The sequence below is a fragment of the Rhizobium sp. LjRoot258 genome, from assembly GCF_964254185.1.
In the GTDB taxonomy this organism is placed as follows: Bacteria; Pseudomonadota; Alphaproteobacteria; order Rhizobiales; family Rhizobiaceae; genus Rhizobium.
Genome location: NZ_CAXUST020000003.1, coordinates 1 through 55,594, shown reverse-complemented (window position 1 = coordinate 55,594; position 55,594 = coordinate 1). Strand labels below are relative to the sequence as shown.

Below are 55,594 nucleotides of genomic sequence, written 5' to 3'. Positions count from 1 at the left end.
CATCTCACAACGCGGCGGCGAACATTCGCAGACAGCGCATTGACGGTCGGCGGTACGCCATCAGCAAAAGCAAACACCAGTCAGCTTCCGCCTGAAGCGCCTCGCGCCGTTGCACCCAACGGCACTAGGCGCAATATCCACGAGTACCACTGTAGCTGCGCAAGGAAGGCTTTGCGCGCGAATAGCGGCCGGGGCACATGAACGACTGGTGCGCATGAAACGTGTCCTCACCATCACGCTCATGGCGTTTGCCGTTCTGCGCTGCGGACGGGATAGTCTTGCAGATCGCCGGCCTGTTCTGGCTCTAACCGTAGAATAAAACAAAAACAGCCCGCCTCCCCGGTTAAGGAGAGGTAGCTGGATTAGCTGCGCGTCGTGCGCCCGTTAGTGCGTTCGAAAGCTGTGTCGATCCGCTCGTGCAGTCCGTCAATTCTATTGCCCACGCCTTCGATCGCGCGAAATAGTCCCGGCTTTGGTCGCGAAGGTCTCGGCGGAGTGCATTTTGTGAGCGGCAAGATCGGACACCGCCTCATCGGCCTTGTCCTCGGCCGCCTTCACGCGACCGAATGGAGAAGCTCTCTGCAGCACACCCTCCCCGATGAATACTCAAGTCCGCGACCAATCAGTTGCGATTGTTTACCTGCCGACCGCGTAGGCCTGCATAAGGCGGGGGGTCGCGGCGGCCCTTAGAAGACCGTCCACGTCCCGGCGCGCCGCGGTCAGACGGCCTACGGTCCAAGGATCGGCAACCTGTACCTTATGGCCACGCCGGCGCAGCTCGTCGAGCGTCGAAGCGCCGACGCTGCTTTCGACCATGATCTCGCCGGGAGAACTGGTGCGCGGGTAGAAGGAACCCGGGAAATGCGAAGTGTGGAAAAGCGGCATGTCGATACATGCCTGCAGGTTTTTTCCGTGATGGACGTAGCGCAGGAAGAAAGGCACCTGCCACTGATCCTGCTGATCGCCGCCAGGTGTGCCGAAGACCATCGTCGGCCGGCCCTGATGCAGCGCCAGCGAGGGAGTGAGCGTCGTCCGGGGGCGCTTGCCCGGCTCAAGAGAAGTCGGCAGGCCGGGCTTCAGCCAGAACATCTGGGCGCGAGAGTTCAGCGCGAAGCCGAGGCCCGGGATGATCGGCGAAGACTGCAGCCAGCCTCCCGAAGGCGTGGTTGAAACCATGTTGCCCCAGCGGTCGATCACATCGATATGCACCGTGTCGCCACGTTTTTCGCTTAGATGGGACATGGTTGGTTCGTAGACCGTGCCCTTGCCGCTCATTTCGGCAAGCATGGCCATGGTGACGTCGAATTGGTGGTCGTAGCCTGGCACGCGGCCGGGGCGCAGCTCGAGCGAAGCTCCCTCGCCGATAAGTTTTCGGCGTTCGCTATTATAGCTTTCCGACAGCAGATACTCGGTGGGGATCTGCGCGAAACTCGGATCTCCGTAATAGACTTCGCGATCGGCGAAGGCGAGCTTCATGGCTTCAACGACGGTGTGTACGAAATCCGGCCCGGACGGGTCCATCGCGGCGAGATCATGGTTTTTCAACAGCGCCAGGGATTGCAGCAATACAGGTCCTTGGCCCCAGGCCGGCGTTTTAGCGATCGTCCAGTCATGGTAGTCATAGGTCTGCGGCGCCTCGACCGTGGCGCGCCAGTTTGCCATGTCCTCAGCGTTCAGCACGCCCTTGTGCCTGGCTCCGCTCGCATCCATGACGGCAGTGGTGCTGACGAACCTTTCGATCGCCTCGGCCACGAAGCCCCGGTAGAAGGCGTCGCGGGCGGCCTCGATCTGATTTTCCCGACCGCTCTTCGCTTCGGCCGCGGCAATCACCCGCTTCCAAGTTGCCGCCAGAACAGGATTCTTGAAGTTGCGATTCGGCTCCGGCGCGCTACCACCCGGCAGCCAGGTTGCGTGGGAAGTCGGCCATTCCTTTTCGAAGAAGCCGCCCAGTCTCTTGATTGTCGCAGAAACCGCGGCAAGGACAGGATGACCCTCTTCGGCGTAGTAGATCGCCGGCTCGAGAATGTCCCGGATGCTCATCGTTCCGTAATCGCGCAACATCAGCATCCAGCCGTCGAAGGCGCCGGGGATAACCGTCGCCAGCAAGCCGTCGCCGGGGATCAGGTTCAGGCCTTCGGAGGTGTAGTGCTCGATCGTCGCACCGGCCGGTGCCGGTCCCTGGGCGCAGATGACCTCGACCTTGTCCTTCTTCTTCGAATAGAGAATGGCGGGCATGTCGCCGCCTGGGCCGCATAGATGCGGCTCGACGATCTGCAGCACAAAGCCGGTGGCGACAGCCGCGTCGAAGGCGTTGCCCCCCTTCTCCAGGATCGCCATGCCAACCGAAGATGCGATCCAGTGGGTCGACGTGACGACGCCGAAGGTGCCGAGGATTTCCGGTCGTGTCGTGAACATCGTATTATTTCCTCAAGAATATGCCGGGCGATTTATGGTATCTTCAGGATCCCAGGGTCGTGCAAACAAACTCGTGGAGGACTTGCAAAACAGACAAATGAGGCCTGGCAGTAAGCTGATCAATCAAGCAAGAGTGGGCAGACGTGAGCGGCATCGGGCAATAGCCATGCCCGTCTCATATCAAATTTGACTATGGTTGTAAAAAATGATGCTTTTTATACGCCCGTTTTCGTCGTCAAACTACAAGTGAAAATTGCATTGCCAACTTGAATCTTTTGAGGGGTCCGGGAAGCCACCATGGACCTCGGTTGCTGCTTCGCCCTTGTCGTCGAGGGCGAAATGCTCGGGACGAATGCCGTAAACCGCCTTGCGGTCGCCGCTTCTCACTCTTCTATACACCTGTTTACGAAAGCATGACAGCTTATGGCGACGGCGACTTTGCCTCAGCCGATCTCGTCCATCCGAGCGATGCCGGACATCGCGATCTTTGATGCTTTTATAAATGCGGTTCGTTCATAACTTGTGTTCCTTCCCGCTATCGCTATGACAACTCGTCACGACGTGGGAAAATAACAGGACGGAAGATTGTCATTCCAGGGAGTTCTGATCAGCATTGACCAATGATAGGTTGGTGGTCGCCTATTGACGTGAGCACGGAAAATGCGCCTGCTTATTGTGGAAGACAACGCCGACCTTGCTGCCTGGCTCGCGAAGGCTCTTAGACAAACGGCGTACACTGTGGATATTGCGGCCGACGGCCTGGACGCCGAGCATATGCTACGTCTTGCGGCCTATTCGGCCGTTATCCTCGATCTGTCCCTACCCAAGTTAGACGGCATAACTGTCTTGAAGCAGTTGCGCCGCGCCGGCAATAAGGTGCCCGTCATCATTCTCACCGCAAACGCCAGCGTGGAGGGTCGTGTTGCGGGTCTTGATAGCGGTGCGGACGACTATCTCGCCAAGCCGTTTGAAATTGCAGAACTTGAAGCGAGAATCCGCGCGGTGATCAGGCGTGGTCATGACGTCGCCGCGCCACAAATTGCCGTTGGAGACCTAGTCCTTGACGGCAGAACACGACAGTTTTCGCTGCGCGGGCAGCCACTACAGCTCACGCCTCGCGAACACGCCGTGCTCGAGCACCTGATAATGAAAGCGGGGGCGACGGTGACGAAAGCATCCCTTTCCGAAGGGGTCTTTGGATTCGATGATGTTGCTGATGCGAGCGCAATCGAAATCTACGTCCATCGACTCCGAAAGAAGCTTGAAGGCAGCTCCATTCAGATCGTAACGCTGCGCGGCCTTGGCTATCTGCTGCGCCATGTTTAAAGGCCCAAAATCGCCGATCCGAAGGCTGACAGGCCGAATTGCTCGGCTAAGGCGCAGCCTGCGTGTCCAACTGGTCTCACTGGTCGTTTTGACGCTAGCTGGAGCAATTTGCGTCAACCTCTATTTGAGCTTCCGCTCTGCCGCTGCCGCCGCCCAGCTCGTTACCGATCGCACTTTGCTCGCATCGGCTCGCGTCATTGCCGAGGCCGTGCACGTCGACGACAGTGGCTCCGTTCAGGTCGAAATTCCCCCCGCCGCATTGGAGATGTTTGACACGGGCTTTGGCGATCAGGTCTTCTATCGCGTGACCACGCCCTGGGGTAACCTACTCTCAGGATATCCCGATCTGCCGACGCCGCCGGTCGCGCTGAAGGGCCAGGATTTGATTTTTCACGATCAAAGTATTCGAGCGCTCATGCTTGAGCATCCAGTCGTGGGCCTTGCGGGAGACGGAACGATTGCTGTGACGGTCGGTGTCACGCATGGTAGCCAATATGCAATTCGACGCCAGCTTTGGCTTTCCGATTTCGCAAACGAGCTTGCGCTTGTTCTACTGGCAGGCCTTGTCACCATCATCGGTCTCCAGCGAGGACTTTCGCCCATATTGCGCCTGCGGGACGCTGTGCGCCAACGTGGTCGTGACCGCCTCGATCCATTCCCGCCATCAATGGTACAGACAGAACTGCAGCCGCTCGTTCACGCCTTGAACGAGCATATGGAGAGCGTGCAAAATCAGATGGCGGCTCAGCGGCGATTTGTTGCCAATGCCGCTCACCAATTGCGAACACCACTGGCGCTGATCGCGACCCAGGCCGCGGTGGCTGCCAGGGAAGTTGACATTCGTCAACGCGATGAAGCACTTCAGGCTCTACAGAAAAGCACGCGGCAAGTTACCCGGCTGGCCGGGCAGCTACTTGCTCTTTCCCGGGCCGAGCCCGGAAACTTCCGCCCACGCACGGACAATATCGACTTGGCGGCTCTCACACGTTCCGTACTCGAAAATGTCGCCGAAGAGGCCTTGAAACGCAGCATTGATCTCGGTTTCGACAATAGCGGTCCAGTGAATGTGACTGGTGATGCTACCATGCTCGGCGAGTTTGTGGTGAACCTGGTCGACAACGCTCTGCGCTACACGCCAGCCGGCGGCGCGGTGACCGTTACAGTCAAGTCACTGCGAAATATGGCAATCCTCACGGTCGAAGACACCGGCCCGGGAATTCCCGAAGGCGAGCGCACGCAGGTATTCGAACGCTTCTATCGAGTGATCGGCACACAGACCGAGGGTAGCGGTCTCGGATTGGCAATTGTGCGGGAAGTGGTCGATAGCGCCGGAGGTACGATCGAACTTGGTGATGGAAAAGACGGAGGACTTCTTGTCCTTGTAACATTGCCGCTTGGAGTGTGAAACAAAAGGGCCGAGCATGTCACCCGGCCCTTTCAGCGTTCCAGTAATGCTCGAGAGGATTACTGAACGTCCATCTGTTGTGGCCGCCACTTGGCTAGGCGGTTCTCGATCACGGTCATGATTGCCTCTGCAACCAGTGTGAAGATCATGACGAGGATAATCGCCGCGAACATGCCTGCGGCATCGAAAGTGCCCTTGGCGATCGAAATCAGCTGGCCAATGCCAAAGCGGGCGCCGACAAATTCGCCAACGATCGCGCCGATGATAGCAAAGCCGAACGAAACATGCAGGCTCGCAAAGATCCAGCTCATCGCCGATGGAACGATAACGCTACGGGTTACCTGCCAATTGGAAGCGCCGAGAATGCGTGCATTGGCGATCATGTTGCGGTCTGCTTCCCGCACGCCCTGAAAAGCGTTTGCGAAAACCACGAAGAACACCATGATGAAGGCGAGCGCAACCTTGGATGGCAACCCAAGACCCATGATCATGATGAAGATCGGTGCAAGCACAACGCGCGGGATCGAGTTGATCGCTTTGATATAAACGGAGAGGATATCCGAGAGGAAGCGGTTGCGGCCAAGGCCGACGCCAACGAATACGCCCGCGATCGAGCCGGCGAAAAAGCCAATCAACGCTTCTTGCATAGTAACCCACAGGTTATACCAAAGCGAACCTTCCGTAGTGCCGTTGAGCGCCCAGTCGTAGAGCCGTGCGGCGATGGCGCTTGGGCTGGCATAGAAAAACGGGTCGATCCAGAGCATTGTGGAGGACAGCTCCCAAAGCCCGAGTGTCGCGACGAGAATGGCGATCTGCCAGAACAAAACCGTCTGCTTGCGGCGCTTGATGGACTTCAACGCGACAGCTTCGATTTCGGCATCAGAGGTGCCCGGGCGAAAAACTGCGCGCGCCGTCTCCATGGGTACGTTTGCCATTGCTAAGACCTCCCTATGCCGCTTCGCTCGAGCGGCGATAACTGGTTTCCACCTCCTGTCGCAGATCATCCCAGATGGTCTTGCAGTAGTCGATGAATTGCTGTTCGTAGCGGATTTCCGACACAACGCGCGGCCGCGGCAGGTCGATCTTGTAGACCGACTTAACAGTTGCGGGTCCGGCGGTCAGGACATAGACCTTGTCGGCCAGTGCGACGGCTTCCTCGAGGTCGTGCGTGACGAAAACCACTGATGCCTTGCGCTCCGCCCATAGTTTCAGCAGTTCCTCGTGCATGACGGTGCGTGTCTGCACGTCGAGCGCGGAAAAGGGCTCATCCATCAGCAGGATTTCCGGCTCATTGACGAAGGTCTGAGCGAGCGAGACGCGCTTGCGCATGCCGCCGGACAGCTGATGCGGATAGTGGTTCATGAATTTTGAAAGTCCGACGCGTGCCAGCCAGCTCTTGGCCGCCGTTTCCGCAACATCGCGTGGCTTGCCGCGAAACAGGGGGCCAGCCATTACATTGTCGATCACGTTCTTCCAGGGGAAGAGGGCATCCGTCTGAAAGGCGAAGCCGACGCGCGGATCGATGCCAGCCACTGGCCCGCCCATAAGGCGGACTTCGCCAGCGCTCGGCCGCGCGAGGCCGGTGACAAGGTTGAGCGTCGTCGACTTGCCGCAACCCGTAGGGCCGACCACGGCGACGAACTCACCGCGTTCGACGGTCATGTTGAAATCGCGAAGCGCTGTGAGAGACTTGCCAGTCGGAGAAACGAAGCGGCGACTCACATTGATCAATTCGATCGCTGGATCATGGGTTATATCATCTGTCATGAGATATCCTCGCGCATGCCTGTAGGCGCGCATAAAGGTGCTTTTTGTTCAAGGGAACTGGTTCCGGCTTGACCGGACGTGCAGCGAAGGGGCGCTTATTTGACGTTCTTCACGAATTCCGTCGTGTAGGTCTTCGAAAGATCGATTTGCTTGCCCTGGACGTTTTTGGAGAACTCCGAGAGTACGGCAAGAACGGTCTTCGGGCCGTCTTCCGGCATGACACCGTCCGGCGTGAACATGCCCTTGCCCGCCTCGAGTGCGTTGACATAGCCGTCCTTGTCACCGACGTAGAAATCCTTAGGCATTTTTTCGGCGATCTCGGCGGCAGAATGCGTATTGATGAACTTCAGGGTCTTCACGAACGCATTGGCAAGCTTCTGAGCCTCCTCCTTATGTTCGTCGACCCAGGCACTCTCCATGTAGAGAGAGGCAGCCGGATAGGTGCCGCCGAGCGCCTTGCGCGTAGACTCGACGGTGCGCATATCGACGAGAACCGATGCCTCACCGGTCTTGACCATGCGCGAAATTGTTGGCTCCGTAGTCATACCTGCCTGGATCTGATCCTGCTGCATGGCGGCGATGAAGGTTCCTCCAGCACCCACTGGGACGGTGACGACGTCTCCCGATTGCAATCCAGCCTTCGATGCCATGTACAGCGTCAGGAAATTGGTCGAGGAGCCAAGCCCTGTCACTCCGATCGTCTTGCCTTTAAAGTCGCTGGGGGCATTGATTTCCGGATGCTTGCTGGAAACAAGCACAACCTCACCCGGGGCCTGGCTAAACTGGACGATCGATTCGACGAATTTGCCTTTCGCCTGCAGGTCAACGCAGTGATCATAAAAGCCGACAACCCCCTGCACGGCGCCGGCAAGCAGCTGATTTTCTGCATCGACGCCAGCCGCCTCGTTCAGAAGCTCGACATCGAGGCCTTCCTCCTTGAAATAGCCAAGCGTCTCGGCGAGCTTTGCCGGCAAATAGATCTGCTTTTCGTAGCCGCCGACCATGATCGTGATCTTGTCAGAAGCATTGGCTAAAGTTGCGGTTGCCATGGCGGCGCCGGCAAGGAAGGCGAAAACGGCAGCAGAATGAAGAAGTGCGCGTGTACAACGCATAGACTGTATCCTCCTAGTGGTTGTCTGCATCGCCATTGACACACGGGCTCGTGTCTCCTCCACGATGCGACGACGACAGTAGCAGGCCAAGCTTTCAGTCAGCTTTCAGCCATTGCAGCTAAAACTCAAAATCAAGAGCGACTGTTCGCATGGGTGCGCAGGACGAGGCTCTTTAAGCCAACTCAACCATCATTGCGCGCAGCCTTGGCGAAGGCATCCCGCGGTTGTCGGGCTGGAGCAGGTAACTGAAGTTGGTGCAGATCTGCGCGGCGTTGAGCATCTTCGCCCAGACGATCCGTTCGCCCAGCCTGAATTGAAAGATCCGGCGCTACCACACAAGGCGACTTGCCGCTCAATTTCAGCGTCACCGGCGTCAGACCCGTCAAGGACTTTCCCCGACGTATATAGACTAGGCCTTATTCGAAGATGGCGGCGGGCGGCCGCCGTCGGGCCAACTTCCCCAGCTTGGGTTCCCTATCCCACTTGCAGCAGAAGATCGGAAGTCGACTTCCTTGCATCGCCGTAGAACATGCGCGTGTTCTGTTTGAAGAATAGCGGGCTTTCGATGCTGGCGTTTGTCGCTAACGGAGGCTATGGCCTGAGGCAATCATATCCGAAGACCTCTGCCTCAGTTAACCTGACAGCGTCCTCGCAAGAGGTTCCGCACGATCCTCATCATGTTTGCGCGGATCGCCGTAGTCGTCTCCGATCTCGGCAAGTCGCTGTAGGAAACGGTTGCTCATGGCACTCGGCTCTTGTGGCGTTGAAGCCTCGCTCAGCGATTCTGGGATCGCTGTGCCTTTAATCCTGCTCCCGCTGTCACGTCCGGCCGTGTTGATCTTCTTTCGCGTCCAGAGGCTGGCGCTGGCGATGATGGCGCCACCGACGATCAGCACTCCGGCCCACAAGAGGGAGAGGTCGAATGTTGCCACAGTGAATGAAGCGACGAGAAGAGCCCCGACAAACGGCTCAACATAGGAGAAGGCTCCGAGCGCCTGAATGTCCCCTTTCTTCAGCCCATGGTCCCAAAAATAGATAGCGAGCCCCATAGGCAAGCAGCCAAGTGCAGCCATTGCCAGCCATTCCGCCGTCGTGGGCCAAACCCACTCTTCAAAGGACAGGTGCGCGATGTATGAGACGATGGCGGAAGCAGCGTAGAACATTCCGAGAGCCGATGAAGGAACTTCCGGCAGTGCTCTGGTCAGAACGGAATAAATCCCCCAGAGCGCCGCCGCAGCACCGATCAGTGAGAGATAGAATGTCGCTCCCGGCGAAAAGGACGCCTCGCTGCCAGCGTCAACCAGGCTGATGACGCCGGCCAACCCCATCATCGCGCCGACAATGTGCCACCATCGGAGCCTCTCTCCAGGGAGGAAAGCAGACCCGAGCACGATCATAAGCGGTGTCGTTCCCTGAAGAAGGGCTGCGGCTGCCGCGGGAGCCTTCTGCGTGGCATAGTAAATACAGGCATGGTAGCCAACGAGCGAAACCACCGTCAGCAGCCAGACGCGGGGCGGTTGACGAAAAGCGACAAGCGGGTGGCTCCGTGTGACAAGCCACACGAAGGGCGACATGGCGGCGGCAAAGAGAAATGCAGTCGCCACCGTCTGAAGAGGCGGGATGGCCGTGGTGAAAGTGACAAGTGTCGTCTCGGTGGCCCAGAGGACGACCCCCACAGCTCCGACCAACGAGGCGACCAAACGGCTCGAGCAGACTAAAGACATCGCGCTTTGCCTCTATTCACCCAATGCCACGACGTTGTCGGTGTAGAAACCGTTGAACTGTGTGCGCATCGACAGGCTGTACGCACCCATCATCCCGATTTCGATCCAGTCGCCCTCGCGAACGTCTCCAGGCAGATTGAACGGTGCTCCCAGCACATCGTTCGAATCGCAGGTCGGCCCATAAATCTTGAAATCGACATTAGGGGCCGCCGATCGCACGCCGCTCCTGACAAGCCGGGTCGGGCGGTGCTCCTTGGGGTGACCAAGCTCCTGCAACGTGCCAAAAACGCCATCGTTAATGAAAATGCTCGATCCTCGGCGCATTACGACTTGAACGATTATCGTCCCCGCCGTTGCCACGAGGCTCCGGCCTGGCTCGCAAAGGACGATGCAGCTGCGGGGCAGCTCGATCATTCGGACCGCTCGGACAATATTGCCGAAATAGTGCTCCCGTCCCTCGATCTTGTCGCCGGGATAGGGTGCTGGAAAACCACCACCGACGTTCAACACACTCAGGGGAACGCCCGCCTTGCTAGCGACCTTCCCAGCGAGTTCCACGGCTGCGGCAAATGCCCCGGGTGCCAGACACTGCGAGCCGACGTGGAACGAAATTCCGGCCCTGATGCCTCTGGCATGAATGGCCTTTAACATCTCGGCCGCGTCGTTGGGCTGGGCACCAAACTTGGTGGCTAGGACATACCTTGCATCAGCCGGACGTGTAGCAAGGCGGACGGCAATAACCAGGTCGTCCCTGGAGCCGGCTTCCTCGACGATCTTTTCAATCTCTTCCATACAGTCGGCGGTGTAGAAGCGAATACCATGATGTTCGCTTGCAGCACGTATGGCGGGACGTGTTTTCGCGGGGTTGTTGAAAAACTGGCCGGCAGCCTTGCCAAACATGCCGTCGATCAGACGTATCTCATCCAGCGACGCGACGTCAAAATCCGTGATGCCGGAACGATAGAGGGTCTCGAGCACGAAGGGGTGCGGATTGCACTTAACCGCATAGAGCGCCCGGCCGGGAAACGACTGAAAGCTCTGCGCACACTCCCGCAACTTCGAGGGCGAAATGCAAAAAACCGGTTCTGTGGGCTGCAACTCGGCAATAACAGTGTCGACGTCAGGATAGCTCGCTAGCGGAGTACCTGTGTGGCGAGCCTTCTCCAGCGATGGAATAGAACTTTGTATCCATGCCTGGAGTTGGCGCGGGGACAAATCCGACTCGTCCAGGACGGCAGACGCGGTTTGCGCGGTCATTTCAATTTTCCCGTCTGATTTCGGTTGGCGGCTAGGCTGCTACGATGGACATTATGTCCGACCCTTCCCAGCGATCGATAAACGCGGTGAGTTCTGATGCCGTGATGGGCTTACTGAAATAAAATCCCTGGAGCTGGTCGCAGCCTTCATTGGTGAGGAAGGTAGCCTGCTCGATCGTCTCGACGCCCTCCGCGGTCGTTACCATGTTCAAGCTCTGGCCGAGACTGATGACCGATTTCACAATCGCGCCAGACTTGTCCTTGCTGCTCATATCTCCGATGAAGGATCTGTCGATTTTGATTTTGTCGAACGGGAACGAGTTGAGATAGCCCAAAGATGAATATCCCGTCCCGAAGTCGTCCATCGCAATCCTGACACCGAGGCTTTTCAGACCGTTCAATATCTCGAGCGCGGCCGTGGCATCGTTGATAAGGACACTCTCGGTAATTTCCAGTTCCAGGCGCGCTGGATCAAGGCCTGTTCGAACAAGAACACCGCTGACGGTGTCGACAAGTTCACGGCCCCGAAATTGGACGGGCGAGAGGTTGACGGCGACCCGGAGCTGGGGCCACTCGAGCGCCTGCAGACAAGCTGTTTCAAGAACCCATTCTCCAATGGCGACAATCAGACCCGTCTCCTCTGCGAGTGGAATGAATTCCGCCGGTGAGACAAGACCCCGCGTGGGGTGGCGCCACCGCACGAGCGCCTCAACGGCGGCCACTGCACGCGCCTCAAGATCGATGAGTGGCTGGTAGTGAACTTCGAGCTCGTTTTTGAGGACTGCCTGGCGCAGGTCATATTCCAACGCCTTGCGGGCCTGAAGCTCCACGTCCATTTGGGCTTCGAAGATCTTGTAAGTCGCGCGGCCGGCTTGCTTTGCCCTGTAGAGCGCGATGTCGGCATTCTTCAGGAGCCGCTCGGGATCGTTGTCACAAGTATCCGCAACCGCGATGCCAACGCTGACGCCGATATGAAGGTCCTGGCCGTCGAGTTGGAATGGGGCTCTTACGACCTCGATAAGCCTTCGGCTGAGTTGTTCGGATTCAAGAGGCTGGTTTACACCGACCTGGATGATCGCGAATTCGTCGCCGCCGAGCCGGGCGACGGTGTCGGTCGAACGGACACACCCCAAAAGCCTGTTCGAGAGTTGCTGGAGAAGGATGTCGCCAGCGCCGTGTCCAAGCGTATCATTGATCTCTTTGAAGTGATCGAGGTCAAGACAGATGATGGAAACGCGTGACGCCTCGACGGCATTCGCCGCCAATGCGATGTTGAGCCGTTCGCGGAAGAGTACCCGGTTCGGCAGGCCGGTGAGAGCATCATGGTGTGCCAGGTGCGTTGCTCGCTCCTGTGCCTTGACCTCCTCGGTAATATCGGTTGCCGTGCCACGGAAACCGAGGAATTCACCGCTCGCACTTGTGATGGGACGCCCTGCCAGCCGGCAGATACGCGTTTGGCCACCTGCATCGCGGTAGCAGCATCTCAGATCCCGAAATGACGTCCGCTCATGGGTTTCCTCGATCAGCCGGCGCCAACCGTCGGTATCGGCGTCGCTCGAAAAAAACTGTTCGAGCGTCTTGCCCAAGACGCTCGCGGCCGCCACGCCCGTCACTTCCGTGAAGCGGGTCGAAAAGTATACCAGCCGCAGAATGCTGTCGCTCTCCCAGATCCAGTCCGAGGATGCCTCCGCGACATCCTTAAACCGAGATTCACTCTCCTTGAGCGTCTGTGCATAGGCTTCGACTGTCTTGGCCGACTCCTCCAGAGCGCGAGTGGACCGGCGAGCATTACGGACCACCAGCAAGGAAAATGCGGCGAGGATAACAAGCGCGACTGCCAACGGCGGCAGGATGAAGCGGAGCAACTGGTAGCCGGGCTTAGCTGGGAACCAGGTAATCGAGCCGAGGTAAACCCGATCCTGCGTAAGCAAGGGGATCGACGCCTCTGCGTCGATGGGCTTGGTGGGCGAGATCGCCAACCCATTCAGAAGATAGTCGCGGCCGATGCCGTCAAGGAACTTCTGATCAAGTTTCTTTGCGAACACCAGCATCGACAAATCCCCAGGCCGAACCGTCGATCTTTCGATGGAAGGCGGAAGAATTCCGGTGGCTGCGACAATGAACACGTCTTCCCCGGACTTGATGATGCTTGTGACGGGATCAGTCTGTATCGAGGCGACATGCAGGAGATCTTTCAAGCCATGAGGCATCATTTGGAGCGCATCGACCTTTTGGGGTGCTCCGTGGATCACCGCATAAACGGTCTTGCCGCTCGGATTGATCGCAAAGGCCATCTCATAGCCCAGACCTTCGTAAATGTTTGCTCCAACGTTTCCGTCGGTCGCGGCCCATTCGGCGTTCACCGTCTCGTGGAGGTTCTTGTATACATCTTCCCAAACGGCGTAGTCGCGGAGGTTGCGGGCAACTTCTCTCGCCTTAACCTGAAGGGCGGTGGTTGCGAGTTTGGTCGAGGCTTCGACCTCAAGTTTGTTCTGACCGCTTGCGGATACAAGCACGAAACCCAGCACGACCGCGATTGCAACAACCACGATGCTGGCCATGGGGAAAATGATACGTCTGGTGAAAGTCTCGCCCGACAGAGTCGGACTGTTTAAACTGACTGTATTCATGGCACCCCGCCCCAGTTTTGTTTCTTGAATACTATGTTTCAACTACAAACGAGGCGTTAAAATCTGAAGTTGCACAATGCTACAGTTAATTAAAGGTTACATTTGATGAAATTGCTTCGCTTCCCCCGAAAGCACCTATCTTGCGACGAACATCGGTACGGGGCGCTATCGAGAGTTGCGAGAATCCAGTTCTCTAACATCATGGGTTGTCTAATCGTACTCTGTTCGTCAAGGTGGTGTAGGCATACTGCATTTTCGCCGTGTTGCGCGAGATGCAACGCGGCGTGAATTGATTGTTTGGATCGGGCCTCAGCGGCCATGTTTTCTTCAGACCTGTCCAGTGCCGGGAGCAGGGTTGTCTCCGCGGTCGACACATGGTCGCCGCATAACGCTACGCTGCCAAATTGACTGATAATGACAGGGAGCGCGCTTTGTTGCTCGGCAGGGCCGATTCTCCCCCCTGCAGTCTGGATATTAAACTGGCGAGCCGGTTCCCTCTTGGCGCCTAGTTCCGAAAATTCGGTGTGCCACCTGTTCTGTTCCGCTTACATGGACGCGTAATATCCAACCGCGTCAGGCGACCTTCGACATAAAAGAGACGACGGCGGTGGGGGCCGTCGCGTGCTTTGCCCGCATGAGGAAATCAACAGCATCTCGGACGCGCTTTACCTACGCCTCACAGTGGCAAAGCGGATTCAAAGCCCTCGCGGAACTCATATCCCGGCATACCATTCATAGCCGCGATCCTCCCAGAAACCACCATTACCGCCATAAAGTTGGCCGAGGTCCGCGACCGCTTCGATGCCGGTCAGGTATTTCGCCTGCTTGTAACCGAGTTGCCGCTCGACCCTGAGCCTCAACGGGGCTCCATGCGCAACTTCCAGGTCGCGGCCGTTCATCGAGTAGGCAAGGATCGTCTGCGGATGGAAGGCATCAACCAGATCGACGCTCTCATAGTACCAGCCGCGGCCGTCCAACGTCTTTTCGTATTCATCCGCGCAGTGGAATACGACGTAGCGTGCCTCAGGCTTCAGCCCGACCGTCTGCAGCAGGACGCCAAGCGGGAGGCCCGTCCATTTGCCGATCGCGCTCCAGCCTTCGACGCAGTCGTGCCGGGTGATCTGTGTGCGCGATGGCATCGCCTTCAACTGCGCAAGCGAGAACTGAGACGGCTTTTCGACCAGTCCACCGACCTCCAGCCTCCAGTTCGAGAACTGGCGACCCATCCAGTCGAGATATTGCGGGTTGTCCGGCATGCTGGTGCCGTTCGAGCGAAAGACCGGCGAGAGATCCGCCTCGCTGAATTCGCGGGCGAGCGCATTGTCGCCGAGCAGGAAGCGCTGCGTCTTCATGCTGAGACCCTCTGCGATCTTCAGGACCGACTTCGTCCGGTCGCTTTCGACCAATGCGTCGCAACCGCTCAAGCCCAGTGCAGAGGCGGTCAGGGTCGAACCGATCAGGAAGCGGCGGCGGGTAATAAGGCGGCTCATTGTCTACCTCCCTGTTCAATGGCGTAATAGCCGGTGATCATCGAACGCAGATTGTTGAAGACACCCGACAGGATCACCATGGCGACATGCACGACGACGAAGGCGACGAGCGAGAAGGCGGTCAGGAAATGGATGGTGCGTGCCGATTGACGTCCACCGAAGACATCGAGCAGCCAGGGCGCCACAGCATTGAAGCCCGGCGACATGGTGAGCCCCGTGGCGATCATCAACGGCAGCAACACGAAGATCACTACGAGATAGGTCAGCTTCTGCAGCGTGTTGTAGTGCCGTGCCTCCGCTCCCTTCGGAAAGCGCAGCCGGGCATGGTTGACGACCTCATGGCCCAAATGAGCAAGCGTCAGTTCATTGCCGGTTGGAGCGAGATCACGGCGGAAATGCCGGCTTAACAGCCCATGAACGAGATAGGCAATGCCGTTGAGGACGAACAGCCAGGCGAAAAAGAAATGCCAGCGTCGGCCGGTCGACAGGTCTTGATAGCTTGGAACGGTGAGCCAGCTTGGAAATCCCCTCACTGTCGCCTCGCCGTCAACATTCGAGAAACCAAGGAAGCCGGTCGTGTTGAAGGTGAGAGAACCGATATGCGTCAGCCCCTTAACCTGGTTGCCGTCTTCGACGGCTTCCATGGAAATGAAGGAAGGGTCGTTGTCGGCTCCATACTTGCCCCAATAGAGCGCCGGATGAGCATTGAATATCTGCAGACCGCTGAACAGCAGCACGGTGAGGGAAAGCACGTTTACCCAATGCGAGAGGCGGACAGCAAGGCTGTGGCGGTAGATGAGCGTGTGGCCGGTTTCCCTACTGGAATCGATCGTCGCCATGATTGTTCTCCGGATGTATGAGAGTTCGCAGGAGAAGACGCGGCCGCCGCGGATAAAGTTTCAGCGGCCGCGAGAGACGAAAACGCTTACTTCATCGCGTCGCAGGCCTTCATCATGTCGGCCTTTTTCATCGCGTCCTTTTCCATGCCGGCCTTGTGCATGCAGTCCGTCTTGGTGCTCGACTTCATGGCATCCTTTGACATCGCATTGCTCTGCATATGGTCCGTCTTCATCGCATCGGACTTCATGGCGTCTTCAGCCGACGCGGCACCCGCGAACGAAAGGCCGACGACGAACATGCAGGCTGCAAGGCTGGAAAGAAGCTTGGTCATGGAATTCTCCTAGAATGGGATTGTCGTGTCCGCCGGCTGCGTGCCAATGGCTCACACCTGCCCATTCGAGCGAGCCTCGAAATGCGTTACAGCCTCACGCGGATGTGATAGATCGGTGATGCCAACCATTTTTTGATCTGCCCTGTAACCGATTGGCTGCTTCTCCGAATGAACTCGCTGACAACATGACGATCGCTCATTCGGAAGAAGCCCTGAAAGCATTGATGCTTCTGTCCCTTGATGGGGACGAAGCCGCCTATCGGCGTTTACTGACCGCTTTGCGCGTGCTGCTTGTCGGTTACTACAGCCGCAGGATGGCTACGGCGACGAAAGCGGATATGGAAGACCTGGTCCAGGAGACGTTGCTGGCACTGCATTCTCGCCGGTCCACTTATGACCGAAAAAGACCCTTCACAGCCTGGTTCTTCTCGATCGCCCGCTACAAGTTGATCGACCATCATCGCGGCCGCGGTGGACGCCGGCTGACCGAGACCGAGCTTGGCGAGGAGATCGAAAGTGACTTCAGCGAGGATACGCTGACTGCCCGCATGGATGTCGAGCGGTTGCTCGACGGGTTGTCACCGAAACAACAGGAGCTGATCCGGCAGGTGAAACTGGAGGGCCACTCCGTCGCCGACACTGCAAACCGCACCGGTCAGTCTGAATCAGCCGTAAAAGTCAGCATCCATCGGGCGCTCAAGGCGCTCGGAGAGAGATTGCGAGGCGCATCGTGACAAAGACGAACGACATCATCGAAAGCCTGGTCAGCGACCTGAAGCCGGTGCCGCGCAATGCGCCATGGCGCCGCTTCGCGCTTGGCATATTGCCGGCCCTCGGGCTCTCCCTGCTGCTGATGCTGACCATCCTCGGTCTGCGGGTCGATATGCCCGAAGTGCTGATGCTGCCAGTCTTCTGGATCAAATCGACCTATAATGCACTGATTGCCGTGGCGGCTTTCCTCACTCTCTATCAGCTTTCCCGCCCCGACGGTTCTGAAGGTCGCTTTTTCGGTTTGCTTACCACGATCTTCGCCGCCATGGCCGCGATCGCAGCCACCCAGCTCATGATGGCCCCCATCGAGACTTACCGGGCGCTGATCCTCGGTTCTTCGGCACTCCATTGCCCGCTTCTCATCTTCGGTTTCGCGATGCCTGTCTATGCAGGGACGATCTGGGCACTGCGCCGCGGGGCACCTATGGACCTGCGGCTAACGGGGCTTGTTGCCGGTATAGCCGCAGGGGCAGCCGGCGCCTGGGTCTATTCCTGGTTCTGCACCGAGAACGGCATGCCCTTCGTGCTGATCTGGTATTCACTTGGCATCCTGCTGACCGGCGCGCTCGGCGTCCTCACCGGTCCTCGGCTGCTCCGCTGGTAGATCCTTCTCAGCTTGGCGACTGTCCATCAACACCGGAAGTGGAACGCTCACGATCAAAACGGCTCGCCTCCAATCGACCGAACCGGTAGAAGCCGCCGAATTGGCCACAAGAGACTGTTAACCCCCGCCTTGAGAAGGGTCGAACCGCAGACCCACTCTGTTCTAGCGCGTAGGATGACAGCAATTTATGGAATGCCAGGTCATTTGAGACGCGTTACATTCCTGGCCGCAATGCCCGTCATGCAACTGTGCTTATTCGTTCAATCGGCGAGGCCTAAACAGGATCGCCGGCCCATTCTTCATGTCCATGGCGTACTCGGATCACGAAAATGGTTCCGTTCTCTTCGATCCGGTAGACAACGAGATGGGCTTTGAACGGATGGATCCTAACCGGCGGCGAAATCTCTCCTCGCTCACGTACCATTCGCGGATTCGCGGCAATCAGGTCAAACACCGCGAACAGCTCGTCATGATACCGCCTAGCCTGTGCGGATCCAAACATGCGCACACCTTGCTCGGCGATCGCAATGATGTCCTCTTCCACTTCGACAGAAAGGCTAAAACGCATTATCTGCTGCCGCGCGTAGTCTCCACGCGCGCGACTGCCGCGGCAAAGAGTTCGTCCTTCGACCGGCTGCCAACACCACTTTCGAGACCGTCATCGACGAAGCGTTGCATGGCGGCAATCTTATCACTGCGCGCTTGGTCCCTCCGAATAAGGTCGCGCACATAGTCACTAGCATTGGAATATCGGCCGGTCCTCGCTTGCGCCTCGACCCACTCTTTCATTGGGTCCGGTAAAGATACGTTCATCGTAGCCATTCGAGCCTCCATATGCGCCCATGTTAGCGAAACTTGGCAAAGTTTGTCAAACTCGATCACTTTGGACACGCGCATCAAGCAGATTGTCCCCGCTGACGACCGTTCGGTGATTTGCCAGCAGTACAGCACGTGCTTTGCTGACTTGTGCCTTCACCGGCTTCTGCCAATGCTGGATCACCAGGCGGAAAGGATTCAACGCGAGGCAATTCCCAACCCTCATATGACGTCAGGCTCCTGTGACCGCCTAGTTGTACTATGCAGTGCGTCAAGCAGACCCCCGGACGACGAGTGTGCAGGGCAACCGCTCAACACGAGCCTCCAGCTGTTCGCCTCGTGACAAGCCGAGAATCGCCAAGCCAGCTTGGTGGCCAAGCTCCTTCAGTTCCATGTCGATCGTCGTCAAAGTCGGACGCGTCTGCTTTGAGACGACCTCCCAGTTGTCGAAACCGACGACCGCAATGTCGCCAGGGATGGAAACGTCCCTGTCCCGCAAAGCATCGATAACGCCACGCGCGATCTCGTCGCTGCCGCAAAAGATAGCGTCCGGCCTGGGGCCGGGTCGCGCAAACACCCTTTCAATCGCCGCATGACCCCATTCTTCGGACCATTCGCCGAACATGACCTCGGCCGAAGGACCAACGAGTCCTCGATAAGCTTCGGCGCGGATACGAGCCGCGAGGTAATTCTTCTCACCGGTGATGTGCAGTATCCGCGACCGGCTCAGTCCTTGCAGGTGCTGAACTGCCAGGCGCGCCCCTTGCGCGTCGTCCGGATGAAAGCTGACGCTGTTCGACGGTCCCTGCGCGAATGCGTAGACGACAGGTATATTCAGTCTGGTCAGCTCTGGTGGCGGTTCCAGGTCGATACGCGTGGCGGTGAAGATAATGCCGTCAACTTGCCTGTCGAGGAGCGCTTCGAGATGCAGTCTCGAGAGGCGTGGATCGTTATTTGTGGCGCACAGAAAGAGAGAGACGCCGTGATCCACGAGGATTTCCGACACGCCGGCGGCCATTGGCAGCGTCAACCTGCCATAGGTGTCGTTGGTCAGCATGCCTATCGCGTGACTGCGCCTCGTCAACAACCCACGCGCGAGCGCATTTGGCCGGAAGCCGAGTTCTTCGGCAATCCGCCTGACCTTTTCACGCGTCTCCGCGTTGGTTCGTCCGGTGCCGTTAAGCGCGTTCGAAGCCGTCGAAATGCTCACTCCGGCGGCCTGCGCCACATCGCGGATTGTATGGCGTCCGCCGCTTGACTGCTTCAACTCGACCTCCGTTTAAGTGTCATGCTAAAACCTTTTAGCAGAAATAATCATGATGTTAAAAGGTTTTAGCAAAAACCCGCCTCGAGAGCCCGCTCACCCTGTCGACATAAAAAATTTTCTCAACTAACGTCATCTCCGTTCTGAGGCCCGTAGGGGCAATATAAAAGAAGGGGAACACGCATGTTACGTCTAAGATCGACAATTGCCGCTGTCGCGTTGCTGACGAGTTCTTCTCTCGCCAGCGCTGAAGAAATCACGCTATGGGTGCGCACATCGTCCGGCGCCGTACTCCAGGGCCTGGCGGAAAAATACAACGCCTCACATTCCGACAAGGTCAACGTCACCCAGATCACGGCCGAGCAGATGGTTCCGAAGCTCGGCGCTGCCATCGCCGGCGCGGCAGCTCCGGAAGGCGCCGTCCTCGACCTGATTTACCTGCCGACCTTCGCCTCTAACGAGAGCCTTGAGGATATTACAGGCTTCGTCAAGGATCTCCCCTACGCCGCTGCCCTCAGCCCGTCGCATATCCGTCTGGCAACATATGATGGCAAGATCTACGGTGTTCCTGCCCTGCCCGATGCCTCGATCATCGCCTACAATACCGACCTCTTCAAGAAGGCGGGTCTCGACCCAGACAAGGCACCAGCTTCACTGGAGGAAATCGCCGCTGCTGCCAAGAAGATCCATGCGCTGGACAAGGAAACCTATGGCTTCTATTTCGTTGCCAATTCCGGCAGCTGGCTGATTTACGACTTCCTACCGCATCTGTGGGCTGCGAACGCCGACGTGCTGAGCGACGACGGCCGTACCGCCACCGTCGACACACCGGCGCTACGCGACACCATCGCCGCTTATCGCGACATGTGGCAGGCTGGTGCCATCCATCCGACCTCGCGTTCGGGCAACGGCAACAATGCTGTCGAAGCCTTCGCCTCCGGCAAGGTCGGCATTCTGATGACCGGCTCCTACATCGTCAACCTGCTGACCAGCAAGTACCCGGACGTCAAGTTTGCGGTCGCTCCTATCCCGGGCCCCAAGGGCGGTGCGTCCAGCTTTGCCGGTGGCGACACGTTGGCGCTCATCAAGGGTATCAGCGAGGAAAAGAAGAAGGTCGCGCTCGACTTCGTCAAGTTCTACATGGAGCCCGAGCAGCAGGTCTACATCACGCAAGAATCCGGAATGCCGTCGCGCACCGACCTTACCAAAGAAGCCTATGCCAAGTTCGACCCACGCAACCTCACCGCCTATGACATTTTGGCTAAGGCCCGCACGCCCTATACCTTCTCCTCGGACGAACTGTTCGTCAGCCGCACCGGCCCGTTCCTAAACCTGATCCAGGGCACGATCTTTGGCGAAGACGTCGACGGCTCGCTCAAGAAGGCGCAGGACGACTTCACCAAGATCCTGGACCGCACGAATCCCTGATCCATCGTGTGCGGGGCGCTCGTCGCGCGCCCCGCAGCTTTCGGGCTGCCGACGCGCGGTTTTTAAAGTTTCAAGGAACGACATTGGTCGACACGCCGACAAAGCATCCAATACAGCCGATTGCCGGGGATCCGGAGCCAAAAGGCTGGCTGGGACTGGCTTTCATCCTGCCAGGTTTCCTGTTCATCCTCGTCCTGTTTATCATCCCGCTTGTCATGACCGTCTGGATGAGCTTCTACAACTGGCCGCTGCTCGGCCGGAAGAAGTTCATTGGTCTTGCCAACTATAGTGAATTGCTGGGCGACATGCAGCTGTGGCATTCACTTGGTTTCACGATGCTCTATAGCGCGCTGGTGACGGCGGCGATCTTCCTCGTCGCCTTTCCGCTTGCCCTTCTGGTCGACCGCCCTTTGCGCTCGGCGGGTTTCTTCCGCACGATCTTCTTTATGCCCGTTGTGATCGGCTTTGGCGCCGCCTCAACGCTTTGGATGTGGCTGCTCAATCCAGATAGCGGCGTATTCGCCCAGGTGCTGCGTGGCATCGGCCTGATCAGCTCGGCGCCCCGGCCGCTCGAAAGTTTCTGGCCGGCGCTCGCGGTGATCATTCTCATGGTTGTCTGGAAAACCTCCGGATTCACCATGGTCATCCTGCTGACTGGACTGCAGGGAATTTCAAACGACGTCATCGAGGCGGCGAAGATTGACGGCGCAGGTGTCTTCAGTCGTTTTCGGCGGATTACCTTGCCACTCATGCGCAATTCGCTGGTATTGGCGCTGGTCCTTAACGTCACATCGTCCATGCTCGCCTTCGACCAGTTCTTCATCATCACCCAGGGCGGGCCCGAGAACAGCACGATCTCGGCGGTATTCTCGATCTATCTGGCGTCATTCTCGTCCTATCGTCTCGGCTATGGCTCGGCGCTGTCCTTTGCGCTGCTGGTTGTGCTGGTGGCCATCAGTGCCATCCAATTCGTGCTGCTGCGCGAGCGTCCGGAGGAAGGTTGATGACAATGGCCCCGTCCAAGGCTAATTCGCGTGGCGGCCAGGCGGCCTACCTGCTCTTCCTGCTGGCATCGATCCTGTTTGCGATCTTTTTCATCATGCCAATCGTCTGGTCCTTCGCCAATTCCTTCAAGCCCGCGGCTGAGGCACTCGCAAATCCGGCGGCTCTGTTCTCCAAGACCTTCTCGCTGGAGAACTACAGGCGCCTTGAGAACGTCGGGGCCGGCTGGTACGTCTATGCCGGGAATTCCATTCTGATCGCCCTGGGCACGGTGGCCTTGACCGTCATCGTGTCAGTGCCGGCCGGCTACGGCTTTTCGAAGTTCAGGTTCCCCGGCCAATCGATCCTCTTCGTCCTCATTATGGCGACGATGATGATCCCGTTCCAGTCGATCCTGACGCCGCTGTTCCTGATCCTGAAGATGCTCGGCTTGCAAAACAGCATCTACGGCCTGGTGCTGATCTACGTCACCTTCCAACTGCCGTTCTCGGTCTTCATGATGCGAAATGCTTTCGACGCCGTGCCGAAGGCCCTTATCGAGGCCGCGCGCATCGATGGTGCGTCGCAAGCCACGATACTGCGCCGCATCATGCTGCCGATTGCGCTGCCTGGCGTAGCAACGGTGGCGATGTTTGCCTTCCTGAACTCATGGAACGAATTTCTGGCCGCCCTCATCTTCCTGTCGGACCAAAACAAGTTCACCCTGCCGATCATGCTGGTGAACGTGTCCTCTGGTCTCTACGGCATCATCGACTGGGGCGCGTTGCAGGCTGGTATCGTTGTCACAATGATCCCCTGCATCCTGCTCTTTCTTCTCTTGCAACGTTACTACGTGCGTGGCCTGACCGCCGGCGCCGTGAAATGACAGCGGCCCGTCCGCTCAAGGAGCTACCATGCCTATTGCAGAAAAATTCCAGCAGCGCTCCCCCATCGAGCGCTATATTCCGGCCGATTACAGCCGAGTGACATTTGACGGTGGCTTCTGGAAAAGCTGGACGGATACGGTCCGCGACGTGACTATCCCGACCCAACATATGCGCTTGGAAGAGGAAGGATTTCTCGAAGTGCTCGACTTCGATAAGCCTGCCGGCCCGCTGGTCCGTCCGATCCAACCGAGCGGTCTGTCGATGCAGCACTTCTTCGATTCCGATTTCGGCAAGTGGATCGAGGCGGCGAGCTATACGCTGAAGAATAATCCGAACCCGGACATTGAGGCGAAGATCGACTCGATCGTCGAAAAGCTCGAAGACGGCCAGATGGCGGACGGCTATCTCAACAGCTGGTTCATCCGCCGCGAACCGGACAAGCGCTGGACCAACCTGCGCGATCTTCACGAAATGTATTCGATGGGGCACCTGCTCGAGGGCGCCGTTGCCTACTACGAGGCGACCGGCAAGCGACGTTTCCTTGATGTGATGATCCGCGCCGTCGACCACATCATCGACACGTTCGGCCACGAGCCGGGCAAGCTTCGTGGTTATGATGCGCATGAGGAGATCGAGCTGGCGCTCATCAAACTCCACCGGGTGACCAAAGATCCGCGCCACCTCAAGCTCGCAACCTACTTCATCGACGAGCGCGGTCAGATGCCATCCTACTATGACGAGGAAGCTCGCAGGCGCGGCGAGGATCCCGCCGACTACGTCTTCCAGACATATGCCTACAGCCAGGCGCACATGCCCGTGCGCGGGCAGACCCAGGTGGTCGGACATGCCGTGCGCGCGATGTACCTCTTCTCAGCCATGGCCGATCTCGCCTTCGAGAACGACGACGAAAGCCTGAAAGGCGCCTGCGACCGCCTCTTTGACAACCTCGTGGGACGCCAACTCTACGTGACCGGTGGCCTTGGCCCCTCTGCGTCAAATGAAGGCTTTACCCGTGAATACGACCTGCCGAACGAGACGGCCTACGCCGAAACCTGTGCAGCCGTCGCGCTCGGCTTTTTCAGCCACCGAATGGCCCAGATCGAACTCGACAGCAAGTTCACCGACAAGCTCGAAACCGTGCTTTACAACGGTGCGCTTTCCGGGATCTCCCGCGATGGCGAGCACTACTTCTACGAAAACGTGCTCGAAAGCCATGGCCAGAACCGCCGTTGGAAGTGGCACTATTGCCCCTGCTGCCCAACCAACATCGCTCGCTTCATCACCTCCCTCGGCCAGTACTTCTACTCGACCAAAAGCGACGAGGTGGCGATCCATCTCTACGGCGAAAATGCTGCCGAACTGTCGGTGGGCGATGCCCTCCTGCGCCTCAGGCAGAAGACCGAATACCCGTGGAACGGCGATGTCAGAATCGCCTTGGGCCTTGATCAGCAGAAGCACTTTGCGCTTCGTGTGCGCGTTCCCGGCTGGTGCCGCAATGCGACGGCCTTCGTCAATAGCGAGAGCATCAGGCTCGATGTGGTCAAGGGTTATGCGGCAATCGAGCGCGAATGGCGCGACGGCGATGAAGTGCGGCTGACCTTCGACATGCCCGTCGATCGCCTCTATGCCCATCCAGCTGCCACCGAGGACAACGGCCGCTTTGCGCTTCGTCGCGGACCGGTAATCTTCTGCGTGGAGGAAGCCGATCTTGGCACGGAGCCACAGCGGCTAAGGCTGCCGACGCGAGGCGAAATTGCAGTCAGGTTCGACGGAACGCTTCTCGGCGGCGCGACGGTGCTGGAGGGCGATGCCATGGAGGCCGACGCGTCTGACTGGAAGGAGACACTTTATCGCACGCAGCCGCCTGCACTGAAAACGACACGGTTCAAAGCGATTCCCTACCACCTCTGGGCCAATCGCAAGCCCGGCGCGATGGCCGTTTGGCTGCACGAGAAGTAAGGAGGCCACGATGGCACGGCTCGAACTACGAAATGTGGTCAAATCCTACGGAATCTATGAAGCCGTGCGCGGCATCAATCTCGAGATCGAGGACAACGAGTTCGTTGTGTTCGTCGGCCCATCTGGCTGCGGCAAATCGACGACGCTTAGAATGATTGCCGGACTGGAGCACATAACTGCTGGTGACATCGTCATCGGCGATCGGGTGGTCAACCGCCTTGGCCCGGGCAAGCGCGATATCGCCATGGTGTTTCAGAACTATGCTCTTTACCCGCATATGAGCGTGCGGGAGAATATTTCCTTCTGCCTCGAGCAGCAGAAATTGCCAAAATCCGAAATCGACAACCGCATATCCCGCGCAGCTGAAACGCTCCATATCACCGAGTTGCTGTCGCGCCGTCCGGGCCAACTCTCGGGCGGCCAGCGCCAGCGTGTCGCCATGGGCCGCGCCATCGTCCGCAATCCCAAGGTCTTTCTGTTTGATGAGCCGCTGTCTAATCTCGACGCCAAGCTGCGGGTACAGATGCGCACCGAGATAAAGCGCCTGCACCAGCTCCTGCCGACAACCACCGTCTATGTCACACACGACCAAGTCGAGGCCATGACCATGGCTGACCGCGTCGTCGTCATGAACGGTGGCATCATCGAGCAGGCGGGGCCGCCGCAGGAGCTCTACCACCATCCAGTCAGCCAGTTCGTGGCCGGCTTCATCGGCTCGCCCGCGATGAACTTCCTCGCGGCAAAGCTGGAGGCCAACGGCGACGGACTTATAGTGGTGCTCGAGGACGGCAGCCGGCTAACGGTTCCTCCGGCCCGGGTCGAAGGCTACAAGGCGCATGCCGGTAAACCTGTGGTCTTCGGCATCCGGCCGGAATCGATATCGAGCCAGACGCCGAGACCTGGATTCGAGACCATTGAGGCGAGGATTGATCTGGTTGAGCCACTGGGGCCGGAAACAATGATCTATTTCAACATCGGTCCGGTCGTTATTTGCGCAAGCGTCGATCCTGAAAGCGATCCGCGCCCTGGCACCAGGATGCCACTTTCTTTCAACATGAACCGTATGCACCTTTTCGATCCAGCCGGCGGCAGGTCGCTTTCGGTCTGACGTTTGACACAGGTACGGACGGGGCGATCAACGGATAGAAGCGAACTCTTCCCCGATGCCCCTCATTGGTCTGCGCTACCGAGCGGCCCGCCCCGATCTCGTACCATCTGCCTGAGCCGCGAAAAGACGGCTGATGATTGACGCACGCCGTCATGTTCAAATTCGTTGGTGACCCAGCTCTGTATGTTGCCAACAAAGCGTGCCGTCTCCAACGAGAGTTCCGCGTCAACGTACATGTCGTCGAAGTAGACTGCAGCGGCCACCGGAATCTCGTTTGATGCCAGCCGGGTCGGCTCGTACAGTGGCTCGAACCGATTATAGCGTGCCAAGGCTTCCACCGCGTCGCGAAACGGCCGCAGTGAGCGGATTTCCTCAAACATCCACGGGTACATCATCTCGCCGGTCAGATAAAGCGGGCGGCACAACTCACCAAACTCCACAAAGTCCGGCCGGACACGTTCGGCCGCCCATCGCGTCGGCGTTGTCGCCTGCCCGTAGATGCTTTCCTGCAGTGCTGCGAACATGGGGTTGCTATCATAGGAGGTCAGGGACATGACCGCGCCAAGGAAGGCATCGGAAAACCTTGTTTCCTCAGGATCGGCAAAGGCTTCATCAACCAGCCAGTGCACGTTCTCATAGCCGGGCGCCATCCCGAAATCGATGCCGATTGTCTGAAATCTGCGAACCGTCAGGCAATCTCCGTCGGGAAGCCTCACGTCGCCTTCAGCGATGCGGTCAGCAATGCGCGCGATCCGGTCGCGATCTGCCGGATATCGCTTATAAAACTCGCGGTTCTTCGCGGCAACACGCGGATAGGTGCGGCGATAAACGTCATCGGCCGTGGCCGATAACCCGGCCAGTCCACCGGCGACATAGCAGGCCGCCAATCCTTCCGGTGCCTGCGAGAGATAAGTGAGTGTCAAGAAACCGCCGTAGCTCTGTCCAAGCGTCTCCCATCGTCCGCCCCCGAAGACAGTCTTTCTCAGATGTTCGCAATCGGCGATGATGCTGTCGGCGCGAAAATGACTGAGGTAATCGGCAGCCGCGATCGCATTCGCGAAATCCGCCATGGTGGCGCTCTCGATGCGCGTGCTCCGGCCAGTGCCGCGTTGGTCGAGGAGAACGACGCGGTGTGTCTTGAGTGCCTCGTTAAGCCAGGGTGGACCGCTGCCGACTGGACGCGGCGACTTTCCGCCGGGGCCACCCTGCAGGAAGAGCAGGATAGGCAACTTGCCTTTCCTGCGTGTCGCATCGCATGCCTCGCGCGCGAACACCTTGATCGTTGCACCTTCCGGACGCTTCCAGTCCAGCGGGACGTCGACCAGATGGTCACGGATATGAATGCCGGGGATGGTGTATTCGCTGATGAGCATATTGCGATCGGGATATACGTGTCGACAACTTGCCTACAATTACCCTATCCTGGAATCAAGCATCTCATTTCAGCATTGATCGCAGGTAGATAATCGCGTGGCACATTCGGTCTGGTCTCATCCCGTCGCGGCAATTACGCAAGAGGAGCGTCACGGTCGCCTGTCGCGACTTCGTGAACGCATGCAGGCGAATGGCGTTGCGGCTACTTTCCTCGGGCCAAGTGAGAGCCTGCGCTACTTCACCGGCCTCGTCTGGCATCTTAGCGAGAGGCTGCTCGGTGCAGTCGTGACGGACGAGAAACTGACCTACATCGTCCCCGGCTTCGAACGTAGTCGCGTTGAAGCACTGTCCCACCTGCCCGGCGACATCCTTAGTTGGGAAGAGGAGGAAAATAGCGTCGGGCTCGTTGCGCGATTGGTGGGCCCGTCCGGTAAGCTTTCACTCGACGATGCACTTCCCCTGGCCTTCTATCACGCATTCGCCGAAGAGATGGGTGCAGCGCGGCTTATCGACGGCGGGCCTATCCTGCGCACGCTACGGGCGGTCAAGTCGCCGGGCGAGATTGCCCTGATACAGTATGCGATGAACATTACTTTGGGCATCCACCGTGAAGTCCGCGACACGATCACGACCGGCATTGCCTCGTCGGACGTCGCCCGCTTCATTGACCAAAAGCATCGCGATGCGGGTGCCGACAATGGTTCCAATTTCTGCATAGTGTCATTTGGATCCGCGACATCGCTGCCGCATGGCGCCGATGGTGAGCAGATCCTGGAACCGGGAGACGTCATCCTCGTCGATACCGGCTGCCGCATTGACGGATATCACTCCGATCTGACGCGCACTTACAAGCTTGACGGCGGCGATGACGAATTCGAGCGTGCCTGGGCCATAGAGCGTGAGGGGCAGGAGGCTGTGTTCGAGGCAGCAAAGCTGGGAGCGCCCTGCGAAAGCCTTGACGCTGCGGCTCGCAACGCATTAGCCCAGCATGGCCTCGGCCCGGATTATCGCCTGCCCGGCTTGCCGCACCGCGCCGGTCATGGCCTTGGCCTCGAAATCCATGAGGCTCCGTTCATTGTCAGGGGTAATAGAACACCACTTGTTCCCGGCATGTGCTTTTCGAACGAGCCAATGATCGTCTTTCCCGGTGCATTCGGCATTCGACTAGAGGATCACATCTATATGACCAAGGACGGTCCGCATTGGTTCACGACGCCGGCAGAAAGTCCGACGGAGGTCTAAAATCTCCTTCTCGCAGTGTCGGCCTTCGCCGATAGATCCTTTAACGGCGGCTGAGATCCTTAGACTGGGCGCGCCCTCGAGGGAATCGCGCAACGCCTTTATCCATGGCGTCGTCCGTGCCGAACTGGAAGTCACTGCCTTCACCAACTTGCTGCTGACGCTTTTTAGACTTTTCGGGCTGTGGGTTCTTGGAAGTATGTTGGCTTTGGCCTCGAATGGCTCAAGCTTTACGTGGTGACACCGTCGATTGGCTAGACGATATTTTGAAGCCGGCAACGCCGTAAGATGTCGCCCAGAAATGTTCGAACCACGGCCTCGGTCTCTGCCTGCGCCTATGCGTGCTACTTTGGAAAAGACCGATTCCGATGGTAGATAAATGGCAACCCATCGTCGCTGCTGGCGACTACCTGCAGACCCGAAGGCTCTCCATATGCCAGCCGCCGTCATAGGCGTTCGGCACGCGGCGATCTTCAAACCAGCAACGTGGCGGAGGCGGCGGCGGTGGATCGATGTAGCGTGGACCGCTGTTGTTGACGATTGCGCCACCGATCAACCCGCCGATCACTCCAGCGGCCAGACCACCGGCAATCGCTGCGCCGTTGTCGTGATGATGATGGCGCCGCGGTGGTGGTGGCGGATTGTCATAGTAAGGTCTGCGCCACTCCTGGGCAGACGCCGTGTCGACGACGGCAAATCCGCTGGTGGCGACAATTGCTATGGTGACCGCTAACAAGACTAGCTTCTTCATTATTGCTCCGTCTAATTGAGGGCATACCCCCAAGCGAACGAATTGCACGCTCACGATTAACGGCTCATGAACGACACTGCACTCGCTTCCTCCAATGGCGGCGAAATGGGGACTGGCTGGGAAGGGAATGTTCCACCTATGATTTCTGCTGGGACGAGGGGCAATTGCATGGAAGCGGCAGGGAGTTCTGAAACATGGATAGGGGTACCCCGCCAGGGCCTTCATGTTTTTGCGGATGGTTGCTGCGAACCCCGCTCCAGACAGGGCGGATGGGCCTTTGTGGCCTACCGCAACGGCGTGGAACTCGCGTTCGGCTTCGGCGGCTCGTTAAACAGCACAAATAACACAATGGAGTTACTGAGCCTGTTCAACGCCGCAGGCTGGATCAATCGCGAGAGTACCAATGAAAGGGCTACCGTGTGGTTAGACTCTGTTTACGCAGTGAAGGGCTGCAATATCTGGAGGCCGATCTGGAAGAACAACGGCTGGCGGAAGGTGCGTGCGAATGCCAAGGCCAGAAACCGAAAAATAGCCGATACGGAGCTTTGGCAGAACGTTGATCGTGAGCTCTCGCGAAATCCGCTCATCACCATAGCTTGGTGCAAAGGTCATTCAGGAATTGATGGCAACGAACGGGCGGACGAGCTCGCAGATCAAGGCCGTCGATCACTCCTTAAGACCTAATTCATGCCATATGTCGATGGGGCCGGACAACTTCATACTGTACTTAGACGTCGGTCCAGCTGGAAAAAGTTGCGGCCTGGCCACTCGTCCTGCCGTGCTCATCGACAAGCTGCCAAACAATTCCATTCTCTACCCAGAAGTGCTTTCCAGGTTTGGTCACGCGCAGCCCCCGGTAGTCGGTAATGTAGCCCCGCCGTGCTACGGCATCGAGGAGCCGCTGCCGCTCTTGTCGGTCAGGCGCCTCAGCGGACAATCGCGACGGCAGCTTCGTGAACTCGTCCCATGTATATCCGAAGCGCGTCTGGGCGGCGATGTTGGCATAAACGAAAAGCGGATCAGGAGCAGTATTGTGGGCCAGAACGACAAAGGGCGCTGCACGATAGAGCCAGTCGGGGCCCTGCTCCGACGAAACAAGCGGCTTGCCGACGAGCCGGTGAAAGCTACCGGTCAACAGTTTGAAGAATTCCAAGTCAGCGGCCAGACCGGCCGACCTAGGGTGCTGATCTTCCATAGTTTCGCTCCCTCTGCGAGATATGGGTGGGCGTCCGGACATTACCGCCCACAGAGCAGCTATGACGGATCGGAAACAAGGTCTGACATATCAAAGCGAAGCAATGCCGATCACCTTCTAGGCGTCAAACAGCGACGACGGCAACTCAACAGTGAATCGGCTCGCTCCCGCAAGACGGATTGCAACTGCTTCTCGCAACAGAGCAAAGCGCAGTTCCAACGCCGTGGTCTCCGGCGATCTTGGCAGCAGGCTTAACTCAACAGCGAAAAGGTCAAACTCCCTTCCCAACGCGGTTTCATCAAAAGGTGCGTTCACGTGCTCACGACCGATCGTTTATTTGAAGACTCACTCGGCCACCGGTTTACAGCCAGCGATAAGACCGCGCCCAACCCTCGTGCAGGCATGCTGAATATCCAATGAACCATCTCGCCGCACGGTGTAGCAAATTGGGACGAGTGAGGTGCGAGCCCCGGATCATTTCCCTGTACTCATACCAATATGAACCACTCGTTCATATGGCCTTCAAGGAGCCGTCCTGGATGACCGCTCCGCTGATGAGATCATCGGCTATGACGGGAACGTGCTGCCAAACCGGAAGCAGCGTCCTTCGAGAGCCGCATTGCCGACGATCCTATCCGCCTGATCTCGTCCGCCACCGTGCTCGAAGCCGCGCGATGGTCCTCGAGACCCGTCTCCGCGAGCCTGGCGCAACGAGCTGGCGCTATGGTTGCACAAGGTCGGCGTCGAGATCGTCGCTGTCAGGCGCGCCTGGCGCCGCTGCAAAGGCCGGCATCCAGCCGGGCTGAACTACGGCGATTGCTTCTCCTATGCACTCGCCGCCCTCAGCGGCGAGCCGCTGCTCTACAAGGGCAACGATTCCTCGCAAACCTACATAATGAGGCATACAATGGAGAACCCTTCGTCACCACCCGAAAACGTCCCTGACACGAGCGATGCTGGCGGCGACACTGACCGGAATTCACGACACCCCATTCCCATTCCCCTCCCCCTGCTCGCGCTTCTCGAAGGTCTTGCCGATCGCGCCCGCACTTACGTCGAGGCCGCCCGTTCCGCCAATACCCGCCGCGCCTATGCCGCCGACTGGAAGCATTTTGCCGCCTCGTGCCGACAGGCCGATGTCGAGAGAGACTTGAGAACAACGATGGCTTCGGGTGCAAAGTCTTCGATTACTCTCCGCGCGGCATTGAGAACCAATGCCACGCGGAAGGCCAAATGCTCAAGGACCGCTAGCTCGACAGGTCCATGATCTCGCCGTGTCCGCTGGTATCTTGCTCAGTGCATCATCGCCAGCGCGGTGGTGAAGAAATCCTCGCCGCCGAAGTTTCCCGATTTCAGCGCCAGCAGCATATCGCCCTGCGCATTGCCGATCGTGCGCAAGACCGGCACGCCGGGCGCGATCTCCGGGCCGATCAGGAAAGCGGGAATGGCGAGCCTGTCGACCGCCGCCCCCGAGGTTTCGCCGCCGGCGATCACCAGGCGCCGCACGCCTCTTGCCACCAGTTCGGCGGCGATGATCGAGGTCGCGGTTTCGATCGCGTGGCCGGAGGCCTCCCGCCCGTATTGTGATTGCAGCCGGGAGACGGTTTCAGGTGCCGCGCTCGCGGCAACGACGACGGGACCGGCGGAAATGCGGTCACCAGCCCAGGAAATCGCCGCGGCAATCTCATCCGGACCGGCAAGCAGCCGCTCCGGATCGAGCCGCAGAACGGGCATCGACCGTTCGGCGACGTCGAGCTGATGCAGCGTTGCCTTGGAACAACTGCCGGCAACGATGGCGGAAAGCCCGCCCACGGGACGAATGGCGTCCGCCGTTGTAGCGCCGCCGGCAGAGGCCAGACCCGAGCGGACGAGTGCGCGGGCAAGACCGAGGCCGAGACCCGACGCGCCGGTGGACACCGGCGTTTCGAGAGCGATCTCGCCGAGCGTCTCGAGATCGCGTTCGAAGACCGCATCCGCAATCGCCGTCCTGACACCGGTGACCCGCAGGGCCTCGAGCCTCGCCTTGACGGCGCCGGGTCCGGCCGCGATCGACGCCAGGTCGACAAGCCCGACGGCACCGTGCGACTGTCTGGCCATCACACGTACGAGATTGGCGTCGTGCATCGGATTGAGGGGGTGGTCCTTGAGCGGGCTTTCGTTCAACAGTTGCCCGCCGACAAAGAGGTGGCCGCAATAAACGGTGCGTCCCGTTTCCGGAAAGGCGGGCGTCACCAGCACCAAGCCACCGCCCGCGGCATCGCTCAATGCCTCGGTGACCGGACCAATATTGCCGGCATCGGTGGAATCGAAGGTCGAGCAGATCTTGTACAGCACATGGGTCGCGCCCCGCCCGCGCAGCCATCGTTCGGCCCTGGTCGCGGCCGTCACGGCGTGAGCGGTCGGGACGGAGCGGATCTTCAGAGAGACGACGACCGCGTCGACATCCGGCAGTGCCAGCGACGGATCGGGGATGCCGACCATTTGCACCGTGCGCAGGCCGTTTTTCGTCAGCGTGTTGGCGAGATCGGACGCACCTGTATAGTCGTCAGCGATTGATCCGAGCAATATAGCCATCGTCTAGCTCCGTGCAAAAGGTCTGAACCAGCCAAGACCGTCCAGCGTGTGGCCGCGCGGGATGTACTCGCAGCCGATGAAACCGTCATAACCAAGGCGGTCGATTTCCCCGAACAGATAGGAATAGTTCAACTCCTCCCCATCCGGCTCGTTGCGTGAAGGTACGCTGGCGATTTGGATATGGCCGGTGATCGAGACCAGGCGACGCAAGGCCATGACCACGTCACCATGGATGATCTGGCGGTGATAGATGTCGAACTGGAGCTTCAGGTTCGGCAGGCCGAGCTCCGCGATCAGCCGCTCGGCGGCGCCGAAGTCATTGAGGAAATATCCAGGCATGTTTCGCCCGTTGATCGGCTCAAGCAGGAGGTCGATGCCCTCCTCTAAAAGCCGCCCGGCGGCGTAGGCGACGGAGTGTCGGTAACATGAGGCCGCGTCTTCGTCATCGGGATCGGCAAGGCCTGCCATCAGGTGCAACCGCCTGACGCCCGTCGCTGCCGCGTAGTCCAGCGCGCGCTCCACATCCGCCTTCAACGCATCGAAACGTCCGGGAAGCGCCGCGATGCCCCGCTCGCCGGCTGCCCAGTCGCCCGGCGGCAGGTTGAACAAGGCCTGCTGCAGATTGTTGCGAGCAAGCCGCTCGGCGAGCGCTTCCGGCGCGGCTTCATAGGGAAAGAGATATTCGACGGCGACAAAGCCGGCATCGGCCGCGGCGTCGAAGCGGTCGAGGAACGGCCATTCGTTGAACATCATCGTCAGGTTGGCGGCGAAAACCGGCATGGTGGCGTCCCTTTATAGGCTTTCTTTGGTCGCGCCGGGCAATTGAGCGCCCGAAAGCTGGGCGTAGAGCCGCGCGACGGAGGAATCGTCGTCACGGCCCATGCCGGCCCCGGAAGCGGCCAGATACATCTGCAGGGCCGCTGCCGCGAGCGGCACCGGATAGCGCTCCGAGCGGGCCATGTCCTGAACGATGCCGAGGTCCTTGACGAAAATTTCGATGCTGCTGAGAGGAGTATAGTCCCCGGCCAGCACATGCGGCACGCGGTTTTCGAACATCCAGGAATTGCCGGCCGAAGCCGTGATCACCTCGTAGACCTTGTCGAGGTCGAGGTTCTGCTTGGCCGCAAACGTTATCGCCTCGCAGGCGGCCGCGATGTGCACGCCGGCAAGAAGCTGGTTTATCATCTTGAAGGCAGCTCCAGTTCCGGCTGCATCGCCGAGCTCGTAGACCTTGCCGGCCATGGCGTCGAGACCCGGGCGGGCCGTGTCGAACGCCTGTTTGGAGCCGGATGCCATGATCGTCAGGGCGCCGCTCGCGGCCTTGGCCGAGCCGCCCGAGATCGGCGCATCGAGATAGTGCAGGCCGAGAGCCTCCACTCGCTGCGACAGGTCGCGTGCGACAGCCGGGTCCATGGTCGCCGAGGAAATGAAGACCGCTCCAGGCTTCATCGTCTTCGCGATACCCTCGGGGCCGAACAGGACTGCCTCGGTCTGCGCGCCGTTGACGACGACGGAAACAACGATATCGGCACCCTCTGCCGCGCCGGCGGGCGTGGCGGCGCCGCGTCCACCCTCGGCGACGAAGCGATCCTTGGCTGCAGGCGTGATGTCATAGCCAACAACGTCGAGACCTGCGCGTTTCATCGACCGGGCCATTCCGAGCCCCATGGAACCAAGACCGATGACGGCCGCGACAACGGCGGGGCCTGGGTTTTCAGCATACTGTGACATGACGATGTTCTCCAGTCTTGTAAGGGAAGAGCTGCCCCTCCGGATACGGCCGCCCGGAGGGTGCGATGTCTAGCGATTGACGGTTTTCGCAGGCACCGTCAGCACGGCCAGCGAACCGATGACCAGAGCTGCCGCCAGTAGATACATGCCGGCGCTGTTGCTGCCGGTGAGGTCCTTCAGATAGCCTACCAGAAACGGCCCGAGGAACCCGGCGAGATTGCCGACCGAGTTGATCCAGGCAATACCGGCGGCAGCGCCCGTACCGGCGAGGAAGGCGGTAGGAAGCGACCAGAAGAGCGGCGCGCAACTGATGGCGCCCGCAGCGGCCAGCGAGAGGCAGGCGATTGAGACCGTCGTGCTTGTCGCCGACGTCGCCGCGACAAAGCCGCCGGCGGCAATAAGCGCGGGAATGACGAGATGCCACCGGCGTTCGCGCAACCTGTCGGCGGAGCGCCCGAGCGCCAGCATGGCAACGAAAGTGCAGATATAGGGGATCGCGGCAATCAGGCCGATGTTCAGGTTTCCGGTCACGCCCGAGGCCTTGACGATAGTCGGCATCCAGAAATTCAGGCCGTATTGCCCGAGCACGAAACAGAAGTAGATCAGGCACATCAGCCAGACACGGCGGTCGGTCAGCGTCCCGGCGATGCTGTGCGGGCTTGCAACCTTGGCCCTGTTCTCCGCTTCGATATTGACCGTCAGCACCTGCTTTTCCTCATCGCTCAGCCATTTCGCAGCACGGATCGTATCATCAAGGTAGAAGAACGTGGCGACGCCGAAAAGGATGGCCGGAATGGCCTCGATGAGGAACATCCACTGCCAGCCGGAAAGGCCGTGCGTGCCGTTGAAATTGTCCATCAGCAGGCCCGAAAGCGGATTGCCGAAAATGGCGGATATCGGGATCGCGGACATGAAGGTGGTGATGATCCTGGCGCGGCGATGAGCCGGATACCAGGCGGTCAGATAGAGAATGATGCCGGGAAAAAATCCCGCTTCGGCAACGCCCAGCAGGAAACGCAGGACATAGAAGACGGCTTCCGACGAGGTGAACATGAAGGCGGCAGAGATGATGCCCCAGGTGACCATGATGCGGGCAATCCACAGCCGCGCGCCGACCTTGTTCATGATGATGTTGCTCGGCACTTCAAACAGAAAATAGCCGATGAAGAAAATACCTGCACCGATGCCATATGCCGCTTCCGAGAGGCCGAGTTCGCTCGACATCTGCAGCTTGGCGAAGCCGACATTGACACGGTCGAGATAGGCGACCACGTAGCACAACATCAAAAAGGGCACGATTCGCCAAAATACCTTGCCATAGGCACGGTCTTCCACCGCCTGGGCGGGATGTACGCCAACGACTGGCGCCTGCGTTTGCAGCGTCATGATTGTCTCCTCCAATTGTTGCCGCGGTCTCCTGTAGGTCCTCCCGCGGCACGCCAAGCCTCTTTGGCAGCGCTGCCATTTTTCATAGTCCATTTTGGCAGCGCTGCCAACACGAAATTGGTAGCGCTGCCAAAAAAATCTTGCTTCTTGGTGAGAGCGGTGAAAAATGAGGGCAGCGCGGCGGGCGTCATCGAACGGATGATTGCTTAGCGGCCGGAGCGTCCGCCCCAAAGGCTGGTTCAATAGTGACTATGGAATTCAAACATCAGACGACGGTAACGCTTGCTGAGGTCGCTGAGGCGGCCGGTGTTGGCGAGAGCACGGTTTCGCGCGTGCTGCGCAACCACGGCTCGTTTTCCGGCAAGACGCGGGAACGGGTGATGGCGGCGGTCGAAAAGCTGGGCTACGTGCCGAACCGGATCGCGGGAACGCTGGCGTCCACCGGTTCGCGTCTTGTCGCCTTCGTCATTCCCTCGCTCTCCAACATCGTCTTTCCCGATGTGCTGCGGGGCGCCAGCGCCATTCTCGAGGAAAATCAGTACCAGGCGGTTTTTTCCGTCACCGATTATGATCCGGAGAAGGAGGAAGTGCTCGCCGCCGCGATGCTCGCCTGGCGGCCGGCGGCGGTCATGCTGGCGGGATACGAGCACACCGGCGGCACGGTGAAGATGCTGCGCGCGAGTGGTTGCCGGATCGTGGAAATGCTCGACGTGGACGGTGAAGCGCTGGATATAGCGGTCGGCTTCTCGAACCGCGCGGCCGGACGCGAGAGCGCCGCCTTCCTGCTCAAGCGGGGCTATCGCCGGATCGGCTATGTCGGTCACGACCTGAACCGCGATACCCGCGCCGGCAAGCGATTTTTCAGCTTTTGCGAAACGCTCGGCGCGCATGACGCGCCCCTCGTCGACCACGAAATTCTCGCCGGGGCTTCCTCGGTGGAGAATGGCAGGCTGGGACTGGAGCGCTTGCTCGCCCGCACCCCCAATCTCGAAGCGGCCTATTTCTCGAACGACGACATGGCGCTTGGCGGTTATTTTCACTGTCTGGCGCGGGGGATTTCGATCCCCTCGCAGCTTGCCATTTTCGGCTATAACGGCCTCGATATCGGCCGGGCGACACCGCAGCCGCTGTCGACCATCCGCACGCCGCGCGTGGCGACCGGACAGGCGGCCGCGCGACTTGTCGTCACCAATGCGCCACCCCAGGTCGTCGATCTCGGTTTCGAGCTGATCGAAGGGGCAACCGCCTGATAGGGAGGAAAAATCATGTCCGACGCGCGCCTGCGTGAGGAAATCTGCCGATACGGCCGCTCGCTGTTCGAGCGCGGGCTGACGCCCGGGTCGTCGGGGAATATATCGCTGCGACTGGAGGACGGTGGTTGGCTGGTGACGCCGACGAACGCCTCGCTCGGCTTCCTCGATCCGGCCCGCATCTCAAGGTTGGATGCCGAAGGCCGGCACCTCGCCGGCGACAAGCCGACTAAGGAAATTCCGCTTCACACGGCGCTCTACGACACGCGCGGCAGCGCCCGCGCCATCGTCCATCTTCACTCCACCCACGCGGTGGCGCTGACCATGCTGCCGGAGATCGATCCGCGCGCCGCCCTGCCGCCGATGACCCCCTACTACCTCATGCGCGCCGGCGAGACCGCGCTCGTCCCCTATTATCGTCCCGGCGATCCGGCGGTGGCTGACGCGATCCGCGGGCTGGCGGGAAAATATTCGTCGGTGCTTCTGGCCAATCACGGACCAGTCGTCGCCGGCGACAGCCTGGAGGCGGCGGTTTTCGCCACCGAGGAGCTGGAGGAGACGGCGAAGCTCTATCTGCTTCTGCGCAACCTCAACCCCCGTTATCTCAGCCCGGCGCAGGTAAATGATCTCACCAAGACCTTCGGCCTCGACCTGCCGTCGCATCATCACCACGACCACGATTGAGTGCGGCACTGCCCGAACAACGGCCATTCATTCCTTCACCGCCCCGGTCATGGATGACACGTAATAATCGACGAAGAAGGAATAGAGGATCACCACCGGCAGCGAGCCGAACAGCGCGCCCGCCATCAGCGCGCCCCATTCGAACACGTCGCCGCGGACCAGTTCCGTCAGAACGCCGACCGGCACGGTCTTGTTTTCCGAAGACTGGATGAAGGTCAACGCATAGATGAACTCGTTCCAGGACAGCGTGAAGGCAAAGATGCCGGCCGATATCAGCCCGGGAACGGCAAGCGGCAGGATGATCTTGATCAGGATCTGCCAGCGCGTCGCGCCATCCACCAGCGCGCTCTCCTCGAGCTCGAACGGGATCGACCGGAAATAGCCCATCAGCAGCCAGGTGCAGAAGGGAATGAGGAACGTCGGATAGGTGAAGATCAGCGCCAACCTGGAATCGTAGATGCCGAACTTGAAAACGATGAAGGCGAGCGGAATGAACAGGATCGACGGCGGCACGAGGTAGGCAAGAAAGATCATCAGCCCCACCGGCCGCGAGCCCGAGAACCGCACACGCTCGATCGCGTAGGCCGCAAAGACCGATGCCGCCAGCGACAGGAACGTCGCGCAGGTGGCCACCAGCATCGTGTTCCACAGCCAGCCCGGATAGGAGGTCTCGAACAGCAGGTACTTGATATGATCGAGCGTCGGGCCGACCACCCAGAAGGGGCTGTAGTGCGTATAGTCGGTCAGCTGCGAATTTGGCTTTATCGCCGTGATCGCCATCCAGTAGAACGGAAAGAGCAGCACGAAGACGAACACCGCCATCGGCAGATAAACCATCACGATCCGGCGCGGCAGGCGATTGAGATAGCTCATGCCCTGTACATCGTCGGTCAGAACAGCGTCTTCGGATTTCACGGTCGTGGTCATCGTCATTTTCCCCTCATCAATCCTGGCCGCCCTGCTGCCATTTGCGGCGTTGCAGGCCGAAGAAGCTGAACATGATGGCGGCAAGCAGGAAGGGTATCATCGCCACGGCGATCGCCGCCCCCTCGCCCAGTTGTCCGCCGGGAATGCCGCGCTGGAAGGAGAGCGTCGCCATCAGATGCGTCGCATTCACCGGCCCGCCCTTGGTGAGCACATAGATCAGCTGGAAGTCCGTGAAGGTGAACAACACCGAGAAGGTCATGACGACGGCGATAATCGGCGTCAGCATCGGCAACGTCACATAGCGGAAGCGCTGCCAGCTCGTCGCGCCGTCCAGCGACGCCGCCTCGTGCAATGAGGCCGGAATGGTCTGGAGACCAGCCAGCAACGAAATGGCGACAAAGGGAATGCCGCGCCAGACATTGGCGGCGATCACCGAGGCACGGGCATTCGTCGGATCGCCGAGGAAATTGATCGGGCTGTCGATCACGCCGAGCTGCATCAGCGACCAGGAGATGATCGAGAACTGCGCATCGTAGATCCACCAGAAGGCCAGCGCCGAAAGCACGGTCGGAACGACCCAGGGCAAAAGCACGATCGCCCGGAAGAAGGATTTGAACGGCAGGTTCTCGTTCAGCAGCAGCGCCAGCCAGAGCCCGAAGACGAATTTCAGGATCGACGCGACGATCGTGTAGAGAAGCGTGTTGAAGACCGAGAGCCAGAAGACCGAGTCCTCGGCAAGGAAGATGTAATTTTCGAGCCCTATGAACACTCCGTCACGGCCGATGCGCGTATCGGTGAAGCCGAGCCAGACGCCGAGGCCGAGCGGATAGGTCAGGAAGCAGACAAGGAAGACGGCGGCCGGCAGCATGAACAGGAAGCCGATCATATTCCTGTTCTGCATGAGCGAAGCCATCGCCGATGGCGGCTTCCTGGACGATACTGTGGGCATCGGGCATCTCCCGTATGACGAATTGGGGAATGGGAACCGGCGGGAGCATTTCCGCCGATACCCTATCTGGGCGGCCATGCGGCTGCCGCCGCTTCAGACCCGGTAATAGCGGTTTGCCCGGCGCTCAGCCTCGGTAATCGCCTCTTCCGGTGTCTTCTGCCCCGTGACGGCGGTCGCGAACATGTCGACCAGCACATAGTCGGCCATCACACCGGCGGAGGCATAGCCGAGCGGCCCGGCATAGCCGTTGGGACGCAGCGTTTCGGAAGCGCGCGCATAGGGCGCGTGGATCGGGTCGGACGTCCAGACGGGATTGCTGGCGAAGGCCTTGAGCGGCTGGCAGCAATAGGCGCTGGAACCGGTGATCCAGGCATTCATCTGGTCGGCCTCCATCATGAACTTGATGTAGGCCTTGGCCGCCTCGGGATATTTCGTGTGGTTGAACAAAAGCAGCGAACTCGTCTGATGCAGTTCGACGCTCTGGCCGACCGGACCGACGGGGAAGTTCGTGGTACGGATGTCGGCGGAGAGTTCCGCCATTGCCGGATCTTTCTTCGACGCATAGTAGAGCGAGACGCCGTTGGCCGTCAGCGAGACCTGGCCTGCGAGGAAAGCGCGGTTGTTGTTGATGTCGAGCCAGCTCTCGGTGCCGGGAATGAAGGTCTCGTAAAGCGCCTTGGCGTAGTTGACCGCTTTCAGCGTTTCCGGACTGTTGATAACGACCTTGCCGCCTTCGTCGACCATCTTGCCGCCATGGCTCCAGAGCAGCCAATGGGCATAGTTGTTGCCGTCGCCGACGGCCTTGCCGTGCGGGAACCCGGCAGGCGTTCCCTTGGCCTTCATGGCCTTGCAGAGTTCGAGGAAGCCATCGGTATCCTTCGGGAATTCGCTGAAGCCGGCCGCCTTCATATGGCTGTCGCGGTAGCAGACCGCGTTGCCGATGGCCGTCAGCGGCATGGCGATGAACTTGTCGCCGCGTGAAGCATAGCCTTTCACGCCATCGTACCATCCGCCATATTTGCCGCCGAGATAGTTGGCGAGCTCGGTCAGATCGATAAGTTTGTCCGGGTATTGGTGGGCGTCGTCAAACCAGCACATCACCAGATCCGGCCCGGACCCGACATTCGCGGCGACCGCGGCCTTCGGGCGAATGTCCTCCCAGCTTTCCTTGTCGATGCGGACCGCAACCCCAGTCGTTTCCGTGAATTTCGCTGTATTGGCAAGCCATGCATCCTCGTCGCCCTTGACGAAGGGCGTCCAGCGCAACAGCCTCAGGCTTGCACCTTCCTCCGGCTTGTAGACCGGTTCCGCTGCTTGAGCGAAAGACGGACGGATGCCGAAAGGCGAAAGACCGGCCATGCCCGCGACCGCGGCGGATGCGGTAAGAAAATCACGTCTCTTGAAAGTCATCATGCTCCTCCTTCGTGGCACGGGACATGTCTGTACCGGCACCCGCCGTCCCGTTTGGCGAATGCGGCGGCAATGGCTTCCGGCACTGCCGGAAACGCCGGCCCCGAAACCGGATGCGTCAGGGCTCCTCTTCCCTCGCGCAGCGGCAAACAGGGCGGTATCAGTCGATCAGTCGCGCTCCGGTTTTGGCATCGAACAGGTGAACGTGATTGGCATCGATCGACAGGTGGATTGCCTCTCCCGGCCGCACGTTCACGCGTTCGCGGAAAATGCAGGTGACGTCCGTTCCCCCGAAGCGCACGATCATCTGCGTTTCGTATCCGGTGGGCTCGATAACCGCGACACTGGCGGCAAACCCGTTCGGGTCGAGCGACATATATTCCGGCCGCAGGCCGTAAATGAGGTCGCGCCCTCTTCCCGCCGACGGCGGCCGCGCGACCGGCAGCGCCATGCCGTCGGTTGCGATAAAGCTGTTCGGATTTTGCGGATCGAGCCTGCCCTTGATCATGTTCATAGCCGGCGAGCCGATAAACCCGGCGACGAAAAGATTGGCGGGGCTGTCATAGAGATCAAGCGGAGAACCGATCTGCTCGACAATGCCGTCCTGCATGACGACGATCTTGTCGGCCATGGTCATCGCCTCAATCTGGTCATGCGTGACGTAGACGGTCGTCGTCTTCAGCCGCTGGTGCAGTTCCTTGATCTCGGCGCGCATTGCTACCCGCAGTTTCGCATCGAGGTTGGACAGCGGTTCGTCGAAGAGAAACACCTGCGGATCACGCACGATCGCCCTGCCCATGGCCACGCGCTGGCGCTGGCCGCCGGAGAGCTGGCGCGGATAGCGGTCGAGCAGCTTGGAAAGTCCCAGAATTCCGGCCGCGGTACCGACGCGCTTCTCGATCTCGGATTTCGGCGAGCCGTTCAGCATCAGGGAGAAAGCCATATTGTCGGCGACCGTCATATGCGGGTAGAGCGCATAGTTCTGGAACACCATGGCGATATCCCGATCCTTGGGCGGCAGGGCGTTGACCACCTTGTCGCCGATGCGGATCTCGCCCGCCGAAATGTTTTCAAGCCCGGCCAGCATTCGCAGAAGCGTCGATTTCCCGCAGCCCGAGGGGCCGACAAGGATGACGAATTCGCCATCCTCGATTTCGATGTTTACGCCCTTGATGACGGGAAAGGCTCCGAATGATTTTTTGACATCGACGAAGTCAACGCCTGCCATATGCTTTCCTCCCTGTGAATTTCATCTGAAATCGGCGGATTGTCCGGCGGCTTCCTCATGCCGTTCTCGGACGCCGTCCGGTTCCCTCTCGACTGTCCTTACCCTCGCCCCACCAGCGGCATCTTCGTCGCCATGACTGTCATCGTCAGCACATTCGCTTCCAGCGGCAGGCTTGCCATGTAGACAACGGCCTCGGCGATATGCGCCACCGGGATCGTCGGCTCACTGGCGGTCTCGCCATTCGCCTGCAACACCCCGGAATTCATCTTCGACGTCATGTCGGTCGCGGCATTGCCGATATCGATCTGGCCGCAGGCGATGTCATATTTGCGCCCGTCGAGTGCGGTCGACTTGGTCAACCCCGTGATCGCATGCTTGGTTGCCGTGTAAGGCGCGGAGTTCGGCCGCGGCGTCTGGGCCGAAATCGAGCCGTTGTTGATAATCCGCCCGCCGCGCGGCGCCTGCGCCTTCATCAGCCGGAACGCCTGCTGTGTGCAGAGAAAGGCACCCGTGAGGTTCGCGGCGAGAATACCGCTCCATTGCTCGAAGGTCACATCTTCCAGCGACACTGGCGGCACGGTGGAACCGGCATTGTTGACCAGCAGGTCGAGCCGGCCGAACTCCCTGCGGATCGCTTCGAAAAGGCGAGCGACCGCAGCCCGGTCGCCGATATCTGCGACGATCGCCCGCAGGGTTCCTCCCGTTTGCGCCGCTATGTCGCCAGCGGCTTTATCGAGCACGTCGGCGCGCCGGCCGGTGATGACGACGGTATACCCCTCCGCGCTCAAGGCCTCGGCTATGCCGCGTCCGACGCCAGTGCCGCCGCCCGTCACCAATGCGATCTTGCCTTCGCCGGATTTCAAAGCGCGGACCATCTCAGATATCTCCTCCGAGTTCGTCTTCGATATGGATTCTGATGATCTCGTCGAAGTTGGTTTCGGCTTTGAAACCCAGTTCGGAAGCACGCCGCGCGTCGAAATCGGTCGCCCAGCCTGAAACAATCGAGCGGATAACCGGGTCGGGCTCACGGCGGATGAGCTTGACGGCCTTCTCACCGGCCACACGCCGAAGCGCTTCGATCTCTTCACCAACGAGGGCGGAAAGGCCAGGCATGGTCAGATTGCGTCTCGGGCCGATCGCGGACGTATCCATCCGCGCGGCATGAATGAAGAAATCGACCGCCGAACGCGGGCTTGCAAACCAGTGGCGCACGTTCTCGTCCACCGGTAACACCGCCTCCTGACCTGTCAGCGGCTCGCGGAGAATATTGGAAAAGAAGCCGGACGCTGCCTTGTTGGGTTTGCCGGGGCGGATGCAGATCGTCGGCAGGCGGATTCCGACGCCATCGAAAATGCCGCGCCTCGAATAGTCGGCGAGAAGCAGTTCGCAGATCGCCTTTTGCGTGCCATAGCTCGTGAGTGGCGTGGTAAAGAACTCGTCGCCGATCTTTTCCGGGAAAGGCTTTCCGAAAACGGCGATCGACGAGGCGAAGATGAGGCGCGGAACGTAGGGCTCCCGCAAACCCTCATGGCGGATCGCCTCGAAGAGCGCCCGCGTTCCGTCAAGATTGACCTTGTAGCCCTTGTCGAAATCAGCCTCGGCCTCACCGGAAACGATCGCCGCGAGATGGAAGATCACGTCGGGGCGCAAAGCGACCAGTTTCCCGGCGGCGTCTTCGGTTGAAAGATCAAGCGCGAGTGCCTTCGCGACCGGCAACAGCCCATGAGGCACAGGCGGCTCGATCACATCCACCAGCGTCAGCCTGGAAATATCGTAGCCAAGGGCGCCTTCCTCTGAGGCGAGCTTCTCCACCAGCTTGCGGCCGACCATCCCGGCCGCTCCAATCACCATGACATGCATTTCCGACGAACCTCCCAATCTGCCGCCCGGCTCAGCCGGATCAGCCTGCCGTCCCGCTCTTGTTCTTTTCCCGTTTTTTCTGCCCGCTCCCCGCAAGCAGTTCCTTCGTCGTGTCGTAGATCCGGGTGAGATGCTGGCGAAATGCAGCGATCACCGCCTCCCGGTCGCGCCGCTCCAATGCCTCCACGATCTCGGTGTGGTCGTCATAGCTGGCATCGATAGCGCCCGGTCGGGACATCGCGCTGCGCCGGTAGTCCATCATGTAGGTGTAGAGATCGGTGACGAAATCGGAGAGCAGCGGGTTTCCGCAAGCCCGATAGATTCCCATGTGGAATTCGCGGTCGCAGATCAGGAAGCGCATGGCGTCATCGCAACACAGCTTCTGCGCTTCGAGCAGGCTTTTGAGCTTGCCCAGCGTTTCTTCATCAATCCGATCGGCAGCATCGCCGACGACCTTCAGCTCGATATGCAGCCGGGCCGCATGAACATCGTCGAGATCGTAGCTGTCGATGGCGTTGGGCGAAGCGATGGTAACGGTGAGATGGCTGAGATCGACATTGCAGACCCGCGTGCGGCTGCCCTGAGACACCTCGACGATGCCGCGCGCGGCGAGCGTCTGGATGGCACCGCGCACAGTCTCGCGGCTGACATGAAGCACATTGGCGAGTTCCCGTTCACCCGGCAAGACGTCGCCGGGGCGCAGCATGTTGGTGGCGATTAGCACCATCAGCTTGTCGGCGATGAGGTCACGAGCCGTGCGCCGGTCGAGACTCTGCCCGACCTTTGGCATCTGCGTGAGTATCGGGCTGCCGTTCATCGCCGTCACCACCTCCAACTGACCCACTGGTTGGTCCAGCAGATCAGTTGTCATGGAGCCGCGAAAAGTATGACCAGTCAAGACAGGTTCGTTGCTGCACCGCATCAAAAATCGGCCCTGGAACGGCGCCTATCCTTGATGAGGATCAGGATTGAGTAAAAATGGGCAGGAACGGCTGCCGGTCCGAGCGAGATTGAAACGAGATTCGGCACCAAACGCTCTACCCTGCACGACTGGCAGAAGCGCGGGGCGGTTATCGGGCTGCTCAGAGGTGAGCGCAAGCATGTCTTTCCCATTGCGCAATTCGTGGACGGCCGGCCGATTGAAGGCATGTCAGAGATTACGAAGATCAATTCGGAATCCGCGCGCGGCGTGGCAATGGCTGATCCCAAAGAAACCGAGTATCGGTGGATCGTCCCTCGATGCTCTCAAGGCCCTGCCCGGATATTTGCCCCGGTTACCTCTGGAGCGGCAATTTTGTTGGATAGTAACGCATTGATTTTATCGCAACTACACCATTGACAAGAAGTTATTTTGGACATCGCTTCCGTCACGCATGAAGATTGCGAGCGTTGGATCTCATTCCCGATAAGTAACACGTATCGATAGTGATATGGTCAGCACTTGACCAACTATTCATTTCGGGCCTATCGTCGCGCAAAACGTCGAAAAACGGTTCGAACCGCTTTCTGCTCGACGAGAGACACCACTGTGGAGCAACCATCATGTCCGTTACGGTCAAGGTCGCCGAAGCCAAGACCCATCTATCTGAATTGTTGGCGAAGGTCGAAGCCGGCGAAGAGGTCATTATCTCCCGCGGCAACACACCCGTTGCCCGGCTTTCGCGTATTCGCCGCGAAAACGACCTCGATGCGCTGATCGCGGAGATCAAGGCGCAGCGTGCCGGCCGGCAGCCCACCACTCAGGAGGAAATTCGCGCGTGGCGCGACGAGGGCCGGCGGTACTGATGTCCTTTGTCCTTGATGCTTCCATTGCCGCGGCATGGTTTCTTCCGGACGAGCAGCATGACGCCGCAGATCGATTGATGGGCGATCTGCGTTCGACGGTCGGGCTTGTGCCCGCGTTGTTCTGGTTCGAAACCCGCAATCTGTTTCTGGTCGCCGAGCGACGGAAACGGCTTAGGCCCGGCGAAGCGCTTTTGCTGATGACGCAATTGCGAGGGTTGTCACTGGAGGACGCCGGATCGGGCGGCGACGGGTTGGTGCTCGACCTGGCGGCCCGTTACATGTTGACAGGATATGACGCCAGCTATGTCGCGCTCGCGAAAGCACAGGGCCTGCCGTTGGCGACCGGCGACCGAAAGATGGCGGGCGCTGCCCGAAGCGAAGGGATAACGATCGTGGGACCGCTTGAGCAGGAGCACTGATCCGTGCTCCCAGCAATCCTCCAGCGATGGCGAAACTGGCACATGGATGCCTTGACGACGAACAGACCATCCGAAAAACGTACACGGCGCGAGAGACGCGGCATGGGATCTTATAGCCAAATCCAAAACGCAGACCCGGGGCGAAGAGCCAGCCGACCTTCGGTTCAGTCGGCAGCACGCTTGTCCGTCGGCAGTTCGGAAGTGCGATGATCCAGACCCGGCTCCATCTCAGACGCCTCGATCGCGGCAAGCTCATCGTCACTGAGCGCCGTCGTCAGGTCGACCCGACGATCACGCTTTGCCAGGCGCAGATAGTCCTCATAGGCGATCAAAACCGTGCGCGGCCGGCCGTTCTTGGTGATGATCACCGGCTCGCGCACGGCCGCATCCTGATAGGCTCCAAAATTCTTCGACACCGCAGCGGCGGTCACAATCGATGTCACAACGCATCTCCAATTTTCCGTAAATTACGGGATTTCCGGATTGTTGACAAGTTATTTGTCGCCCATGATGACTGAGTAGCGACCCATGGCCACGACCTCTGAGCAGAAAACCATCCAAATCCGACGCGCCGAAGAGCTTGATGCGCTCGACGCCATCCTGCCCTTCGATCGCCGCGATCAGCTGGCGGCACTTTTGACCGACGAGGACGTCGCGACACTCAAATATCTGGCGCAGCAGGGCATGGGCGACAACACCTTGCGGGCGCTCGCCTCCGACCTTGGCTATCTCGAAGCCTGGTGCGGACTTGCCACCGGCTCCCCCCTGCCCTGGCCGGCGCCTGAAAGCTTGCTGATAAAATTCGTTGCGCATCATCTCTGGGACCCGGCCAAGCGGGTCGAGGATCCGAGCCACGGCATGCCGGTGGCCGTGGAGACGGGATTGCGGGCGGAACGGCTGCTGCGAGCCGATGGTCCACACGCGCCGGACACGGTGCGTCGGCGCCTGACCTCCTGGTCGATTATGACACGCTGGCGCGGCCTGTCCGGCGCGTTTGGGACGCTGTCCGTGAAAACCGCGCTAAGGCTGGCGGTGAATGCGAGCAAACGGCCGCGGCAGCGCAAGAGCAAAAAGGCGGTGACAGGGGATGTCCTGGCAAAGCTATTGTCCGCCTGCGCCGGCGATCGGCTGGTCGATCTGCGTGATCGGGCATTGCTGCTCGTCGCCTTCGCTTCCGGCGGCCGCCGGCGTTCGGAGGTGGCGGCATTGCGGGTCGAGGATCTGGTCGACGAGGAGCCGGTACGCACCGATCCGGCCGACAAGAGCTCCCCTCCCCTGCCCTGCCTGACGATCCATCTGGGCCGCACCAAGACGACGACGGCCGATGACGACGGACACGTCGTGTTGATCGGCCGGCCGGTGACTGCCTTGAGGCACTGGCTTGCGCAAGCCAAAATCGACACCGGACCGGTATTCCGACGCATCGATCAGTGGGGCAATATCGACCGGCGGGCGCTGACGCCGCAATCGGTCAACCTCATCCTGAAGGCGCGCGTCAAACAAGCCGGTCTCGATCCAGCGGCATTCTCGGCGCATGGCCTGCGCTCCGGCTATCTGACCGAGGCCGCCAACCGCGGCATTCCGCTACTCGAAGCGATGCAGCAGTCGTTGCACAAGTCAGTGACGCAGGCGGCCAGTTACTACACCAACGTCGAACGGAAGAACGGACGTGCGGCGCGACTGGTGATCTGAGAGCGACTAGGCGCCAAAGGGCGCATTGAATAACCGACCAGACGGTTCGTCCTCGCCCGCTCGCGTCTCCGCGCGATCGGAGGCAAGCTCTACCCTGCCCCAGGCTTCGGCGCGCTGCATCAGCGACACCATCTCGCCTTTCAAGCGATGGGATCGTTGCAAGTCGACGGCGTGGTTCAAGTTGCGGCGAGGGTCGTAGAAGGCGTCGATCACCCCGCCCTCCGCCTGGCGCGCCGCTTCCAACTTTGCTTTCAGAGCTTTCAGCTCGGCCTTCGCCGCAAAGTACCGTCTCATCACCGCGATGAGTTCGCGGTCGTTGGCACCCATGTCCATGACTCCTCCCCGGCATTGTCACGTGAGGCAGTGATCGACAACAATGGCAAAATCGAGATGCGCCTTGCCCTGCGACGATTGTCTGCTTGCTCAACAAAAAAGCCCGGCGCGGGAGGAGGTGCGCCGGGCTTCGATAGTGACTGACAGCTTGGGAGGAGGAGAGCTGTCCGTCGGACCGATGCGGCTCGGGAGGAGGTGAAACGCTTCGGTACTCAGAAGATAATGTTGCGCTGCAGCAAACTCAAGTCTCGCGATTGCACCGATGTCGCATGCCTCGCGCTGCAAACGGAAAAGGCCGGGCGAACCCAGTCTTCCGACTATGCAGTCAGACTCAGGCCTGCAGGTTGTCGGCCGACATCTTGCCGGACTTGCGATCCTTCACCAGCTCATAGGCAATCTTCTGGCCATCGTTGAGCCCGCGCATCCCGGCCCGCTCCACCGCGGAAATGTGGACGAAGACATCGGCGCTGCCATCGTCCGGCTGGATGAAACCGAAGCCCTTCGTTGCGTTGAACCACTTTACCGTACCGGTCGCCATAACATCTTCCTTTGTTCATTTGTCTTCCAAACCTGTGGGCTCAGCTGACGATTTTCTTTGCGCCGGCACCGATAGACGCTTCTGGCCGCGGGGGAAAGCCATACGAATTGTCATGGGCGTCCTGGCACACCCGCGCTCCAATCGCCGCGGTGGTGGACGCTACTTTCTGCCTCGTTGTTTCACACGGATGCTGATGGGACCGCCCTCGGCTTGGCGAACCTCGAACTGGCTTGTTTTGCGAATGAGATCGCTGAGTTTTCGGAAGCCAAAGGTGCGCGGGTCGAAGTCCGGCGCCAGGTTCAACAGTTGTTTGCCGACGGTGCCCAGATTGACCCAGCCATCTTCGGTGTCCTCTTGCGACAGCACCTTTCTGATCAACGGCACGGCGGCGCTTGCCGGCTGCAGCGGCTTATCGGCAGACGCGGTGTTCTGCTCGTCCTTGATCGCGCCGGGAAGTAGGTTTTCGGTATAGACGAACCGCCGGCAGGCTTGGCGAAAACTCTCCGGCGTCTTCTGCTCGCCGAAGCCGAATACGTCGACGCCCTGCTCACGAATCCGGGCTGCAAGTCGCGTGAAATCACTGTCCGACGACACGAGGCAGAAGCCGTCGAAGCGGCCGCTGTGTAGCAAATCCATTGCATCGATCACCAGAGTGATGTCAGAGGCATTCTTTCCCGTAGTATAGGCAAACTGTTGCTGTGGAATGATGGCATGCTTTGCCAGCACATCCGCCCATCCCTTCGAGCGCGTGCCGGAGAAATCGCCATAGATCCGACGGACGCTCGCCTCGCCGATCTTGGCGACCTCTTCAAACAGCCCGTCAGAGATTTTGGCCGAAGTGTTGTCGGCGTCGATCAGGACCGCCAAGCGCGGTGACCGAGTTTCAGATGGCATTTCGCTTCCTCGTATACGAAACGGGCACGAACCTAGCACCAGGGCACCATTCACACCAGCCAAACAGCTTCGTTGGCCTGCCTTGCGATGATCCCATCTAATCTACCTCGTTTTTCTGCGCCCCTACAATGATCGGGATAAAGCCGTCCATGCCGGCACAGACGCCCTTTCTCCCGAGGTCCTGGCCGGCCACCTCGCGTGCTTCAAACGGCAGGACAGTTCGCAGTCTGTCCTTGTATTTACGGATTCTAATTCCACGAGTACGAGAATAGTTCAGCGCAACGCGCTATCGAGACGGTTTGACGGGCACTTGCAACCCGCGGCGGCTAAAGCATCGTTTACATTCGCCATACTGGTATCCTACCGACCGCCTTTGCCTCGGGAGGTGGCACCGCTCCAGTATCACCTCGCCCGGCGATTTGGTGGATGCTCAAGGCAAACCCCAGTCGCGCGTCCATCAGGTCCGCTGTTGATTGCTCCGCTTGGATAAGGTAGCGCGTACGCACAACTCAACGCGCTAGCGCACTCTGCCTGGCAGCCCTTAACAAATGAAGTGGAACGTGACATGGAAACCGAGACAGTCACCATCGAAAACCGGGCTGATTTCGCCCAGTGGGCGATCGAACGAGCTCGAGCGATCGTCGGCGAGGAAGGCGGCAATCTGGCGATCGCGTGCCGCGACATGGACGAGAAGGCGATTGCTGAGAGCGGAAATGCGCTCGGTGCAGCCATCGCCGAGGCCCTTCTGGAGGTTTTCGACGTACTCGTGCCGGAAGTCGATGAATAGCCGCTCGGCCCGCTTGCGAGCAAGCAGCTGCCGCGATTTTGATATTGGGAGCACTCACAAATGCAGTCTGGTTTGGCGACAATCACCATTGTAGATGACGCCTACAGCGAACACGTTGCCTATGAGCTTTCGGACCAATCGGGCCTTATCTTTGCTCGCCAGGAACTGCTTGTCAGGGCAAAGGGTGCCAAGAACGTGCATCTGTCGCTTCTGACGCGCCGATCCGAGCATGCGATCCGTATCGGCAATGTCGAGGCAAGCTGCGCCAATTTTTCGATCGTGCGGGACCTGCCTGGACGATAGAGCGATTGGCAATTCTGGCTCGTCTGCTCGCTAAATTCTCTTTATGACACTCTTCTAGGCGTGGCCGGAGATGAGGACCAAGCACTGGCCATCCAGTCGCGGCCCGATCGCGGCAAATGAAGCCGATCTCGCCAGGCAAAGCAATTGATGCTCGTCTCCCCGCGTCCGATCGGCGTCCTTCAAGCAGACGTCGGCGATCCAATCAGACCATTTGCGCTGGGACTCTGAAGGAGATCCGCCCATTTCGAAACCGGACCCGCGTCCCGGCTCTTCAGCGGCAACGGGAATGCATTCAAAGCGGTATCGCGATCGTCCAGCCCGACATCATGTGCTTCGACTTTAGTGGCAACCCAGCCGAACCAATGTGGCAGGACCTGCAGCATGCTCGCCCAAGTCGCGCTATACGCTGTTCCCGCTTCCCTCCCCTCCCCAAGATCGAGCAGATCCGAGTGGCCTTGCTTCTACCGCGCGCGGGACCTGGACGGTCCGGCCGACGCACTAGAGGCTACCCGGCTCACCTGTCCGTTTTTGCCGCTTAGGCGCAGCAGCGCCATCAGCATCGGACCGAGCGAGAATTCTCCTCTCTCCGTTCGGCGCGTCAGCTCCCGCAGATAGCCACCAGCCGAGTTGATCTGGCCGCCTCGCTCCAAAATGCAGGCAATTGCGACCGCAGCGTCCTCCTGCCCCATGGCCTCGCAAGCGTCCTGATAGGCCGACGGACTGACGCCAAGCATCGAACGGACGACGACTGCCGCGTTCATCAGATCCCGCCAACAGCTGATCGCGCCGCCCGGGCCGTAGGCACCGATATCCGGGCAGGCCTTTAGCACGAGCCCCAATGGGAGCGTCCGGGTCGTTTCGCCTTTTCGTCGGCGATTTTCACTCGACGTTTCGCCCTGCTCATATTCAGAGCGAGGCTCAAGTTCATTGATGGATTCGGTGTGTGAATTCTGTATGTGGTGCTCATTTTGAGCATCATTGGTGCTTGTATTTTGAGTTTTCTGCTGCATTTCCAGCGTATTGACAATTTCGCCCCGAAGAAGGTCCATCTCATCGAGGATGGTGGTCACTTCGGCAAGCGTCGGTGCGCGCGGAATGCGGCTGACGAGGCGAATATACACCTCTTCAATCATCGCCCAGTCTCCGGACGCGCCTTCCTCAAGAGCCGCGGTAATCAACTTGCGGACGTCACGCCGGCAAATCGTGAGATTCTCCCTCGCCCTGCGGAAGGTAACGCGATCGGCCGCAACCTGTTGCGCCATGCCGGCAAGCTCTTCGGCGCGCATGAGCAGCGGTGAAATATCGAAGCCGAATGCGTTTTCGATCTCCCCTGTCACGCCCTTGCGGGAATAGCGCTTGCCATTGGCGCTATCCTTGCGAACAATCACTCCCGCCTCTACAAGAAGTGCCAAATGCCGGCGGAGCGTGGCCCCCGCGATGCCGTGGGCCCTCAGCGTCAGCTGCGCATTGGATGGGAAGACGATAAGCTGCGCGTCTTGGCGCAGCTCATTATCCGGGTAAAAGCTCAACAGCGCATCGAGAACCGCCAAGCTGCGGTCCTGCAGTCCTAGCGCTCCCCTAGCCTCCGAAACGTCTCTAAAGACCCTCCATTTGTCGACCGACTTGCTTGGCGTGATCCCTGTTACAGCGACCTGTCGTTTCACCAGGGCAAGCGTCATCGGCCGCCGCCCAAAGGGCGTCGTTACATGTCCACCTTGCATCTTTCTTTACCTCCCAAGAGGCAAAAGAAATCCGCTCACCAAAAACGGTGCCAAAGACTCTTGACTGGGATTCGGGGAAATGCGATTCTCAAGCTACCACACGAGAGGAAGGCTTCCACGACGGCAACGTTAAGGGGGCCTTTTTCTTTTGCGGTTTAGTCTCCTGTTTCCTGTTCCTCGTTCGCTTTCGAGTACTGCTCGAAGAGGCTATCCATGTTGCTGGAGAGCCATTTCCCGAAGGACTTCCCCTTGGGATTCCCGAATTCCATCACAAGGCTGTTTGGCCTTTGCCGTGCGACCACACTGACCGACTGATCAGTCGGCATCCATGCGGCTGGCGCCGATTTCTGCTTTGAACGCTTGCCAGCCTTCTGCGCGGCTTTGAGGGCGACGACCAGGTATTGGAATCGCGTCTCGTCGGTCGTCTGGGAGAGAAACATCTCTTCCCGCACGAGGTCCTTGGCCCGCTCCGCGGCCGCGGGATTTAATACGAGCTTCTTCAGCTCTTCCCAGCGATCTCGGCCGACGCCTTTGGCAGACCCAAGAGCATCAAGAACCGCGTCCGGAACAACATCTTCGACCGACAACATGCGCGATAGGAGGCTATCGTCGACCGTCAAAGCTGACTTGAGGACATCCTTCGACAGGCCGCTCCTAAGCAGCTTGCTTGCGAAGATCGCCTTTTCGATAAAGGTCAGATCGGCTCTTGCGGTGTTTTCCTGCCCCTGGGCGATTACATGTTCGATATCAGCGAGCGGCTTGACGACTGCCCTGACCTTGACACCCAGCTCACGTGCAACCCGTGCTCGTCGATGACCAAAGACGATCATATAGCGCCCGTCATCGTTCGGATGGGGACGCACGAGAATAGGTGTCGACTGACCAGACTGGCGAATAGCTTCTTTCAAACTGGAATAGGCCTCGTCATCGTCGCCAATTCGGTCGGCGACAAACGACCCATCAAGCTCCCTGGGGTCGAGCGCTATAACGCTATCTCCGTCGAGAACGCGCATCGACGTTTCGGCAAGTTCGTCAAGCGATTGGATCATCGACCGGGAGGCCCCTCGTCTCGTATAGGAAGCACGGGCTTCGGTGTCAGAATTTGCGCTGCGCTCGGCATCTTCACCGATCGTCGCGGTGATGTGTGCCAAAAGGTTCTTTCTAGCCATTTCCATCTCCCGCGTTGGCGGTCATCATGTTGAAAGGTCTTCCGTTTTTCAGCATTTGCACGGCTGTCAAAAACATCACTTTCGTCCCCATGCGCTATGGATCAGGGAAGCAATTTCGCCATTGACCGCATTCAGGCTTTCGAGCGCCCTCTCGTAGGTCGAGCGCGTAAACTGCGCCTTCTCGACTTCATAGAGGGTTTGTTTGGTTATCCCTGCGTCGGAGATCGCGGTCGACTTCAACATCTGATGCTTGAGCATTCGTTTGTTGAACAAGGCCTGCAGGAAACCAACCATTTGAGCCTGTGGCTGATCTGTCGGCTCGTAGCGCGTGACCAGGTAACGGAACCATTTCAGTTTGACGGAAGCCCCCGCTGCCTTGATCGATTCGAGAATGCCGCCAAGCATCAGCAGGAACTGACTCATCGACATCACATCGAGCATCTGCGGATGAACCGTGATGACAACTGCCGTCGAGGCACTGAGCGAAGTCAGGGTCAGATAGCCGAGCTGTGGCGGGCAGTCGATGACGACAACATCGTATCTGTCGTCAACTTCCTTCAACGCCTGCGAGATGCGCGTAAAGAAGAGCTTGCCTTCCGGCTGGTGCCTGCCGGAAGCAGCCAACGGCGTCTCGTACTCATATTCCTGGAGCTCGAGGTTTGCGGGTACGATATCGAGGCCCGGAAAGTTCGTGGGGCGGATCAATTCCTTGATCGATTTGCGCTCTTCGTCATAACGCAGCGCCTCGTAGAGAGACAAATTGCGGTCGAGTTCCGGCTGGATGCCGTGGAGGGCTGTCAAAGAGGCTTGCGGATCAAGATCGACCGCAAGAACGCGGTGGCCAGTCAGTGCGAGGTACTGTGCGAGGTGAGCCGCAGTTGTCGTCTTGCCCGAGCCGCCCTTGAAGTTCACGACAGAGATGACCTGAAGATCTTCACCGCGGCGGCGGTGCGGCACATACTTCTTGAAATCCGAGCGGCCATGTTTGTCGAGGTAATGCCGCAGCTCCATCATTTGCTCGGCAGTGTACGAACGACGACCAGACCCAGATACCTGCGGTTCTGGGCCCTTCCCTTCGAGGTGGAGCTTCTTAATGTGATTCTGCGTAACGCCCAGAAAGTCAGCAACCTCGGCAGACGAAAACTGGCGCAGCCCTTTCAGCGCGTTTGGCGGATACTGCTCAAGCCGCAGCATGTTCAGCTTGTCGGAGATCAACTCGCCTTGCTCAAGTATTTCCTTGTCAAAGTCGAGGTCTTCGATGAAGGCTGGAGCCATGTTCAT

54 protein-coding genes and 1 pseudogene (1 of these 55 cut by a window edge) are annotated in these 55,594 nt (G+C 59.3%); 21 read left to right on the top strand and 34 right to left on the bottom strand.

Translation table 11 applies throughout. The features are described from left to right. Positions 1-43: the 3' end of a CBS domain-containing protein gene (locus ACSQ9D_RS28705; RefSeq protein ID WP_436285245.1), read on the top strand. 395 nt of this gene lie to the left of the window's left edge; only the last 43 of its 438 coding nucleotides appear in the window; the start codon falls outside the window, past its left edge; it ends in the stop codon at positions 41-43. Between the two features lie 593 nt (positions 44-636). On the opposite strand, the gene ACSQ9D_RS28700 is transcribed toward ACSQ9D_RS28705, so the two are convergent. Beyond that, positions 637-2,415, bottom strand: coding sequence for a gamma-glutamyltransferase family protein (locus ACSQ9D_RS28700; protein WP_436285244.1), 1,779 nt, complete (start codon positions 2,413-2,415; stop codon positions 637-639). 660 nt (positions 2,416-3,075) lie between these two features. Here ACSQ9D_RS28700 and ACSQ9D_RS28695 point away from each other — a divergent pair. Both ACSQ9D_RS28695 and ACSQ9D_RS28690 read left to right on the top strand, forming a co-directional pair. Continuing rightward, the gene (locus ACSQ9D_RS28695) at positions 3,076-3,741 is read left to right on the top strand and encodes a response regulator (protein WP_436285243.1); all 666 of its coding nucleotides are present in this window, start codon (positions 3,076-3,078) and stop codon (positions 3,739-3,741) included. Then, positions 3,734-5,146 (top strand): sensor histidine kinase, encoded by a 1,413-nt coding sequence (locus tag ACSQ9D_RS28690; RefSeq protein WP_436285242.1) that lies wholly within the window; start codon positions 3,734-3,736, stop codon positions 5,144-5,146. Before ACSQ9D_RS28695 ends, ACSQ9D_RS28690 begins: the two co-directional genes overlap by 8 nt. Positions 5,147-5,205: 59 nt before the next feature. Here the strand turns inward: ACSQ9D_RS28690 and ACSQ9D_RS28685 are convergent, their stop codons facing one another. The 9 genes from ACSQ9D_RS28685 to ACSQ9D_RS28645 all read right to left on the bottom strand — a co-directional run bounded on the left by ACSQ9D_RS28685 (position 5,206) and on the right by ACSQ9D_RS28645 (position 16,296). Next, positions 5,206-6,081: an ABC transporter permease gene (locus ACSQ9D_RS28685; RefSeq protein WP_436285241.1), complete on the bottom strand. Its 876-nt coding sequence runs from the start codon at positions 6,079-6,081 to the stop codon at positions 5,206-5,208. 13 nt (positions 6,082-6,094) lie between these two features. After that, positions 6,095-6,913: an ABC transporter ATP-binding protein gene (locus tag ACSQ9D_RS28680; protein ID WP_436285240.1), complete on the bottom strand. Its 819-nt coding sequence runs from the start codon at positions 6,911-6,913 to the stop codon at positions 6,095-6,097. Positions 6,914-7,008: 95 nt separating this feature from the next. Next, positions 7,009-8,025, bottom strand: coding sequence for an ABC transporter substrate-binding protein (locus ACSQ9D_RS28675; RefSeq protein WP_436285239.1), 1,017 nt, complete (start codon positions 8,023-8,025; stop codon positions 7,009-7,011). A gap of 632 nt (positions 8,026-8,657) precedes the next feature. Continuing rightward, on the bottom strand, positions 8,658-9,749 hold the full coding sequence (locus ACSQ9D_RS28670) for a DMT family transporter (RefSeq protein ID WP_436285238.1): 1,092 nt from the start codon (positions 9,747-9,749) through the stop codon (positions 8,658-8,660). 12 nt (positions 9,750-9,761) lie between these two features. Further along, positions 9,762-11,006 (bottom strand): type III PLP-dependent enzyme, encoded by a 1,245-nt coding sequence (locus ACSQ9D_RS28665; protein WP_436285237.1) that lies wholly within the window; start codon positions 11,004-11,006, stop codon positions 9,762-9,764. A gap of 31 nt (positions 11,007-11,037) precedes the next feature. Then, positions 11,038-13,635, bottom strand: a complete 2,598-nt coding sequence (locus ACSQ9D_RS28660) for a bifunctional diguanylate cyclase/phosphodiesterase (RefSeq protein WP_436285236.1) — start codon at positions 13,633-13,635, stop codon at positions 11,038-11,040. A gap of 713 nt (positions 13,636-14,348) precedes the next feature. Continuing rightward, the gene (locus ACSQ9D_RS28655) at positions 14,349-15,125 is read right to left on the bottom strand and encodes a molybdopterin-binding protein (protein WP_436285235.1); all 777 of its coding nucleotides are present in this window, start codon (positions 15,123-15,125) and stop codon (positions 14,349-14,351) included. Continuing rightward, positions 15,122-15,964: a cytochrome b/b6 domain-containing protein gene (locus ACSQ9D_RS28650; protein WP_436285234.1), complete on the bottom strand. Its 843-nt coding sequence runs from the start codon at positions 15,962-15,964 to the stop codon at positions 15,122-15,124. The genes ACSQ9D_RS28655 and ACSQ9D_RS28650 overlap by 4 nt, the downstream gene beginning before the upstream one ends. An 86-nt stretch (positions 15,965-16,050) precedes the next feature. Beyond that, on the bottom strand, positions 16,051-16,296 hold the full coding sequence (locus tag ACSQ9D_RS28645; RefSeq protein ID WP_436285233.1) for a pentapeptide MXKDX repeat protein: 246 nt from the start codon (positions 16,294-16,296) through the stop codon (positions 16,051-16,053). A gap of 185 nt (positions 16,297-16,481) precedes the next feature. Between ACSQ9D_RS28645 and ACSQ9D_RS28640 the strand changes: the two genes are divergently transcribed. Both ACSQ9D_RS28640 and ACSQ9D_RS28635 read left to right on the top strand, forming a co-directional pair. Next, complete coding sequence (locus ACSQ9D_RS28640) at positions 16,482-17,030, top strand: sigma-70 family RNA polymerase sigma factor (protein ID WP_436285232.1); 549 nt, start codon at positions 16,482-16,484, stop codon at positions 17,028-17,030. Then, entirely contained in the window at positions 17,027-17,671 is a 645-nt protein-coding gene (locus ACSQ9D_RS28635; protein ID WP_436285231.1) for an NrsF family protein, read from the top strand. The genes ACSQ9D_RS28640 and ACSQ9D_RS28635 overlap by 4 nt, the downstream gene beginning before the upstream one ends. A 274-nt stretch (positions 17,672-17,945) precedes the next feature. On the opposite strand, the gene ACSQ9D_RS28630 is transcribed toward ACSQ9D_RS28635, so the two are convergent. The 3 genes from ACSQ9D_RS28630 to ACSQ9D_RS28620 form a co-directional block, all read right to left on the bottom strand. Further along, entirely contained in the window at positions 17,946-18,239 is a 294-nt protein-coding gene (locus ACSQ9D_RS28630; protein WP_436285230.1) for a type II toxin-antitoxin system RelE/ParE family toxin, read from the bottom strand. Beyond that, positions 18,239-18,493 (bottom strand): type II toxin-antitoxin system ParD family antitoxin, encoded by a 255-nt coding sequence (locus ACSQ9D_RS28625; RefSeq protein ID WP_436285229.1) that lies wholly within the window; start codon positions 18,491-18,493, stop codon positions 18,239-18,241. The genes ACSQ9D_RS28630 and ACSQ9D_RS28625 overlap by 1 nt, the downstream gene beginning before the upstream one ends. Positions 18,494-18,758: 265 nt before the next feature. Continuing rightward, positions 18,759-19,754: a LacI family DNA-binding transcriptional regulator gene (locus tag ACSQ9D_RS28620; protein ID WP_436285228.1), complete on the bottom strand. Its 996-nt coding sequence runs from the start codon at positions 19,752-19,754 to the stop codon at positions 18,759-18,761. Between the two features lie 180 nt (positions 19,755-19,934). Between ACSQ9D_RS28620 and ACSQ9D_RS28615 the strand changes: the two genes are divergently transcribed. The 5 genes from ACSQ9D_RS28615 to ACSQ9D_RS28595 all read left to right on the top strand — a co-directional run bounded on the left by ACSQ9D_RS28615 (position 19,935) and on the right by ACSQ9D_RS28595 (position 26,114). After that, a complete protein-coding gene (locus ACSQ9D_RS28615) occupies positions 19,935-21,179 on the top strand; it encodes an ABC transporter substrate-binding protein (RefSeq protein ID WP_436285227.1) in 1,245 nt (414 codons plus the stop codon). Positions 21,180-21,262: 83 nt separating this feature from the next. Continuing rightward, positions 21,263-22,183 carry a carbohydrate ABC transporter permease gene (locus ACSQ9D_RS28610; RefSeq protein WP_436285226.1) on the top strand — a complete coding sequence of 307 codons (921 nt, stop codon included), beginning with the start codon at positions 21,263-21,265 and terminating at the stop codon, positions 22,181-22,183. Then, on the top strand, positions 22,183-23,046 hold the full coding sequence (locus ACSQ9D_RS28605) for a carbohydrate ABC transporter permease (RefSeq protein ID WP_436285225.1): 864 nt from the start codon (positions 22,183-22,185) through the stop codon (positions 23,044-23,046). Before ACSQ9D_RS28610 ends, ACSQ9D_RS28605 begins: the two co-directional genes overlap by 1 nt. A gap of 28 nt (positions 23,047-23,074) precedes the next feature. After that, positions 23,075-25,006, top strand: a complete 1,932-nt coding sequence (locus ACSQ9D_RS28600; protein ID WP_436285224.1) for a glycoside hydrolase family 127 protein — start codon at positions 23,075-23,077, stop codon at positions 25,004-25,006. Between the two features lie 10 nt (positions 25,007-25,016). Beyond that, entirely contained in the window at positions 25,017-26,114 is a 1,098-nt protein-coding gene (locus ACSQ9D_RS28595) for an ABC transporter ATP-binding protein (RefSeq protein WP_436285223.1), read from the top strand. A gap of 62 nt (positions 26,115-26,176) precedes the next feature. Here ACSQ9D_RS28595 and ACSQ9D_RS28590 read toward each other — a convergent pair whose 3' ends face one another. After that, positions 26,177-27,487 carry an alpha/beta fold hydrolase gene (locus ACSQ9D_RS28590; RefSeq protein ID WP_436285222.1) on the bottom strand — a complete coding sequence of 437 codons (1,311 nt, stop codon included), beginning with the start codon at positions 27,485-27,487 and terminating at the stop codon, positions 26,177-26,179. A gap of 97 nt (positions 27,488-27,584) precedes the next feature. Between ACSQ9D_RS28590 and ACSQ9D_RS28585 the strand changes: the two genes are divergently transcribed. Then, positions 27,585-28,730: a M24 family metallopeptidase gene (locus ACSQ9D_RS28585; protein WP_436285221.1), complete on the top strand. Its 1,146-nt coding sequence runs from the start codon at positions 27,585-27,587 to the stop codon at positions 28,728-28,730. A gap of 403 nt (positions 28,731-29,133) precedes the next feature. Here ACSQ9D_RS28585 and ACSQ9D_RS28580 read toward each other — a convergent pair whose 3' ends face one another. Further along, on the bottom strand, positions 29,134-29,478 hold the full coding sequence (locus ACSQ9D_RS28580) for a hypothetical protein (RefSeq protein WP_436285220.1): 345 nt from the start codon (positions 29,476-29,478) through the stop codon (positions 29,134-29,136). Positions 29,479-29,646: 168 nt separating this feature from the next. Between ACSQ9D_RS28580 and ACSQ9D_RS28575 the strand changes: the two genes are divergently transcribed. After that, positions 29,647-30,162: a ribonuclease H family protein gene (locus tag ACSQ9D_RS28575; RefSeq protein ID WP_436285935.1), complete on the top strand. Its 516-nt coding sequence runs from the start codon at positions 29,647-29,649 to the stop codon at positions 30,160-30,162. Between the two features lie 43 nt (positions 30,163-30,205). Here ACSQ9D_RS28575 and ACSQ9D_RS28570 read toward each other — a convergent pair whose 3' ends face one another. Continuing rightward, entirely contained in the window at positions 30,206-30,673 is a 468-nt protein-coding gene (locus ACSQ9D_RS28570) for an MEKHLA domain-containing protein (protein WP_436285219.1), read from the bottom strand. Between the two features lie 594 nt (positions 30,674-31,267). On the opposite strand from ACSQ9D_RS28570, the pseudogene ACSQ9D_RS28565 reads away from it, so the two are divergent. Next, positions 31,268-31,568: pseudogene (locus ACSQ9D_RS28565) on the top strand (type II toxin-antitoxin system VapC family toxin); the annotation flags it as partial. A gap of 398 nt (positions 31,569-31,966) precedes the next feature. On the opposite strand, the gene otnK reads toward ACSQ9D_RS28565, so the two are convergent. From otnK to ACSQ9D_RS28545, 4 genes are all read right to left on the bottom strand, one after another. Further along, entirely contained in the window at positions 31,967-33,247 is a 1,281-nt protein-coding gene (otnK, locus tag ACSQ9D_RS28560; protein WP_436285218.1) for a 3-oxo-tetronate kinase, read from the bottom strand. A gap of 3 nt (positions 33,248-33,250) precedes the next feature. Beyond that, on the bottom strand, positions 33,251-34,027 hold the full coding sequence (gene otnI / locus ACSQ9D_RS28555; protein WP_436285217.1) for a 2-oxo-tetronate isomerase: 777 nt from the start codon (positions 34,025-34,027) through the stop codon (positions 33,251-33,253). 12 nt (positions 34,028-34,039) lie between these two features. Then, on the bottom strand, positions 34,040-34,978 hold the full coding sequence (gene ltnD / locus ACSQ9D_RS28550) for an L-threonate dehydrogenase (protein WP_436285216.1): 939 nt from the start codon (positions 34,976-34,978) through the stop codon (positions 34,040-34,042). A 69-nt stretch (positions 34,979-35,047) separates the two neighbouring features. Then, positions 35,048-36,364 (bottom strand): MFS transporter, encoded by a 1,317-nt coding sequence (locus ACSQ9D_RS28545; protein WP_436285215.1) that lies wholly within the window; start codon positions 36,362-36,364, stop codon positions 35,048-35,050. Positions 36,365-36,615: 251 nt separating this feature from the next. On the opposite strand from ACSQ9D_RS28545, the gene ACSQ9D_RS28540 reads away from it, so the two are divergent. Both ACSQ9D_RS28540 and otnC read left to right on the top strand, forming a co-directional pair. Further along, positions 36,616-37,614, top strand: a complete 999-nt coding sequence (locus tag ACSQ9D_RS28540; RefSeq protein ID WP_436285214.1) for a LacI family DNA-binding transcriptional regulator — start codon at positions 36,616-36,618, stop codon at positions 37,612-37,614. 15 nt (positions 37,615-37,629) lie between these two features. Then, the gene (gene otnC / locus ACSQ9D_RS28535; RefSeq protein ID WP_436285213.1) at positions 37,630-38,298 is read left to right on the top strand and encodes a 3-oxo-tetronate 4-phosphate decarboxylase; all 669 of its coding nucleotides are present in this window, start codon (positions 37,630-37,632) and stop codon (positions 38,296-38,298) included. A gap of 27 nt (positions 38,299-38,325) precedes the next feature. On the opposite strand, the gene ACSQ9D_RS28530 is transcribed toward otnC, so the two are convergent. The 7 genes from ACSQ9D_RS28530 to ACSQ9D_RS28500 form a co-directional block, all read right to left on the bottom strand. After that, the gene (locus tag ACSQ9D_RS28530; protein ID WP_037124950.1) at positions 38,326-39,225 is read right to left on the bottom strand and encodes a carbohydrate ABC transporter permease; all 900 of its coding nucleotides are present in this window, start codon (positions 39,223-39,225) and stop codon (positions 38,326-38,328) included. Between the two features lie 16 nt (positions 39,226-39,241). Further along, positions 39,242-40,174: a carbohydrate ABC transporter permease gene (locus tag ACSQ9D_RS28525; RefSeq protein ID WP_037124951.1), complete on the bottom strand. Its 933-nt coding sequence runs from the start codon at positions 40,172-40,174 to the stop codon at positions 39,242-39,244. Positions 40,175-40,267: 93 nt separating this feature from the next. Continuing rightward, the gene (locus ACSQ9D_RS28520) at positions 40,268-41,584 is read right to left on the bottom strand and encodes an ABC transporter substrate-binding protein (RefSeq protein WP_436285212.1); all 1,317 of its coding nucleotides are present in this window, start codon (positions 41,582-41,584) and stop codon (positions 40,268-40,270) included. A 160-nt stretch (positions 41,585-41,744) separates the two neighbouring features. Beyond that, positions 41,745-42,812 (bottom strand): ABC transporter ATP-binding protein, encoded by a 1,068-nt coding sequence (locus tag ACSQ9D_RS28515; protein ID WP_436285211.1) that lies wholly within the window; start codon positions 42,810-42,812, stop codon positions 41,745-41,747. Between the two features lie 98 nt (positions 42,813-42,910). Next, positions 42,911-43,687: an SDR family oxidoreductase gene (locus ACSQ9D_RS28510; protein ID WP_436285210.1), complete on the bottom strand. Its 777-nt coding sequence runs from the start codon at positions 43,685-43,687 to the stop codon at positions 42,911-42,913. A 1-nt stretch (position 43,688) separates the two neighbouring features. Continuing rightward, positions 43,689-44,672: a D-erythronate dehydrogenase gene (denD, locus tag ACSQ9D_RS28505; protein WP_436285209.1), complete on the bottom strand. Its 984-nt coding sequence runs from the start codon at positions 44,670-44,672 to the stop codon at positions 43,689-43,691. A gap of 40 nt (positions 44,673-44,712) precedes the next feature. Further along, positions 44,713-45,489, bottom strand: coding sequence for a FadR/GntR family transcriptional regulator (locus ACSQ9D_RS28500; protein WP_436285934.1), 777 nt, complete (start codon positions 45,487-45,489; stop codon positions 44,713-44,715). Positions 45,490-45,681: 192 nt separating this feature from the next. Here ACSQ9D_RS28500 and ACSQ9D_RS28495 point away from each other — a divergent pair, with 192 nt between their 5' ends. The 3 genes from ACSQ9D_RS28495 (at position 45,682) to ACSQ9D_RS28485 (ending at position 46,876) form a co-directional block, all read left to right on the top strand. After that, complete coding sequence (locus ACSQ9D_RS28495) at positions 45,682-46,011, top strand: antitoxin Xre/MbcA/ParS-like domain-containing protein (RefSeq protein ID WP_436285933.1); 330 nt, start codon at positions 45,682-45,684, stop codon at positions 46,009-46,011. A 203-nt stretch (positions 46,012-46,214) separates the two neighbouring features. Then, positions 46,215-46,457: a type II toxin-antitoxin system Phd/YefM family antitoxin gene (locus ACSQ9D_RS28490; RefSeq protein ID WP_436285208.1), complete on the top strand. Its 243-nt coding sequence runs from the start codon at positions 46,215-46,217 to the stop codon at positions 46,455-46,457. Further along, positions 46,457-46,876 carry a type II toxin-antitoxin system VapC family toxin gene (locus tag ACSQ9D_RS28485; RefSeq protein ID WP_436285207.1) on the top strand — a complete coding sequence of 140 codons (420 nt, stop codon included), beginning with the start codon at positions 46,457-46,459 and terminating at the stop codon, positions 46,874-46,876. The genes ACSQ9D_RS28490 and ACSQ9D_RS28485 overlap by 1 nt, the downstream gene beginning before the upstream one ends. A 164-nt stretch (positions 46,877-47,040) precedes the next feature. Here the strand turns inward: ACSQ9D_RS28485 and ACSQ9D_RS28480 are convergent, their stop codons facing one another. Next, positions 47,041-47,319 carry a type II toxin-antitoxin system Phd/YefM family antitoxin gene (locus ACSQ9D_RS28480; RefSeq protein ID WP_436285206.1) on the bottom strand — a complete coding sequence of 93 codons (279 nt, stop codon included), beginning with the start codon at positions 47,317-47,319 and terminating at the stop codon, positions 47,041-47,043. An 85-nt stretch (positions 47,320-47,404) separates the two neighbouring features. On the opposite strand from ACSQ9D_RS28480, the gene ACSQ9D_RS28475 reads away from it, so the two are divergent. After that, positions 47,405-48,568: a site-specific integrase gene (locus ACSQ9D_RS28475; protein ID WP_436285205.1), complete on the top strand. Its 1,164-nt coding sequence runs from the start codon at positions 47,405-47,407 to the stop codon at positions 48,566-48,568. 6 nt (positions 48,569-48,574) lie between these two features. On the opposite strand, the gene ACSQ9D_RS28470 is transcribed toward ACSQ9D_RS28475, so the two are convergent. From ACSQ9D_RS28470 to ACSQ9D_RS28460, 3 genes are all read right to left on the bottom strand, one after another. Continuing rightward, a complete protein-coding gene (locus ACSQ9D_RS28470) occupies positions 48,575-48,895 on the bottom strand; it encodes a hypothetical protein (RefSeq protein ID WP_436285204.1) in 321 nt (106 codons plus the stop codon). Between the two features lie 337 nt (positions 48,896-49,232). Continuing rightward, complete coding sequence (locus ACSQ9D_RS28465; protein WP_436285203.1) at positions 49,233-49,439, bottom strand: cold-shock protein; 207 nt, start codon at positions 49,437-49,439, stop codon at positions 49,233-49,235. A gap of 159 nt (positions 49,440-49,598) precedes the next feature. Beyond that, complete coding sequence (locus ACSQ9D_RS28460) at positions 49,599-50,333, bottom strand: NYN domain-containing protein (RefSeq protein WP_436285202.1); 735 nt, start codon at positions 50,331-50,333, stop codon at positions 49,599-49,601. A 565-nt stretch (positions 50,334-50,898) separates the two neighbouring features. Here ACSQ9D_RS28460 and ACSQ9D_RS28455 point away from each other — a divergent pair. Continuing rightward, on the top strand, positions 50,899-51,120 hold the full coding sequence (locus ACSQ9D_RS28455) for a hypothetical protein (RefSeq protein WP_436285201.1): 222 nt from the start codon (positions 50,899-50,901) through the stop codon (positions 51,118-51,120). 60 nt (positions 51,121-51,180) lie between these two features. Continuing rightward, positions 51,181-51,423: a hypothetical protein gene (locus ACSQ9D_RS28450; protein WP_436285200.1), complete on the top strand. Its 243-nt coding sequence runs from the start codon at positions 51,181-51,183 to the stop codon at positions 51,421-51,423. A 461-nt stretch (positions 51,424-51,884) separates the two neighbouring features. On the opposite strand, the gene repC is transcribed toward ACSQ9D_RS28450, so the two are convergent. From repC to repA, 3 genes are all read right to left on the bottom strand, one after another. Beyond that, positions 51,885-53,144 carry a plasmid replication protein RepC gene (gene repC / locus ACSQ9D_RS28445; RefSeq protein WP_436285199.1) on the bottom strand — a complete coding sequence of 420 codons (1,260 nt, stop codon included), beginning with the start codon at positions 53,142-53,144 and terminating at the stop codon, positions 51,885-51,887. 155 nt (positions 53,145-53,299) lie between these two features. Next, a complete protein-coding gene (gene repB, locus ACSQ9D_RS28440; protein WP_436285198.1) occupies positions 53,300-54,313 on the bottom strand; it encodes a plasmid partitioning protein RepB in 1,014 nt (337 codons plus the stop codon). A 75-nt stretch (positions 54,314-54,388) separates the two neighbouring features. Next, positions 54,389-55,594, bottom strand: coding sequence for a plasmid partitioning protein RepA (repA, locus tag ACSQ9D_RS28435; protein WP_436285197.1), 1,206 nt, complete (start codon positions 55,592-55,594; stop codon positions 54,389-54,391).

What these genes read in the sequence shown, in the direction of transcription:
- ACSQ9D_RS28700 (WP_436285244.1), bottom strand. Translation starts at nt 2,415, where the DNA reads ATGTTCACGACACGACCGGAAATCCTCGGCACCTTCGGCGTCGTCACG.
- ACSQ9D_RS28695 (WP_436285243.1), top strand. Translation starts at nt 3,076, where the DNA reads ATGCGCCTGCTTATTGTGGAAGACAACGCCGACCTTGCTGCCTGGCTC.
- ACSQ9D_RS28690 (WP_436285242.1), top strand. Translation starts at nt 3,734, where the DNA reads ATGTTTAAAGGCCCAAAATCGCCGATCCGAAGGCTGACAGGCCGAATT.
- ACSQ9D_RS28685 (WP_436285241.1), bottom strand. Translation starts at nt 6,081, where the DNA reads ATGGCAAACGTACCCATGGAGACGGCGCGCGCAGTTTTTCGCCCGGGC.
- ACSQ9D_RS28680 (WP_436285240.1), bottom strand. Translation starts at nt 6,913, where the DNA reads ATGACAGATGATATAACCCATGATCCAGCGATCGAATTGATCAATGTG.
- ACSQ9D_RS28675 (WP_436285239.1), bottom strand. Translation starts at nt 8,025, where the DNA reads ATGCGTTGTACACGCGCACTTCTTCATTCTGCTGCCGTTTTCGCCTTC.
- ACSQ9D_RS28670 (WP_436285238.1), bottom strand. Translation starts at nt 9,749, where the DNA reads ATGTCTTTAGTCTGCTCGAGCCGTTTGGTCGCCTCGTTGGTCGGAGCT.
- ACSQ9D_RS28665 (WP_436285237.1), bottom strand. Translation starts at nt 11,006, where the DNA reads ATGACCGCGCAAACCGCGTCTGCCGTCCTGGACGAGTCGGATTTGTCC.
- ACSQ9D_RS28660 (WP_436285236.1), bottom strand. Translation starts at nt 13,635, where the DNA reads ATGAATACAGTCAGTTTAAACAGTCCGACTCTGTCGGGCGAGACTTTC.
- ACSQ9D_RS28655 (WP_436285235.1), bottom strand. Translation starts at nt 15,125, where the DNA reads ATGAGCCGCCTTATTACCCGCCGCCGCTTCCTGATCGGTTCGACCCTG.
- ACSQ9D_RS28650 (WP_436285234.1), bottom strand. Translation starts at nt 15,964, where the DNA reads ATGGCGACGATCGATTCCAGTAGGGAAACCGGCCACACGCTCATCTAC.
- ACSQ9D_RS28645 (WP_436285233.1), bottom strand. Translation starts at nt 16,296, where the DNA reads ATGACCAAGCTTCTTTCCAGCCTTGCAGCCTGCATGTTCGTCGTCGGC.
- ACSQ9D_RS28640 (WP_436285232.1), top strand. Translation starts at nt 16,482, where the DNA reads ATGACGATCGCTCATTCGGAAGAAGCCCTGAAAGCATTGATGCTTCTG.
- ACSQ9D_RS28630 (WP_436285230.1), bottom strand. Translation starts at nt 18,239, where the DNA reads ATGCGTTTTAGCCTTTCTGTCGAAGTGGAAGAGGACATCATTGCGATC.
- ACSQ9D_RS28625 (WP_436285229.1), bottom strand. Translation starts at nt 18,493, where the DNA reads ATGGCTACGATGAACGTATCTTTACCGGACCCAATGAAAGAGTGGGTC.
- ACSQ9D_RS28615 (WP_436285227.1), top strand. Translation starts at nt 19,935, where the DNA reads ATGTTACGTCTAAGATCGACAATTGCCGCTGTCGCGTTGCTGACGAGT.
- ACSQ9D_RS28605 (WP_436285225.1), top strand. Translation starts at nt 22,183, where the DNA reads ATGACAATGGCCCCGTCCAAGGCTAATTCGCGTGGCGGCCAGGCGGCC.
- ACSQ9D_RS28600 (WP_436285224.1), top strand. Translation starts at nt 23,075, where the DNA reads ATGCCTATTGCAGAAAAATTCCAGCAGCGCTCCCCCATCGAGCGCTAT.
- ACSQ9D_RS28595 (WP_436285223.1), top strand. Translation starts at nt 25,017, where the DNA reads ATGGCACGGCTCGAACTACGAAATGTGGTCAAATCCTACGGAATCTAT.
- ACSQ9D_RS28590 (WP_436285222.1), bottom strand. Translation starts at nt 27,487, where the DNA reads ATGCTCATCAGCGAATACACCATCCCCGGCATTCATATCCGTGACCAT.
- ACSQ9D_RS28580 (WP_436285220.1), bottom strand. Translation starts at nt 29,478, where the DNA reads ATGAAGAAGCTAGTCTTGTTAGCGGTCACCATAGCAATTGTCGCCACC.
- ACSQ9D_RS28575 (WP_436285935.1), top strand. Translation starts at nt 29,647, where the DNA reads ATGGAAGCGGCAGGGAGTTCTGAAACATGGATAGGGGTACCCCGCCAG.
- ACSQ9D_RS28570 (WP_436285219.1), bottom strand. Translation starts at nt 30,673, where the DNA reads ATGGAAGATCAGCACCCTAGGTCGGCCGGTCTGGCCGCTGACTTGGAA.
- otnK (WP_436285218.1), bottom strand. Translation starts at nt 33,247, where the DNA reads ATGGCTATATTGCTCGGATCAATCGCTGACGACTATACAGGTGCGTCC.
- otnI (WP_436285217.1), bottom strand. Translation starts at nt 34,027, where the DNA reads ATGCCGGTTTTCGCCGCCAACCTGACGATGATGTTCAACGAATGGCCG.
- ltnD (WP_436285216.1), bottom strand. Translation starts at nt 34,978, where the DNA reads ATGTCACAGTATGCTGAAAACCCAGGCCCCGCCGTTGTCGCGGCCGTC.
- ACSQ9D_RS28545 (WP_436285215.1), bottom strand. Translation starts at nt 36,364, where the DNA reads ATGACGCTGCAAACGCAGGCGCCAGTCGTTGGCGTACATCCCGCCCAG.
- ACSQ9D_RS28540 (WP_436285214.1), top strand. Translation starts at nt 36,616, where the DNA reads ATGGAATTCAAACATCAGACGACGGTAACGCTTGCTGAGGTCGCTGAG.
- otnC (WP_436285213.1), top strand. Translation starts at nt 37,630, where the DNA reads ATGTCCGACGCGCGCCTGCGTGAGGAAATCTGCCGATACGGCCGCTCG.
- ACSQ9D_RS28530 (WP_037124950.1), bottom strand. Translation starts at nt 39,225, where the DNA reads ATGACCACGACCGTGAAATCCGAAGACGCTGTTCTGACCGACGATGTA.
- ACSQ9D_RS28525 (WP_037124951.1), bottom strand. Translation starts at nt 40,174, where the DNA reads ATGCCCACAGTATCGTCCAGGAAGCCGCCATCGGCGATGGCTTCGCTC.
- ACSQ9D_RS28520 (WP_436285212.1), bottom strand. Translation starts at nt 41,584, where the DNA reads ATGACTTTCAAGAGACGTGATTTTCTTACCGCATCCGCCGCGGTCGCG.
- ACSQ9D_RS28515 (WP_436285211.1), bottom strand. Translation starts at nt 42,812, where the DNA reads ATGGCAGGCGTTGACTTCGTCGATGTCAAAAAATCATTCGGAGCCTTT.
- ACSQ9D_RS28510 (WP_436285210.1), bottom strand. Translation starts at nt 43,687, where the DNA reads ATGGTCCGCGCTTTGAAATCCGGCGAAGGCAAGATCGCATTGGTGACG.
- denD (WP_436285209.1), bottom strand. Translation starts at nt 44,672, where the DNA reads ATGCATGTCATGGTGATTGGAGCGGCCGGGATGGTCGGCCGCAAGCTG.
- ACSQ9D_RS28500 (WP_436285934.1), bottom strand. Translation starts at nt 45,489, where the DNA reads ATGAACGGCAGCCCGATACTCACGCAGATGCCAAAGGTCGGGCAGAGT.
- ACSQ9D_RS28490 (WP_436285208.1), top strand. Translation starts at nt 46,215, where the DNA reads ATGTCCGTTACGGTCAAGGTCGCCGAAGCCAAGACCCATCTATCTGAA.
- ACSQ9D_RS28485 (WP_436285207.1), top strand. Translation starts at nt 46,457, where the DNA reads ATGTCCTTTGTCCTTGATGCTTCCATTGCCGCGGCATGGTTTCTTCCG.
- ACSQ9D_RS28475 (WP_436285205.1), top strand. Translation starts at nt 47,405, where the DNA reads ATGGCCACGACCTCTGAGCAGAAAACCATCCAAATCCGACGCGCCGAA.
- ACSQ9D_RS28470 (WP_436285204.1), bottom strand. Translation starts at nt 48,895, where the DNA reads ATGGGTGCCAACGACCGCGAACTCATCGCGGTGATGAGACGGTACTTT.
- ACSQ9D_RS28465 (WP_436285203.1), bottom strand. Translation starts at nt 49,439, where the DNA reads ATGGCGACCGGTACGGTAAAGTGGTTCAACGCAACGAAGGGCTTCGGT.
- ACSQ9D_RS28460 (WP_436285202.1), bottom strand. Translation starts at nt 50,333, where the DNA reads ATGCCATCTGAAACTCGGTCACCGCGCTTGGCGGTCCTGATCGACGCC.
- ACSQ9D_RS28455 (WP_436285201.1), top strand. Translation starts at nt 50,899, where the DNA reads ATGGAAACCGAGACAGTCACCATCGAAAACCGGGCTGATTTCGCCCAG.
- ACSQ9D_RS28450 (WP_436285200.1), top strand. Translation starts at nt 51,181, where the DNA reads ATGCAGTCTGGTTTGGCGACAATCACCATTGTAGATGACGCCTACAGC.
- repC (WP_436285199.1), bottom strand. Translation starts at nt 53,144, where the DNA reads ATGCAAGGTGGACATGTAACGACGCCCTTTGGGCGGCGGCCGATGACG.
- repB (WP_436285198.1), bottom strand. Translation starts at nt 54,313, where the DNA reads ATGGCTAGAAAGAACCTTTTGGCACACATCACCGCGACGATCGGTGAA.
- repA (WP_436285197.1), bottom strand. Translation starts at nt 55,594, where the DNA reads ATGAACATGGCTCCAGCCTTCATCGAAGACCTCGACTTTGACAAGGAA.